Here is a 57671-nt window from a genome sequence, read left to right on the forward strand (position 1 = left end):
TTAAATTGTTAAAGAGCTTTTCCTTTTTGAGCCTCGCTCAAATCGGACGGCCATTTTAGCGATTTAAGTTTTAGTGTCAACCACTATTTTCAAAACTTTTTTCAAGCGCTTAGCTTGGCTAATTTGACCTGCTGATTCGTTTTGGTTTCTTACGAAGCCTTCCCGTTTCAACGAGGTCGCATTATAGAGATTTCGATCACACTGGCAAGCCCTTTTTGAAGTTTTTCTTACTTTTTTGATTGTTCGAGCGTTTTTTGTTCAAAACACCCCATTTTCACTAGTATTCCTCTTAATTAAGGGCTTAAGGTGCCTATATAAAGGAGGATTTATGAGTTCAATACGCAGTTATAAAGGAATATCCCCTCAGATTGGGCAAGGTGTCTATATAGATACCAGTTCAGTACTGGTTGGTGATATCAAAATCGGTAACGACTCTAGCGTGTGGCCTTTGGTTGCAGCTCGAGGGGATGTGAACCACATTCATATTGGAGAGAGAACGAATATCCAAGATGGTAGTGTCTTGCACGTCACCCATAAGAATGCTGAAAACCCTGACGGTTATCCTCTCTTAATAGGTAATGATGTCACTATCGGGCATAAAGTAATGCTGCATGGCTGCACTATTGAGGATCGTGTACTTGTTGGTATGGGAGCGATCGTGTTGGATGGCGTGATTATCCAAAAAGAAGTGATGATTGGTGCTGGTAGCTTAGTGCCACCAAACAAGGTACTTGAAAGCGGTTACCTCTATGTAGGAAGCCCAGTAAAACAAGCTCGTCCATTAAATGATAAAGAGCGTGCCTTTCTACAGAAGTCTGCAGACAACTACGTTCAGAATAAAAATGACTATCTAGACTCTGTAATTTCAGTCTAAAGCGCTTTGATCTGAATCCGATTAGAGGAGTCATACTCCTCTTCTTCTATTAACTCTTCCGCTAGCTCTTCAATATCGAAACGTAACTCTGAAAAGATAACTAAAGCTTGATCGCCTTCTTCTATATCTTTACCTGCCAATCGTGATAATTCCTCAATAGACATGACACATTCAATCAATGCGCCCGACTGTTGTGCTGGGAACGTGATTGTTCGGCTCTCTTCATCCCAATCTTGGATATCAGGAAATAGAATTGATTGATTCATTTTTTATAAACACCCCATTACATCTCTAGATTTTTACGTAATTCTCTTAAAATCTGTTTTGTTCCCGGACGAAGACCACGCCAAAGCATAAAGCTTTCTGCTGCCTGCCCCACTAGCATACCCAAACCATCATAAGCAGCATGAACACCATTATCTAATGCCCATTGATTGAATACCGTCGTTCCAGATCCATAAACCATGTCATAAACGGCGCTAGTAGAATTGAAAATCACCTCAGACACTTCAGGAAGCTGCCCGCTTAGACCAGATGAGGTAGAGTTAATAATGACATCAAAGCCTTCATTAACATCACTTAGCCCCATCCCCTTGATGTTGCCATGCGACGAAAACATCTCAGCCAGAAGTTCAGCCTTGGAGCTGGTTCGATTAGCGACCACCAGCTGTTGTGGCTTTTGGTCGAGAAGAGGTTGAATCACTCCTCTCGCAGCACCACCAGCGCCAAGAAGAAGAACACGTGCTCCTTTTAGCGTGACTTGATGTTGAAGCAGGTCTTGAACTAAGCCCTCACCATCGGTGTTATCACCAATGATCTCTCCATCATCTAACTTCTTAAGGGTATTTACGGCACCAGCTAGTTCAGCTCTCTCAGTTAGGCGATTGGCAAACTGATACGCATCTTCTTTAAAAGGTGCTGTGACGTTACATCCTCGACCACCTTCACTGAAAAATGTTTTGGCCGCAGTGATAAATTCACCATGCTCTGGCTGTAATGCTGTATAGGTAAGTTGTTGGCTGGTTTGGCGAGCAAATAATGTGTGAATGAATGGCGATTTGCTTTGCCCAATAGGGTTACCGAAAACGGCATAACGATCTACTTGCTGTGTCATATCCTTACCTAACAGAAATAAAAAAGGGTCATCTATATAGATGACCCTATCACTATCCCTATAAGGAAGGAAGAACTACCAAACTCGAGGCTTTAGGTAGTCGCTATAAAGCAGAGCTTCCGGTGAACCCGCTTGTGGTTCGTAGCGGTATTCCCAGCGAGCCAATGGCGGCATCGACATTAATATAGACTCTGTACGACCGCCGCTTTGTAAACCAAATAGAGTGCCACGGTCATAGACTAAGTTAAATTCAACATAGCGACCACGACGATAAAGTTGGAAATCACGCTCGCGCTCACCATAAGGCGTCTGTTTGCGTCGTTCTACAATTGGTAAGTATGCGGCTGCAAAACCTTCACCGACCGCCTGCATATAAGCAAAGCTCTTTTCAAAGCCCCACTCGTTAAGATCATCAAAGAACAACCCACCAACACCACGTGTTTCGTCTCGGTGAGGAAGATAGAAGTACTTATCACACCACTCTTTGTGCTCTTGATAAACATAATCTCCAAATGGCGCACAAAGATCTTTGGCTGTTTGGTGCCAAGATTGGCAATCTTCATCGACAGGATAAAATGGCGTTAAGTCAAAACCACCACCAAACCACCAAATCGGGTCTTCCCCTTCTTTTTCCGCAATGAAGAATCGAACGTTCGCGTGTGAGGTTGGGATATATGGGTTTTTAGGGTGGATAACTAATGAAACCCCCATCGCCTCAAACTTACGTCCGGCTAATTCAGGTCGATGAGCTGTAGCTGAGGCAGGCATAGCCTTACCCGCTACGTGAGAGAAGTTAACCCCACCTTGCTCAAATACCGCACCGTTGGTCATCACACGAGTTCGACCACCGCCACCAAGGCGCTCGCCAGGCTCACGCTGCCATGCATCTTCTTCAAACAGTGCAGTACCATCAGCTTGCTCAAGCTGCTGGCAAATCGAATCTTGTAGACTCAGTAAAAACTGTTTTACTGCTTCTTTATCAATTGCTGACATCTTACTTCCTTTGCAGGGTTTAGCCCTGTCTTAATATTTTCGACGTTTTTGCATCTCTAATTTCGCTTGGCTTCTCACGACCACCCGTTTGACCTTCTAAAATAGCCACCAAATGTTGGCCAAGTTGCTGCTTAACTTCTTCAGTCGTCATACAAGGCGGCTCGCCGGTCAGGTTAGCACTGGTAGAGGTTAACGGCTTACCAAACTCATTACACATTCTTTGAACCAAAGGGTGATCAGTCACTCGTACCGCGATGGAATCAAATTGACCACTTACCCAGTCAGTAACTTTGCTGCTGGTTGGCATAATCCAAGTGACCGGACCTGGCCATGTCGCTTTCACTGTTACCAACTGTTCTTCCGTCAACTGGCTTTCATCAATGTAAGGTAACAGTTGCTCGTAACTTGCAGCAATTAAGATCAACCCTTTCTCGATCGGTCGTTGTTTTAAGTCGAGTAATTTCTTGATGGCTTGTGGATTATCGGGATCACAACCGACCCCAAAAACGCCTTCAGTCGGGTAAGCAATGACTTCACCTTGTTGTAATGCCTGCAAAGTATGTTGAAAGTTATCCACGGGTTGCCTCATTAATTCAGTTATCTAACTCACTAAGTGTACAAATTATCATTCACTGTGACTAAAGCTATTTGTTTATAAAATGTATCAATTAACAACCTAGACTGACGCAAACGTTTTCCTTAGGCAATTTTACCCGTATAATGCGCGCAAAATATCTAATCACTAATTAAATCGTACCTGAAGGAGTTTGAGATGACTGTCGGTATTATCATGGGTTCTAAATCTGATTGGCCAACAATGAAGCTAGCTGCAGAAATGTTGGATCAGTTTGGCGTGGCGTACGAAACAAAAGTGGTTTCTGCTCACCGCACACCTCAGTTGCTTGCAGACTACGCAACCAGTGCGAAAGAGCGCGGTATTAAAGTAATTATTGCTGGTGCTGGCGGTGCAGCGCACCTTCCGGGCATGGCTGCTGCTTTCACAAGCGTACCAGTTCTGGGTGTTCCAGTTCAGTCTAAAGCACTGAAAGGCATGGACTCTCTGCTTTCTATCGTGCAGATGCCAAAAGGTATCGCGGTAGGTACTTTGGCTATCGGTGAAGCTGGCGCTGCCAATGCCGGTATCCTAGCCGCTCAAATCATTGGTACACACAATGAAGAAGTAATGGCAAAAGTAGAAGCATTCCGTTCTGAGCAAACAGAAACGGTTTTGGCTAATCCAAACCCTGCAGAGGATTAATTTCCATGCATGTTCTTGTGTTAGGCGCGGGCCAACTTGCTCGCATGATGTCCCTAGCTGGGGCACCGCTGAATATTGAAATTTCTGCTTTTGATGTTGGCAGCAAAAATATTGTTCACCCATTAACGCAAGCGATTCTAGGTAACGGCTTAGAAAATGCGATTGAGCGTGCGGACGTCATTACTGCTGAATTCGAACATATTCCTCACGATGTACTTGAGGTGTGTGAGCGCAGCGGTAAGTTCTTACCGACAACAGAAGCAATCAAAGCTGGCGGTGACCGTCGTCTTGAAAAAGCCCTGTTAGACGAAGCGAACGTGAAGAATGCTAAGTACTACGTGGTTAACTCTCGCGAAGACTTTGACGCTGCAATTGCTCACGTTGGCTTACCAATGGTGTTGAAGAGCACACTTGGCGGCTACGACGGCAAGGGCCAATGGCGCTTAAAGACATTAGACAATGTTGACGCGACTTGGGCAGAAATGGCTGAGTGCATTACCGCGACCGACAACCAAGCGATTGTGGCTGAAGAGTTTGTTCCGTTTGACCGCGAAGTATCACTGGTTGGTGCTCGTGATACCAATGGCGAGGTTCAAGTGTATCCACTGGCTGAGAATGTTCACACCGACGGCGTGTTGAGCTTATCGACAGCGATTGATGACATTGAACTGCAAGAGCAAGCTAAAGCCATGTTCACTGCCATTGCTGAGCGTTTAGATTACGTTGGCGTGCTAGCACTTGAGTTCTTTGATGTTCAAGGTTCACTGCTTGTTAATGAGATTGCACCACGTGTTCATAACTCGGGCCACTGGACGCAACAAGGCGCAGAGACTTGTCAGTTTGAAAACCACCTACGTGCAGTGTGTGGCATGCCACTAGGTAGCACTAAACTGATTCGTCCAACCGCAATGATCAACATTCTTGGCGAAGATACTCTTCCTGAGGCTATTCTTGCTCAAGGTGGTTGTCATGTTCATTGGTATGGCAAAGAAAAGCGTGCAGGTCGCAAGATGGGTCACATTAACGTGAGCGCTGACTACAACGCAGAATTACAAAGAGCTTTGTGCTCATTGGCTGAGATTCTTGATAAGCAAGCCTACCCTGCTGTGCATGAGTTTGCTGAGCAGATGAAGTAAGCCTACATTGGCTTATTGATATAAAAAGTTTATTGGATACAAAAACGGCGCTCAGTGAGCGCCGTTTTTTTGTGTCTATAATATCGAGTTATTGAGATTGAATGTGGTGACACTTGCGATCAGCGCATTGCTTCTTGGTACCACTGGCTGTTTTCTTCTCAAGTAACAACGGGAACTGGCACTGTTCACAACGACCTATAACAGGTGGCTGATTAACGGCGAACTTACACTTAGGGTAGTTATCACACGCATAGAAGGTTTTGCCATAGCGAGATTTACGCTCAACCAAGTGGCCTCGACCACACTCAGGGCAGGCAACAAGTGGCTGCTCTTCAGGTTGTTCTTTCGGTTGGTCCAAAGATTCGATGTGATTACACTCTGGATAACTGCTACAGCCAATGAACATCCCAAAGCGACCTTGCCTTAATACCAATTCGTTTTGGCATTTAGGACACGGAACGCCCAGCTCTTTCACCACATGACCATCATTTTGATGAAGAGGCTTGATGTAATCACAGCTCGGATACTGCTTACAGCCTAAAAATGGGCCGTGCTTACCATGGCGAAGCTGAAGCTCCCCACCACACTGTGGACATGGTTCATGCTCTAACGCATGTTCATGTGCTGAAAAAAGCTGATTATCAATCTTACTACTCATGATAAGCCTGTATTAATGCAAGATACCTTGCTCTTTGGTGTACAACAGCTCTTCCATTTGCGTGTAAGCACTTTCATTACCCGGTACATTGAACAGTACCATTAAGATAATCCACTTCAGATCATCCAACTCAAATTCATTGGTCTCTAACCCCATGACACGATCAATCACCATTTCACGAATCTCTGTCGTGAGGACGTTGATCTGCTCAAGGAACAACAAGAAACCACGACACTCCATATTAATACGTGATATCTCTTTACTTGTGTAAACACGCATCGAGGTATTAGAGCACATAGTAATCGCCGCTTGATTCTCAGTATCTTGCAGTGCAGCAAGGTCTTCTAACCAATGGAGAGCCTTATAAATATCATCTTGGTGAAACCCCGCTCGAAGAAGTTCATCTTCAAGTTCGTCTTGATCCACCTGCAATTCAGAATCGCTATGGATGTAGGTTTCAAACAAGTACATCAGTATGTCCATCATCATAGCTTAGCCTCTCCCCTTTCGAATATAGCCACCGGAAACTGCAACAACATGCCCTGAGAGCTCAAGCTCTAAAAGCTGCATCATGACTTCATGCACAGGTATATGGGTTCTCTGTGCCAAAATATCAACGGGTGTCGCCTCTAATCCTACGTTAGCTAACAGCTGTGGAAATGGCAATTGTTCATTTTCACCCTCATTCGGCGTAGGTTCGAATAAGCTCGGCTGCTGATCTATAGACCAGTTTAACAGACTCTTTATTTCAATCAGAACATCTTGAGCATTTTGCACTAAACATGCTCCAGCTTTGATGAGACTGTTACCTCCGCGACTGGTTGGGCTATGAATAGAACCGGGCAGCGCAAACACTTCTCGACCTTGCTCCATGGCATAGCGAGCGGTAATTAAAGAGCCACTCTTCTCAGCCGCTTCCACCACCAAGGTTCCTAACGACAAGCCACTTATAATACGGTTACGACGGGGGAAATGTTCAGGTCTCGGTTTAGCACTCGGTCGAAACTCTGAAATCAGCGCTCCGTTCTCACAGATCCTCTCAGCTAGATTTCGGTGGCGGGCAGGATAAATGGAGTCCAAGCCAGACCCCAACACTGCAAAAGTTTCCCCTCTTTTATCTAGAGCACCATCATGAGCATAGCCATCGATACCTAAAGCTAAGCCACTGGTGACAATTAAACCGTTTTGGACAAACTCTTTGGCGAAGGACTTGGCGGTCTGCAGTCCTTCAATACTGGCATTGCGGCTGCCGACCATCGCGATTTGAGGCTCGATCAGTTTTTCAACGTGACCTTTAACGAAAAGAACACTGGGCGCAGAGGCAATCTCATTAAGCAGTTTGGGATAATGGGGGCAATTAGGGGTAATGATGTGATGGTTAGGCTGTTTTGCTTGCCATGATAAGCAAGCCTCCACTTCTCTTGGGGCTTGCTCTCTTAGATAAGAAATTTGTTTGCCTGATAAACCCATCACTTGCAGCTGCTGGCTTGAGTAGCCAACAATGTTCGAAGGGGAATCGATACTCAGCAGGCGAGAAAGGCGTTTGCCACCCAATTGAGGAACAAAACTTAGAGTTAGCCAAGCACTCAGTTGTTGCTCATTCACTCGGTGCCCTTAACCTCTTCTGTCAAAGCAAGATCCAAAGGCGATACTGCCAGAATGCCCTTGCTAACAGGCTTAGAGCTCTGAGTGATCAACGCGAGGCTAAAATACTCATAAGGACGAATGACCATCAAGCTACCCAGCGAGGTACTTGGCAATTGCACCTTATCGCTCGCCGCAGACTCTTTATAACTGTATTCACCTTGCTTACCAAACACCACCGCACCGCTTTCGCTGAGGGTAAACATAGAACCTTGGCGAAGGTTATCCTGTGAACCTTTGTTGATCACTACCACCTGATTCTTCGCGCTGTATTGGCTGCCATCTAATGAGCCCAAGATATTAGCAAATTGACCCGCCGCACTAGGTGCAGGATAAAACGTGGTAGAGAGCTTCACCTGATCAACACCAAGTTCTGGTAGCACAAGGTCGTTCAGCAATACCTCTTGCAGCTGAGTGTCTATCTGCAAGCTGCTGAACTCAGCATCCACCTCTTTTAAGCGCGCAGTGGCGACCAGTCGCAAAGAGGTAATACTCGCTTGGGGTTGCTGCCGTTGGTAGGTTTCAACTGCGCGGTAGATACCCCACTTTTGATGTTGTTGGTTACCTGAGATAAACAACCGGTCTGCACCCGATAAGAAACGTTTACCATCACTGGTTCCTAATACTCGTTGTGCCGATTCGATATCTTGCTGCTCTACCAAGCGATCAGACTGTAAATAAGGTAGAACCAGTCCCTCGTTGACGGTAGGTACTGCTTTCTTCTCAGAAACACGAATCTTAGGGCTGAGTTTGATAACAGGCTTGAGGCTCAAGACAGGTTCACCATTAATCCAAACCAACGACAGTTTGTCTCCGGGATAAATAAGGTGAGGATTTTCTATCTCAGGGTTTACCTGCCATAACCTTGGCCACAACCACGGGCTATCAAGATACATCGCAGATATATCCCATAAGGTATCGCCCTTTACCACCACATACGCCTCAGGTGCGCCCTGCTTAATGGTTAAAGGTTGAGCGCTATTTTCAGCCGTAGCGGCGAACGAAAGCGAGGCACAAACAAGAGAAAAAATGGGAGAAAAATGACGCATGACCTAGGTTCCTTGGTCTGAATATATGACATCTGATTTGAGAATTACCTTCAGGATGCTGTCATTTGACCTCTAAAATGTCTAGAATTGAGCCAACAAGGTTTAAGCTGTTTCGGCACAGTTCAATATTTCGAGTGTATATGTCTGTATTACAAGTATTAACATTACCAGATGATCGTCTACGTACCGTGGCGAAACCGGTAAAAGAAGTTACCCCAGAGATTCAAAAGTTCGTTGATGACATGATTGAAACCATGTACGACGAAGAAGGTATCGGCCTTGCGGCAACGCAAGTAGATTTCCATCAACGCATCGTTGTTATCGATATTTCAGAAACACGTGATGAGCCAATGGTGCTTATCAACCCTGAAATTACTGAGAAGCGCGGCGAAGATGGAATCGAAGAAGGCTGCCTATCTGTACCAGGCGCTCGAGCTCTAGTACCTCGCGCTGCAGAAGTAACGGTTAAAGCACTAGACCGTGACGGCAACGAATTCACATTCGACGCTGACGACCTTCTGGCTATCTGTGTTCAGCACGAACTTGACCACCTAGAAGGCAAGTTGTTTGTTGATTACCTATCGCCACTAAAGCGTAAACGTATCCAAGATAAGCTAGCGAAGATTAAACGTTTCAACGAGAAACAAGGTTAATAACCGCTGCTATTACTAAATTAGAAGGAAGCCTACCTTGAGTCAGTCTTTAAGAATTGTCTTTGCAGGTACTCCGGATTTCGCCGCCCGTCACTTGGCGGCGTTGTTGTCTTCGGAGCATGAAGTTGTTGCTGTTTACACACAGCCAGATCGCCCAGCAGGCCGCGGTAAAAAACTCACTGCGAGCCCAGTAAAAAACATCGCACTTGAAAACAATATTCCGGTTTACCAACCAGAAAACTTCAAGTCAGGTGAGGCTAAGCAAGAGCTAGCTGAATTGAACGCTGACATCATGGTTGTTGTCGCTTACGGCTTATTGCTTCCGCAAGTTGTATTAGATACACCTCGCTTAGGTTGTATCAACGTACATGGCTCTATCCTACCGCGCTGGCGTGGTGCTGCTCCGATTCAACGCTCTATTTGGGCAGGTGATAAAGAGACAGGCGTGACGATCATGCAGATGGATATCGGCCTAGATACTGGCGACATGCTAAGTATCGCGACGCTGCCTATCGAAGCGACAGATACTAGCGCATCTATGTACGAGAAATTAGCGGGCCTTGGCCCTGATGCGCTTGTTGAATGTCTAGCGGACATCGCTTCTGGCAAAGCAGTTGCAGAAAAGCAAGACGATGAGCTTGCGAACTACGCGAAGAAGCTAAGCAAAGAAGAAGCGCGTATCAACTGGAGTGATGAAGCTGCGCATATTGAGCGCTGCGTTCGTGCCTTCAACCCATGGCCAATGAGTCACTTTGAAGCTGCTGAGAACAGCATTAAAGTATGGCAAAGCCGTGTGGCAGAGCAAACTTCTGATAAGCCTGCAGGTACCATTCTGCAAGCGGATAAAACTGGTATCTATGTTGCGACAGGGCAAGGCGTACTTGTTCTTGAACAACTGCAAGTTCCAGGTAAAAAAGCCATGTCAGTTCAGGATATCTTGAACTCACGTGCAAGCTGGTTTGAAGTTGGTACACAACTTTCTTAATCCGCTTTTAAAGCTGCTAATTACGCAGCTTAGAAAACCTTTACGAGGGCAGAGATGCCCTCATGTATTCAAATAAATATTCGGTACCCCTCATGAATGTTCGCGCTGCTGCTGCAAATGTCCTATTCCAAGTTGTCGATAAAGGCCACTCTCTGTCACACGCTCTCCCTGCGGCTCAAAAAACGATCCGTCCACGAGACCATGCTCTACTGCAAGAGATTTGCTACGGCGCACTTCGTTACCTGCCTCGTTTAGAGTCAATCGCTAACGAACTGATGGAAAACCCGCTTAAAGGTAAAAAGCGTGTATTCCACCACCTAATCTTGGTGGGCATTTACCAACTAAGCTTCATGCGTATCCCTTCGCATGCCGCGGTTGCTGAAACGGTTGAGGGCACTAAAACACTGCGTGGTCCAAGCCTGAGTGGTTTGATCAACGCTGTGCTACGTAGCTACCTACGTGACCAAGAAGAACTGGACGAGAAAGCCGTTAGTCACAATGCAGGCAAATACGGCCACCCAAGCTGGATTCTAAAAATGCTTCAAGAGAGCTACCCAGATCAATGGGAGCAACTGGTTGAAGCAAACAACAGTAAGGCACCAATGTGGCTGCGCGTTAACCGCCAACACCACACTCGTGACGAGTATGTTGAACTACTTAAAAACGAAAACATTGAATACACATTGCACCCAGAAGCAGCCGATGCCATAAAATTAGCTGCACCTTGTGATGTTACTTTGCTTCCTGGCTTCGACAGAGGTTGGGTATCAGTGCAAGACGCTGCCGCTCAGCTTTCGGTTGACTACCTAACACCAAAAGATGGTGAGCTGATCTTAGATTGTTGTGCTGCGCCAGGTGGTAAAACGGCACACATTCTTGAGCACACTCAAGACACTGAAGTGGTTGCGATTGACTGCGACATTAAACGTCTAGACCGCGTTTACGATAACCTTGAGCGTCTACAACTGCGTGCCGACGTAATTTGTGGTGATGCTCGCTACCCAGAAGAGTGGTGGATGGGTGATAAGTTCGACCGTATCCTACTTGATGCACCTTGTTCAGCGACTGGCGTCATTCGCCGTCACCCTGACATCAAGTGGCTACGTCGTGCGTCTGACATTGATGCGCTGGCTGAACTGCAAAGCGAGATTATGGATGCAATGTGGCGTCAGCTGAAAGAAGGCGGCACCATGGTTTATGCGACTTGTTCTATCACGCCGCAAGAAAACGTGCTGCAAGTGAAAGCATTCCTAGCACGCACTGAGAACGCTACGTTGGTTGGGTCTGATATCGAAAATCCGGGTCGTCAAATACTACCTGGAGAAGAAGATATGGATGGCTTCTACTACGCAGTTCTAGTAAAACAGGCATAACAACTAACAGCGGCTAAGAATTTATTTCTTAGCCGCTGTTTCTTTCTAGTGCATTATCAAAATAAAGTTAGATAACTAGAATTACCACGGTAAAGAAAAGAGAAAGGCTATGAAGATCATTATCCTAGGTGCTGGACAAGTTGGCGGTACCCTTGCTGAAAACCTGGTTGGTGAAAACAACGACATCACCATTGTCGACCGTAATGCTGACCGACTTCGTGAACTTCAGGATAAGTACGACCTTAGGGTTGTAAACGGTTATGCCAGCCACCCAAACACACTACGTGAAGCGGGTGCGCAAGATGCCGACATGTTGGTTGCCGTAACCAACATGGATGAAACCAACATGGCTGCGTGTCAGGTTGCTTTCTCTCTTTTCAATACGCCAAACCGAATTGCTCGTATTCGCTCTCCTCAATACCTAGAAGAGAAAGAAGCGTTATTCAAATCAGGTGCCATCCCAGTCGATCACCTGATCGCACCCGAAGAGCTAGTGACCAGCTATATCGAGCGCCTGATTCAATACCCAGGCGCATTGCAGGTTGTGAGCTTTGCTGAACAGAAAGTTAGCCTCGTCGCAGTAAAAGCCTACTACGGTGGTCCACTGGTCGGTAACGCCCTATCTGCTTTGCGTGAGCACATGCCGCACATCGATACTCGTGTTGCTGCTATTTTCCGTCAAGGCCGCCCTATTCGCCCGCAAGGCACTACCATCATTGAAGCAGACGATGAGGTTTTCTTCGTGGCCGCGAGTAACCATATCCGCTCAGTAATGAGTGAACTGCAACGCCTAGAGAAGCCATACCGCCGCATCATGATTGTCGGAGGTGGTAACATTGGTGCAAGCTTGGCGAAACGCCTTGAGCAGAGCTACAGCATCAAGCTTATCGAACGTAGTTACACTCGTGCTGAGAAGCTATCTGAAGAATTAGAAAACACCATCGTATTCTGTGGTGATGCCGCCGACCAAGAACTGCTAACCGAAGAGAACATCGATCAGGTGGACGTGTTCATTGCCCTAACCAATGAAGATGAAACCAACATCATGTCAGCAATGCTGGCGAAGCGAATGGGTGCCAAGAAGGTAATGGTACTGATTCAGCGTGGTGCTTACGTAGACCTTGTTCAGGGTGGCGTGATTGATATTGCTATCTCTCCACAGCAAGCGACCATTTCTGCGCTGCTTACTCACGTTCGTCGTGCTGATATTGTTAACGTATCCTCTCTACGTCGCGGCGCTGCAGAGGCGATCGAAGCCATTGCTCACGGTGACGAAACCACATCGAAAGTGGTTGGCCGAGCGATTGGCGACATCAAGCTACCACCGGGCACCACTATTGGTGCAATTGTTCGCGGAGAAGAGGTTCTTATTGCGCACGATAGAACCGTAATTGAACAAGATGACCACGTTGTGATGTTCCTAGTGGACAAGAAATACGTACCTGATGTTGAGTCTCTATTCCAACCGAGCCCATTCTTCTTATAGCCTTGTTCTCGTAAGCTTCTTCTCGCAACTTTCTTTTTGTGAGAACGACGCTCCGGCACAAAGCTGTAATCTATTTAAGCTATGGTCTATTAAGCTATGGTCAACTTTCGTCCGATATTATTAGTGATAGGGTTAGTGTTATCAAAACTCGCCCTTTTCATGTACATCCCTACATTGGTTGCCTTTTTTACTGGCACCGGTGGCTTCCTCGAGTTTGGTCAATCGGTAGTGATCACGCACATTGTGGCATTCATCTGCTTAAGCTTAGGCCGCTCCGCTAAGTTTCGATTAGGGGTGCGGGACATGTTCCTGATCACCTCTCTGGTCTGGACTATTGCCAGCGCCTTCGCTGCACTACCCTTTGTCTTCATCAACCACATCAGCTTCACTGATGCCTATTTTGAAACCATGTCGGGTATCACCACGACAGGATCAACCGTATTAAGCGGCTTAGACAGCATGTCACCAAGCATTCTATTATGGCGATCTATATTGCAGTGGCTTGGTGGTGTTGGGTTCATCGTAATGGCAGTAGCGGTTCTACCAATGCTTAACGTCGGTGGTATGCGCTTGTTCCAAACTGAGTCTTCCGATTGGTCAGATAAAAGCAGCCCGAGAGCAAAAACCGTCGCCAAGAACATCGTGGCGGTCTATTTGGTATTAACAGGCCTATGCTTGGTGAGCTACCTATTTGCGGGCATGAGTGTGTTTGATGCCATCAACCACTCATTCACCACGCTATCTACAGGCGGTTACTCAACCTCAGACGGTTCTATGAACCACTTCTCGAACAGCGCTCACTGGGTGGGTACTGTATTCATGTTCTTAGGTGGCTTGCCGTTTTTACTCTTTGTCAGTGCGCTGCGCGGTAGAAAGCTCTCTATCCTCTACAAAGATGCCCAAGTGAGAGGCTTCGCTTACCTATTCTTAGTCACCAGTGCTGTGATATCCACATGGCTGGTGGTCAGAGATGGCTACACGGTATTGGATGCGATGCGTGTTTCGATGTTTAACATTGTGTCAGTCGTAACCACAACCGGTTTTGGCTTAGAAGATTTCACCGCGTGGGGCGCTTTGCCTACCACGCTGTTTGCCTTTTTAATGATGGCGGGCGCGTGCTCAGGTTCAACCTCTGGTGGTATCAAGATCTTCCGCTTCCAGATCGCGATGACCATGCTTCATAAGCAGATGATGAAACTGATTCACCCGTCGGGCGTGTTTGTTCAACGCTACAATCAGCGACCGGTGAATGACGATATTGTGCGTTCACTAGTCGCATTTGGTTTGATGTTCTTTATTACGATTATCTTAATTGCAGGTGGCTTGAGCGCGATGGGGCTTGATCCCGTGACCAGTATATCTGGCGCTATCACAGCCGTTGCCAACGTTGGTCCTGGTATGGGCAGCGTTATCGGTCCAACCGGGAACTTTGCTCCACTGCCCGACGCCGCTAAATGGTTGCTAAGCTTAGGAATGCTGATGGGGCGACTCGAGATATTGACGCTCATTGTTCTATTTTTCCCAGCCTTTTGGCGACGTTAACCAAGCACAAAATCAAGGAAACACAGATGAAATCATACGTACTTCTCGCTAGCGCATTGCTCGCAAACTCAGTATTCGTAAGTTCTGCCTTTGCTGATCAAATGGTCACCTTGCCTGATGGCAAGCAAGTGTTACTCAAAGATGATTTTACTTGGCAATACGTGGCACCAAAGCAAACGGAAGCAGCAACGACAACATCAGAGACTGCAGTGCCTGTCGTAGCCGTACCTGTCGCAACGAACACGCGTGGCACTACGATTGTGGTTAATAGTAAAAAGCCAAGCTTACAGCTGTCTCAGTCAGGAGTGGATGTTGTACTGGGTGCAAGTCGCTATGAAGATGGTGAGCTTATCATTCCGACAGCCATCACTAACCAAGGCACTCAAGCGGTCATTTTGGTATCACTTAACATCAGCGTATTTACTGCAGAAGGTGAGTTGTTGGCAGAAGAAGAAGTTGCTGTGTGGAAATCAATCAAACGAATGGCCGACACATACCTACGACCAAAGACGGGTGAAGAAGGCAAGCTCATCAAGCTCGACCTAGAACAACACCCTGAATATCAGATTAAAGCTGAGATTACTGAGGTACTGGCTCGCTAAACCGGAGTCACGTACAAATAAATAGCGAAGAAATGGCAAGCGCAGCCCGCCAACACAAACAAATGCCAGATGGCATGATTGTAAGGGATGCGTTTTGCCACATAGAAAATCACACCCAACGAGTAAATCACGCCACCGAGTGCTAGTAGCACCAAACCACCCATCTCGATATTCATCGCCAGTTGATAAACCACAATCAGCGATAACCAACCCATCGCCAAGTAAGTCACCAATGACAAACGCTTAAATCGGTAGACGAAGGCAATCTTCATAATGATTCCGACTAGCGCGATACCCCAAATCACTGCCATCAAACCCATCGCCAATGGTGTTCTTAAACTCACCAATAAAAATGGCGTGTAACTGCCAGCGATCAATAAGTAGATCGCACAGTGATCGAGAGTTTTCAGTAATCGCTTGGTCTTTTCTGTGGTGATCGAGTGATAAAGCGTGGAAGCGAGAAAGAGTAGGATAATACTGCTGCCATATACCGCCATACTCGCAATAGTCAGTATGTCGGCTTGATGGTCAAACGCACGAATCAGCAGCAGGATTAAACCAACCACGCCAAGCACAACACCCAAGCCATGGGTTATCGCATTGGCGCGTTCTTCGATGTCACTGTATTCGCTCGCCGATGATGCAGACATGATTATCCTACTAGAGTAAATGTTCGATTTGCCTAGTATTGCACATTAAGCTTACACGTGTAAGCTTAAATTTTTATGACATCTTTTATGACATTAATAACGCCTAAACGGTGTGATGAAGCTAAGGTCTCTAAAGCTACAGAACCAAAGAGCTAACTAAGATGCGTTGTCTAGATACTCAAGTACCATCTTGCCCGCATCTTGTGGTGACGTATCCAATGGCACACTCAATTGACGCTGCAGTTGGCCAATGCCTAACAAGCTCGCCAACATGCCTTTTGCACCATCGCGATTACGGTCTATCTCAAACCACAACTTAAGCTCGGTTTCATCACGATGAGCAACCACTTCCAGTTCACGCCAGCGGCCATGATATGGACCAGTGGTAGGGACAAACTCAAACTCTTGAACAAATGGCAGTTCAAAGCCCTCTACTGCTTCGCACTCAACTTGGCGAATGCGTAAACCTTGAGCTTCTAGTTCATTAAAAATACCATCAAGAAGTGCATCTGGGCGAACCGTTAAAATATCCTTATCCGATGGATCAATCGCCATCGCAATATCGAGCCCGGTTTCTAGCCACACCTTTGAATCACCAATCGTGACAGGTGTGTTCAGCGGGACATCAAACTCACATTCAAAATCACGGGTTTCACCCGGCTGAATAACAAAGGCATACGGCAGGCTCCATTTGGCCAACGAGTATGTCTGGTGCATTCGACGTGTTTGACCGCCCTCTTGCCTTTGCGAATTCATAGTAATTTCTTTGACGTAACGACAGCACAAGTTGAGATCGATATTGTCGATCTCTTGTGGCTGAGCGCCACCATAGACATGCACAATAATGCTCGCCTTCTTGCCTGGATAAAGCACTTCCTGTTGCAATACAGAATCCACCTTGGCAGATCCAATTCCAAAACTTGCTAACGTTTTCTTTAAGAACGACATATGCACCTCCTTTAAAGCATCATCTTAAGCCTGAAAGAGGTTCAAACTCAAATATACTGCTCACACTATTTTAGCTCTAATATCGTCTATTTATCACTCAGGCGTCGATCGATAACTTAGATAGTGATAATCTAAGCCTTGATATGCATGCATATCATTATCCTGATTTATTCTTCGGATTGGCGAAAGCCAGACGAGTGACGCTTCAAGCAATTGAGGTGGAGCTCATGGTAAATCAGGCCATTAGATTGGCAATGGATATGCCTGACCGTTAGGTAAATTAATGCGCCCAACAGCTGTCAGGTTCTCGCACACCAACCGTAGTGCGATGCGTCGTCGTAGTGGCTTTGTTGCTGCTCCAACGGCTAAGAAATTGGCTCCTACAATGACTCTAGTTGAGAAGACTGCTTTATTAGCACCGACTACAACGAAAGTGATTAAAGCCGCTTAACAAAAAGCGCAGTTTTTACTGCGCTTTTTTCTTGCCCGCTCCCATCTTGAAATGTGTTTACACATTGGTATTCCCTACCCGATTTGATACCTTAGCCACAAATCATTATAAAATTTGTGGAGAAATAAAGTATGAAGTGTCACCGCATTGAAGAACTGCTTGAACTGATGGAGCCTGAGTGGCAGAAAGATCAAGAGCTTAACCTATTAGAGTTCATCATTAAGCTATCAAAAGAAGCGGGCTACCAAGGCAAGCTTGAAGAACTGACTGACGATGTTCTTATCTATCACCTAAAAATGCGCAACAGCGAAAAAGATGAGATGATCCCGGGCCTGAAAAAAGACCAAGAAGATGATTTCAAAACCGCAATTCTAAAAGCACGTGGCCTTCTTTAGTCGCCCGTTAGTTTAGAGCTCAATTGCCGTATAGATAAAACACTCAATTTTAAAAAGCGACCACCAGGTCGCTTTTTTGTTTCTGTTCGCTATTTTTTCGTCACAACTGTTATGACTTTTGTTGTTAAAGGTTGATAGCGTTAAAGAAATGAGAACAAGATTGTCGCTATAATCGCCATCCATAAGAATCTTCTAAAATAATAAGAGTGAGTGCGATAACAACAAATGCACCAAGCTCAATTTCAACAGGTTCTCTAAACCATACTTTCAAGTAATGTCGTCATGCCCGACTTAACCGGGCAAACAAGCCACAAAAAGGATAGTCCATGAGTCAGGATAAAATCGATATCAAAGATGTGACTCCTAAAACCTTTAACCCGAAAACACATAAAGGTAATGGAGATCGATTTAACCCAAGTAACCGAATCTATGTTCGAGAAAGCAAAGGTAAATTCCAACAACTGCGTCGCTATGGCGGTTGGTTCTTACTTTTACTTTTTGCGCTTATCCCATGGATTCCCTTTGGTGAACGTCAAGCGATCTTGCTCGATATCGGCAGCCAACAGTTCAACTTCTTTGGCACCACCTTATACCCGCAAGATCTGACCCTACTCGCGATCCTATTTATGATTGCCGCGTTTGGCCTGTTTTTCATAACCACCTTCTTAGGCCGTGTCTGGTGTGGCTATTTATGCCCACAAACCGTCTGGACCTTCATGTATATCTGGTTCGAAGAGAAGCTAGAAGGCGCTGCCAATAAGCGAAGAAAACAAGACTCGGGCAAACTGACGAGCAATTTAATCCTCAGAAAAACCCTCAAACACATTGCGTGGTGGGCGATTGCCATTGCGACGGGCTTAACCTTTGTTGGTTACTTCATCCCAATCAAAGAGTTAGTGGTTGGCTTCTTTACCTTTAACTCGTCTTTCTGGCCGGTGTTTTGGGTACTGTTCTTTGCTGGATGTACTTATGCCAATGCGGGTTGGATGCGTTCAATTGTTTGTCTGCACATGTGTCCTTACGCGCGTTTCCAGTCGGCAATGTTCGATAAAGACACCTTCATCGTTGGTTACAACACAGAACGTGGTGAAAGCCGTGGCCCTCGCTCTCGTAAAGCCGATCCAAAAGAGCTTAGTCTAGGCGACTGTATTGACTGTAATCTGTGTGTACAAGTGTGCCCTACGGGTATCGATATCCGTGACGGCCTGCAATACGAGTGTATTAACTGCGGCGCGTGTATTGATGCCTGTGACAACACGATGGAGCGTATGGGCTATGAGAAAGGCCTGATCAATTACACCACCGAGCACAGACTTGAAGGTCACTCGACCAAGGTAATGCGTCCCAAGCTGTTGGGCTATGGCGCTATCTTGATCGTGATGCTGGGCTTGTTCTTCGCCCAAATCGCGAGCGTTGATCCTGCCGGCCTAAGTGTTCTGCGTGACCGAAACCAACTGTTTAGAGTCAATAACCAAGGGTTGGTTGAAAACACCTACACCTTGAAAGTGATCAACAAGACTCAACAAGAGCAAGAGTACAAACTCGGTGTTAGCGGACTGCCCGATTCTATCTGGTATGGTAAACAGACGATTACTGTCGATCCAGGCGAGGTTTTGAACCTACCTATCAGTTTAGGCGCCGACCCAGAAAAACTGAGCTCACCAGTTTCGACAATTCAGTTTATACTCTCGGATAATGAAGAGTTTACGATGGAAGTCGAAAGCCGCTTTATCAAGAAGCTCTGATACCCGCACCTTAGTGCTTGGTATAACAACCCAATAAATGGAAAAAGGCTCAGTAATGAGCCTTTTTTATTCTATGACGATGCAAGCCTTTAACTTTGATAACCTGACTCCTGACTTCATGTGGTACGCACTGGAGAGCATTGGAGTTCGTGCTGAATCCGGGCTTCTCGCTCTCAACAGCTACGAAAACCGGGTGTATCAATTCACCGATGAAGACCGTAAGCGCTACGTCGTTAAGTTTTATCGTCCGCAACGCTGGAACAAGGCACAGATCCAAGAAGAGCATGACTTCGCACTCGAGCTTATCGAGCAAGAGATGCCGGTTGCGCCTCCAATGCGAATCAACGGTGCAACCTTACATGAATACCAAGGCTACCTATTTGCACTATTTGAAAGTGTTGGCGGCAGACAGTATGAAGTTGACAATCTAGATCAATTGGAAGGCGTAGGACGCTTTCTTGGTCGTATTCATAAAGCCAGCGCGGGAAGAACATTCCAGCATCGCCCGACCATCAGCTTAGATGAATACCTTTATCAGCCACGTAAGATTCTAGAGAACTCTCAGTTTATCCCGACGCACCTAGAAAATGCCTTCTTCAATGACGTTGACCTTCTGATCAAAGAGCTAGAGAGCCAGTGGCCGAGCAACATTGAGAATATCCGCCTGCACGGTGACTGCCACCCTGGCAATATTTTGTGGCGCGATGGGCCAATGTTCGTCGATCTTGATGACGCACGTAACGGCCCTGCGATACAAGATCTGTGGATGCTGCTCAATGGCGAGCGCCAAGATAAGCTGATGCAACTGGATATTTTGCTAGAGAGTTACCAAGAGTTTTGCGATTTTAATACCGCACAACTGAAACTAATCGAACCACTACGCGGTCTACGTATGGTGCATTACATGGCATGGTTGGCGAAACGATGGCACGATCCTGCGTTTCCTCTGGCCTTCCCGTGGTTTAATGATCCGAAATATTGGGAGCAACAAGTACTTGCTTGTAAAGAGCAAATTGCTACCCTGCAAGAGCCACCACTTTCGTTAATGCCTCAGTGGTAACAGCAATCGCAACATACAACTAGATAAAAATTCAAACATAATGGAGATTGGATAAATGAAAAAGCTATTCGCATTTTTCTCATTGATCATGTTGAGCCTTACCGCTCACGCTGCGAAATTTAACGAAGGTGAACACTACAAAGTTCTCGACCTAGAAGCATCAAAAAAACCAATGGTGACAGAGTTCTTCTCTTTTTACTGCCCACACTGTAATAGCTTTGAGCCAATCATCCAGCAGCTAAAACAACAGCTACCTAAAGACGCTAAGCTACAGAAGAACCATGTTTCATTCATGGGTGGCAACATGGGTCTGCCAATGAGCAAAGCTTACGCGACAATGATTGCACTGAAAGTTGAAGATAAAATGGTGCCAGTGATGTTTAACCGCATCCACACAATGAACAAGCCACCACGTGATGAAGAAGAACTGCGTCAAATCTTCCTAGACGAAGGCGTTGATGCGAAGAAATTCGATGCTGCGTATAACGGCTTTGCTGTAGATTCTATGGTTCGTCGCTTCGACAAAGCATTCAAAGACAGCGGCCTTTCAGGTGTACCCGCTGTTGTGGTTAACAACCGCTACCTAGTAGAAGCTCAAGGTATCAACTCTCTTGATGAGTACTTCGAGCTCGTGAACTTCTTATTAAAGAAATAAGCCATTGATGAAAGGAAGCTTCGGCTTCCTTTTTTTTTGCTAGTTCAAAAATCATTATTGATAAATAATTAACCTGGAAGTTTAAAGCTTTACTGCTATTAATAACCCGTCCTAAGAACCTGTGGGCAAGGAGCCCTTGAATGAAAATAAAAATAACTCTCTTGGCATTGAGCGTTGCGGCTTCTCCCGCTTTTGCCAAGCTTGCAGACCAACAAGGTTTCAGTGGTGAAATCTCTCTCAATACCGGGGTTACCTCTTCCACCTCGAACTTTAATACCGATGCTGATAGCAATCTTTCATCCACAGATCAGAAGGCTTCTTCGGAAAGCTCTTTTCTGGTTGCTCCTTTAGGTAGTGTTGCTTATACCTTTGGTGAAAAGCTAAACCATCAGGTATACACAGGTACCGCGCGAGATGATGTAGCAACAGGTACTGTAGTTCTCGAAGTCGGTTACAAATACCAACTTGAGTCAGGCATGGTGATCGACGCTTCACTGCTGCCAACCATTATGTCTGGTGAAACTTGGGCTGATCCATACAACACCACATCAGCTCGCACCAAGACCGATGAAACTGGCAATGCGTTTCGTTTGAAGCTAAGCAACATTGCGGGCTCAGCTTTCTCGCTAGACATGGCCTATGCGACCAAAGATGTCGACAAGGATGATATTCAAGATCAAGAGCTCAAACGAGATGCCAATACTCTCTACTTGAAAGGTCAATATCGCCTGCCACTCAGTCGTACCATGATGCTTATTCCATCCGTCATCTATCAAACACGTGATGCTGATGGTAAAGCTGAATCTTACGACCAATTCGGTGGTGAGGTAAGCTTGTTTGGTGGCATGGGGCGTCACCAGTACGCACTAACAGCGGGTTACAGCCAACGCTCTTACGATGCGAGCAACCCGATCTACGACAAGAAACGCAGCGACGACAATATCAACCTATTCGCCGCCTATGAGTATGATCAATTCATGGATTGGGAAAACTGGTCGTTTATTTCACTGGCAGGCTACGGCACCAGCGACTCGAACATTACCTTCTACGACGAGTCTCAATATATAGTTTCAGTTGGCTTGAACTACAAGTTCTAACCTTAGCGAGTATGAACTGCAATCCAACGAAAGCCTGCATCTAAGCAGGCTTTTTCTGCTTGCTAGACAGCTTGAGCCGTGAGTTGTTTCAGCAAGCGATCCATCGCGCGATAGCCTAGCGCTTCTGATAGATGTTTCTTTTCGATCTGCTCGTTACCGTCAAGGTCGGCAATGGTTCGTGCCACCTTAATAATTCGATGATAAGCACGAATCGATAAACCCAAGCGATGTAGTGCTGTCTCAAGAAACTCTGCATCTTCGCGTCGCAGTGGGCAATACTTCTCAATTTCTCGGCTACCTAACAGTGCATTCGATTTATGGTTGCGAGATAGCATTAACTCTCGCGCCTGCCTAACCCTTTGCTTAACTACTTGAGTGGTTTCACCGCGATCACCGCCTTCGGCCAACATTCCTTTTGGCAACAGAGGTATCTCCAATGACATATCGAACCTATCCAGCAAGGGCCCAGATAAGCGATTGAGGTAACGCAGGATGATCTGTGGGTTGGCGCGCGCCTGGTTACCTTCGTAATAACCCGTTGGACTTGGGTTAAGTGCACCGACCAATTGAAAACGCGCAGGAAAACGAGTCTTGCCCGCAGCACGGGAGATAATGATCTCGCCCGACTCTAGTGGCTCTCGTAATGAATCAAGCACCTTGCGCTCAAACTCCGGCATCTCATCTAAGAACAATAAGCCGTTATGCGCTAAAGAGATCTCTCCGGGGCGAGGCACCGAACCACCACCCACTAATGCCGCCATTGAACTGGAATGGTGAGGAGAGCGAAAAGGTCGTTGCTTCCAGTTGTATTGATTGATTTCTTGTTGCGTTAACGAGGCTACCGACGCGGTTTCCATCGCTTCGTCATCACTCATTTCAGGTAATAGGTCACGCAGTCGAGAAGCGAGCATAGTTTTTCCGGTTCCGGGTGGGCCAAGAAACAATAAGTTATGATTCCCAGCAGCGGCTATCTCTAGAGCTCGCTTGCCTTGTTGTTGGCCGATAATATCTTGTAGGTCGCGAAGCACTGAAACATCAGCCTGATGATGTTCCGTTCTATATAGCCCAAGCTGAGCCTGTCCACACATGTCAGCACAAACCTCCAACAATGTTTGTGCAGATTTATGCGCTCCCTTGCCCACCAGCGCAGCCTGATCACCGTTATGATGTGGGACAACTAAGCATCGCTCTACACTGTCGGCGGCTAACGTCGCAGGCAAAACGCCCTTTACCGAGCGAAGTTCTCCTGACAATGCCAACTCACCGATAAATTCATGTTGAGCTATTTTTGATGTGGGAAGCTGATCTGACGCCACCAAAATCCCAAGCGCGATGGGCAGGTCAAAACGGCCACCTTCTTTGGGCAAATCGGCTGGGGCGAGATTAACCGTGATTCTTTTCGATGGAAACTCAAAGCGAGAATTGATGATCGCGCTTCTCACTCGATCTTTAGATTCCTTGACCGTTGTTTCAGGTAGACCCACCAGCGTGAAGCCAGGCATTCCGTTGCTTATATGCACCTCAACGGTCACTTCTGGCGCCTCTACACCCACACTAGCTCGGCTATGAATTATCGCGAGTCCCATAACTTTCCTTTGTCTTTGATTTAAAAGTATTCGCTCTGGATATTCGTTGCTCACCAAAGCGATAAGGTTGTTATATAGCTTGGTGGAATGGTATTTTAATGTGAAAAAAGAATGACATTTCCCTTGTCATGCGGCAGATTTGTGTGATAACACTAGAGATGTAGACATTTACTGAAGACAATAAACGAGAAAACTCGAATATTATGATTTTTAACGCTCGCATTTACGCACTGATTAACCTGATTATCGTAGTCATTATTAAGACTGCGCGGGGGCGAGTGGGAAGAAAGTAACCACGAATTAGAAAAAACCCCCGCACTGACAAGTCCGGGGGTTTTTTCTAATTTAAACATTCGATTTTTATATTTTTGAGCATTTTCGGCTTTGCCGATTTACAGGAAGAATGGGAGCACAAGATGTGCAGAGACAAAGGAAACAGTTACCAAAATAAAGGTAATACGGGAGAATTCCGATGAAAGGCGCAGAACTAGTCGTATCCGCACTCAAGCAACAAGGAATTGAGACCGTATTTGGTTACCCCGGTGGTGCCATCATGCCAATCTACGATGCACTCTATGACGGCGGGGTTGAACATATCCTATGTCGCCATGAGCAAGGCGCCGCTATGGCCGCGATCGGCATGGCTAGAGCAACACAAGATGTCGCTGTTTGTATGGCAACCTCGGGACCAGGTGCAACCAACCTAGTCACTGGCCTTGCTGATGCCTTTATGGATTCAATCCCATTGGTTGCTATCACAGGTCAGGTTGCAAGTTCCCACATTGGTACCGATGCATTCCAAGAAATGGATGTGATTGGTATGTCTCTGTCATGTACTAAACACAGCTACCTAGTAACTGATATTGAAGAGCTAGCTCCAACCCTCGCTGAAGCGTTTGTGGTAGCAAAGTCTGGCCGCCCTGGCCCGGTTATCGTCGATATCGCTAAAGACGTTCAACTAGCAGAAGCACCTGTTAACGCTCTTCCTGAATTTACTCCACCCGCAATTCCTGTTGCGACAACTGATGCCATTGAACAGGCACAGTACTTTTTGTCTCAAGCGACCCGTCCTGTTTTATACGTAGGTGGTGGTGTTCAACTTGCTAAAGCAACCGATGCGGTTCGTGAGTTTTTACGCCTAAACCCAATGCCAGCAGTAAGCACACTGAAAGGCTTGGGCACTATCGAACGTGACGACCCACACTACCTTGGCATGCTGGGTATGCACGGCACTAAAGCCGCTAACCTTGTGGTTCAAGAGAGTGACCTGTTGATTGTTGTCGGTGCTCGTTTTGATGACCGAGTAACTGGCAAACTCGATACCTTTGCGCCGCATGCTAAGGTTATCCATATCGATATCGATGCCGCTGAGTTCAGCAAACTGCGTCTTGCCAATGCGCCAATTCGCGGTGACATCAACAAGATCATGCCTCAACTAGAGCTAAGCCAAGACATCTCCTCTTGGGTTCATCACTCTGAAGGTCTTCGTAGCTCATTCAAATGGCGTTACGACCACCCTGGTGATCTGATTTTTGCTCCACTGCTGTTGAAGCAACTGTCAGACATGATGCCAGCAAGCTCTATCGTATCGACTGATGTGGGCCAACACCAAATGTGGGCAGCTCAGCACATTCAGCCTCGCGATCCACAGAACTTCATTACCTCTGCCGGTTTAGGCACCATGGGCTTTGGCTTGCCAGCTGCAATGGGTGCTTCGGTTGGGCGTCCTGATGACCAATCTATTCTTATCTCTGGTGATGGCTCGTTCATGATGAACGTGCAAGAGCTTGGCACGCTGAAACGCCGCCAAATCCCAGTGAAGATGGTACTTCTTAACAACTCTCGCTTGGGTATGGTTCGCCAATGGCAATCGTTGTTCTTCGATGGCCGCCATAGTGAAACTATCCTAGATGACAACCCAGACTTCGTAATGCTAGCGAAAGCGTTCGATATCCCGGGTAAAACCATCACGCGTAAAGAAGAAGTAGAGCCAGCACTAAAAGAGATGCTAGAGAGCAAAACCGCCTACCTACTTCATGTTCTTATCGATGAAGAAGAGAACGTATGGCCACTAGTACCGCCAGGTGCTTCAAACAGTGAGATGTTGGAGAACACATAACATGAAAAGATACCTATTAGACATCAAAGCCGATGATAAGCCTGTACTACTAGAGCGTGTTCTTCGTGTTATCCGCCACCGTGGCTTTATTGTTAAGCAAGTAGCGGGCACTCAAAACCACGAAAGCAAAGTGGCGAGTGTTGAGATCATTGTAGACAGTGACCGTCCGATCTCTTTCTTAGTCAATCAAATCGAAAAGCTGTGGGATGTGCGTACCGTTGACGTTATCTCTATCAGTCGTAATGAATTGCCAAACAACAACTTACAACAAAAGATAAACGCATAAGGAACCACAAACATGACAGCTAAAACGGCAGACTATATTTGGTTTAACGGTGAGATGGTTCCTTGGGCAGAGGCGAACGTTCACGTCCTGACTCACGCAATGCACTACGGTACTTCTGTGTTTGAAGGTGTTCGTTGTTACAACACACCAAAAGGGCCGGTTATCTTCCGTCACCCTGAACATGCTAAGCGCCTAAAAGACTCAGCAAAAATCTATCGCTTCCCTATTCCTTACACTGAGGAAGAAATTATGGAAGCGACTCGCGAAACGCTACGCCAAAATAAGCTAGAGTCAGCGTACATCCGCCCTCTAGGTTTCGTAGGTAACGTTGGTTTGGGTGTCTGCCCGCCAGAAAATACTGAGATGGAACTGATCATCGCTGCTTTCCCTTGGGGGTCTTACCTAGGCGAAGAAGCACTAGAAAACGGCGTTGATGCAATGATTTCTAGCTGGAACCGTGCCGCTCCAAACACGATCCCAACCGCAGCAAAAGCCGGTGGTAACTACCTATCTTCACTATTAGTTGGTGGCGAAGCTCGCCGTCATGGTTACGATGAAGGCATCGCACTGAGTGTTGATGGTTACCTTTCTGAAGGGGCTGGTGAGAACATCTTTGTGGTACGTAACGGCGTGCTATCCACACCACCAGCGACCAGTGCGATTCTGCCGGGTATCACGCGTGATTCGATCATGACACTAGCAAAAGACATGGGTTATGAGATCCGTGAAGAGAACATTGCTCGTGAAGCGCTATACCTTGCTGATGAAGTATTCATGACAGGCACAGCGGCGGAAATCGTTCCGGTTCGTAGCGTAGACAAAATTACAGTAGGTGAAGGCAAACGCGGTCCTATCACTGAAAAAGTTCAAGCGGCTTACTTTGGTCTATTCAATGGCACCACTGAAGATAAGTGGGGCTGGTTAGACTACGTTTATCCAGCAGACCAAACTTCAGAAAACCAAACGCAAACAACTAAGTAAGCAACAGCCAAATATTTTATAAGGATTTAAGCAATGCCAATCTATCGTTCAGCAACGACTACCCACGGACGCAACATGGCTGGTGCGCGCGCTTTATGGCGTGCAACTGGCGTTAAAGATGATGACTTCGGTAAGCCAATCATCGCAGTTGTAAACTCGTTCACTCAATTCGTACCAGGCCACGTTCACCTTAAAGATATGGGTCAACTGGTTGCGGGTGAAATCGAGAAAGCGGGCGGTATCGCTAAAGAATTCAACACCATCGCAGTCGATGATGGTATCGCAATGGGCCACGGCGGCATGCTGTACTCACTGCCATCACGTGAGCTTATCGCGGATTCAGTAGAATACATGGTCAATGCACACTGTGCGGATGCGATGGTGTGTATCTCTAACTGTGACAAAATCACTCCGGGAATGATGATGGCAGCAATGCGCCTTAACATCCCAGTGATCTTTGTATCAGGCGGCCCAATGGAAGCGGGTAAAACTAAGCTTTCAGATCAAATCATCAAGCTAGACCTTGTTGACGCAATGATCCAAGGTGCCGATCCAACCATTTCTGATGAGCAAAGTGAGCAAGTAGAGCGTTCTGCATGTCCGACATGTGGTTCATGTTCAGGTATGTTCACAGCGAACTCAATGAACTGTCTAACAGAAGCGCTTGGTCTATCTCAGCCAGGTAACGGTTCTATGCTAGCAACCCACGCAGACCGTGAAGAGCTATTCATCAATGCTGGTAAGCGCATCGTTGACCTAACCAAGCGTTACTACGAGCAAGATGACGAATCAGCACTGCCTCGTAACATCGCAAACCGCGCAGCATTTGAAAACGCGATGGCACTGGATATCGCAATGGGCGGTTCTAGTAACACCGTTCTTCACCTATTGGCTTCTGCTCAAGAAGGTGAGATTGATTTTGATATGGGCGATATCGACGAGATGTCTCGCCGCGTTCCACACCTATGTAAGGTTGCACCTTCAACGCCTAAATACCACATGGAAGACGTTCACCGCGCTGGTGGTGTAATGGCTATCCTAGGTGAATTAGATCGTGCTGGCCTACTGAACAACCAGACTCGCACAGTGCTTGGTCTAAGCATGCAAGAGCAGCTAGCTCAATACGACATCATGCAGACAGAAGACGAAGCAGTGCTTAAGTTCTTCCGTGCTGGCCCTGCAGGCATTCGTACTACCAAAGCATTTTCACAAGATTGCCGTTGGGATCGTCTTGATGACGACCGTAAAGAAGGTTGTATCCGTACTAAAGAGAACGCATTCAGCCAAGAAGGCGGCCTGGCGGTTCTTTCGGGCAACATCGCGGTTGATGGCTGTATCGTTAAGACAGCAGGCGTTGATGAAGAAAACCTGAAATTCCAAGGCCCAGCTATCGTATTTGAAAGCCAAGATAGTGCTGTTGATGGCATCTTAGGTGGCAAAGTAAAAGCTGGCGAAGTGGTTGTCATTCGTTACGAAGGTCCTAAAGGCGGCCCGGGCATGCAAGAAATGCTCTACCCAACTACCTACCTAAAATCTATGGGTCTAGGTAAGTCTTGTGCTCTTCTAACTGACGGACGTTTCTCTGGCGGTACATCCGGTTTGTCTATCGGTCACGCTTCTCCAGAAGCAGCAAGTGGCGGTGTGATTGGTCTAGTAAACACTGGCGATATCATCACTATCGACATCCCTAGCCGTTCAATCACACTTGATGTGCCTGAAGCCGAGCTAGAAGCGCGTCGTGTTAAGCAAGACGCACTAGGCTGGAAACCAGAAAACCGTCAGCGTGAAGTTTCATTCGCACTGAAAGCTTACGCAAGCATGGCAACCAGTGCCGACAAAGGCGCCGTGCGTGATAAGTCTAAGCTAGAGGGCTAGTCTATGAGTGATGACACGGTCAGTCCCCAAAAACAAACTGGCGCAGATTATCTGCGTCAGATCCTGAGAGCGCCAGTTTACGAAGCCGCAATCGTGACACCTCTGCAAGAGATGCCTCGCTTAAGTGCTCGCATTGGTAATCAGGTTCAGCTAAAGCGTGAAGACCGTCAGCCGGTCCACTCGTTCAAGCTACGTGGTGCCTACAACATGGTATCAAGCCTTTCAGAGCAACAGAAAGCCGCAGGTGTGATTGCAGCATCGGCAGGTAACCATGCTCAAGGTATGGCGCTGTCCGGTTCTAAGCTTGGTATTCAAACCACGATTGTGATGCCAAAAACCACACCAGACATCAAGGTTGATGCGGTACGTGGCTTTGGCGGTAACGTAGTTCTACACGGCAGCAACTTTGATGAAGCTAAAGCTGAAGCAGAACGCCTTTCCGCTGAACATGGCTACACCTTTGTGCCTCCATTCGATCACCCATTGGTGATCGCCGGACAGGGCACCATGGGTATGGAAATGCTTCAGCAAAATGGTCACATGGATTACATCTTTGTGCCTGTCGGTGGTGGTGGTTTGGCTGCGGGTGTTGCCGTGCTAGTTAAGCAATTGATGCCGGAAATAAAAGTCATCGCGGTTGAACCTGAAGATTCATCTTGCTTGAAAGCAGCACTGGATGCCGGTGAGCCAGTAGTACTGGATCAAGTCAGCATGTTTGCCGATGGCGTTGCGGTTAAGCGCATTGGTGAAGAGACATTCCGTCTGTGTCAGCAGTACATCGATGGTCACATTGCCGTGTCTAGCGATGAGATCTGCTCTGCGGTCAAAGACATCTTTGAAGACACTCGTGCGATTGCCGAGCCTTCAGGAGCGCTTGCTCTGGCTGGTTTGAAAAAGTTTGCTGAACAGAACCAACTGCAAGACAAGCAATTAGCAACGGTATTGTCTGGTGCTAACACCAACTTCCACGGTCTGCGTTATGTCTCTGAACGTTGTGAACTAGGTGAGAAGCGAGAAGGTCTACTTGCGGTTACGATTCCAGAGCGACAAGGAGCATTCCTAGAGTTCTGTAATATTATTGGTGGTCGAGCGGTAACTGAGTTTAACTACCGCCACAACGACGAAAGCCTAGCGAATATCTTCGTTGGTGTACGCCTACAAGGTGGTCAAGAAGAACTCGAACACATCATCAATGACTTACGTGAGGGCGGCTACCCGGTTGTCGATCTGTCTGATGATGAGATGGCAAAACTGCACATTCGCTACATGATTGGCGGTAAACCATCGAAGCCACTGAAAGAACGCCTATACAGCTTTGAGTTCCCAGAGTACCCAGGTGCATTGATTAAATTCCTTGATACCTTAGGGACACACTGGAATATCAGCCTATTCAATTACCGTAACCACGGCGCTGATTACGGCCGTGTATTGTGTGGATTCGAACTGGGTGATGATGATTTAGCTCAGTTCTCAACACATCTACGAGAGCTTGGCTATCAGTGTAAAGATGAAACCGATAACCCTTCCTACAAGTTCTTCTTGTCATAAGAGTTAACGACCGAATCAAAAAGAGCGAGTATTTACTCGCTCTTTTTATTGGTGCTGATTCAACTCAAACTTGAAAAGGATCTTCTCGCTAAGATCATTAGACCGCCTTGCGATGATCCAACCAATCTTGGTGAAGTTGCTCACTCGATCCTAGGTACTTCACCATCCATTCGATCAGTTTATGGTTATCGTCTTTTCGCCAGACCAAACAACAATGACTCTGCGGGCTCGGTTCAGGCAGTATTTTTTCCACCAACAAGCCTTGCTCGATAATTGGCGCGGCAATGTGCCTCGGCATATAACCCACCCCAACTCCATTCTTAAGACACTCTATGGCGCTATACCAGTTAGGTAACAATAGGCGTCTTTGATTTGAGTAATGGCCTGTGTGTCGCTTAGGGAGCACACTGGAGGTATCATCCAAGCAGATGGCTGGATATTGGCTCACGAACTCTTCATTGAGGTTCTGTTCGCGCACACACGGGTGACTTGGCGACATTACAAATGCCCAATCTAATTGCCCCATGTCTTTGACTTCAAAATCGCCACCAACTGGCACAGCTGAGGTGGCGCCAATCACGATATCCGCCCTGCCCTGTGCAATCGCTTCCCATGAGCCGTTGAATACCTCCATGTTGATCTGAAGTTCGGCAAACTCAAAGGTTTGATAGAACTCTTCAATCATCGGCTTCATCTTGTCGAGCTTCACCACATTATCGAGCGTCAGACGCAAGGTTTTCTTCCAACCTCGAGCTGCTCGACGAGTCTGGGCACTGACCTCTTCCATTTGCCTCAGTAGTGCACGCGCCTCTTCAATGAACAGTTCACCTGCCGGAGTGAGCTCAACCTTTCTCGGTAAACGCCTGAAAAGCAGCACATCCAGTTCTTGTTCGACCTGTCTGACACCATAACTGATCGCCGAGGGCACTTTGTGCAACTGCTCAGCCGCCGCGGTAAAACTGCCCAAGCGCGCTACCGTATCGAGCATTTCTAAAGAGGATTTAGAGAACATAAGCCTTCAAATTTTTTGATTGATAACCACATATTTTAGCGTTTTATTTTATCAGGTCTGAAAAATAGAATGTCAGCATAAATAAACAGGGGCCTTCACTTCTGTATATCAAACAATTTTTTTGATGATAAAAACATCATTACCTTTAGCTTAATGGCATCTTATGAATATTTCTAAATTTCAATTGGTCTACCTTGCAGTTCTTTCAATGCTTGGCTTTATTGCGACCGATATGTACCTTCCTGCATTTAAGGCAATGGAAGTTGATTTCGCAACCGGCCCAGAGCAGATTGCCCTGTCTTTAACGGTATTCCTTGGCGGTATGGCAATGGGTCAGCTTCTTTGGGGTCTGGCGAGTGACAAGTATGGTCACCGTAATACGCTGGCGGTTGGTCTTGTTATCTTTACTGCAGCTTCATTCGGCTTAGCATTCAGCACCGAGGTATGGCATCTACTGACACTGCGCTTCATTCAAGCGATCGGCGTATGTGCTCCTGCGGTAATCTGGCAAGCAATGGTTATCAAGCGTTACTCACAAAGCAGTAGCCAACAAATTTTTGCAACCATCATGCCTTTGGTTGCGCTATCTCCTGCATTAGCACCTCAGCTAGGTGTGTTACTGGCGGATAGCTTTGGCTGGCACAGCATCTTCATCACATTAACCTTGATGGGTGCACTGCTAGTGGCGACAACAATGGCTCAACCAAAAGAAGCGCCTGAAATAAAACAGACATCGATTAAGACAGACATCAAGATGTTGCTTAAATCAAAGCCTTACATGGGTAATGTTTTAATGTTTGCATCAGCATCTGCAGCGTTCTTCGCTTACCTAACGGGTATGCCAGAGATCATGGCTCAACTAGGTTATGAAGCAAAAGACATAGGCCTTAGCTTCATCCCACAAACAATCGCGTTCATGGCTGGTGGTTACTTCGGTAAGCAAGCAGTGAAGAAATATGGCGATGGCGTTGTACTTAGAAACCTTATCGGTTTGTTCAGTGTAGCGGCGATGCTTATCTTTATCGCATCACAGTGGGAATTGACGTCCATCTGGCCTTTACTAGCACCTTTCTGTTTGATTGCTGTCGCAAATGGCGCACTTTACCCAATCGTAGTAAACCGTGCCCTATCAAGCGCTAAACAGAGCCCTGCGACAGCTGCTGGTCTACAAAACAGCCTGCAAATCAGTATCAGTGGCCTATCAAGTGCATTGGTCGCAGCAATGGCTAGCCAAGCACTAAGCGCGACGGGTATCGCGGTTGTGATTTGCTTGGGTGCATTGTGGGTTGGCTATATTGTTTCGAACAAAGAGCTTTCTGAACACTTCGCGACACCTGACAACTCTCGAGTAGTCGCTGACGAGAAACAAGACTAGTTTCTAAGTTAACGAAAACAAAAAAGAGCGAGATTACTCGCTCTTTTTTTATATCTAGATAAATAAGAAAAAGCCAGTAGCGGTACTACTGACTTTCATTTAAATCATCTTATTTGTTAAGAGACTACTTTTTCTTAGTCGGACGCTGCCAGTCAGCAATCTTACGTTCTTTCGCACGGCTGATAACTAGCTCATTTTCAGAAACATCGCGTGTTACGGTAGAGCCAGCTCCAACGGTAGCACCATTACCAATCGTAACAGGCGCGATTAATTGGCTGTCTGAACCAACGAATACGTCGTCGCCAATGATGGTCTTGAACTTATTCGCACCATCGTAGTTACAAGTAATTGCACCCGCACCCACGTTTACGCGCTGACCAATTTCAGCATCGCCTAGATACGTTAAGTGGTTCGCTTTAGAACCTTCACCAAGGCGAGTGTTCTTCACTTCGACAAAGTTACCAACGTGCGAGTTATTACGCATATCAGCACCAGGACGTAGACGAGTGAAAGGACCAACCGTACAGTCTTCACCGACCGTTGCACCTTCGATCACGCTGTATGGGCGAACGATGGTGTTGTCATCAATCTCGCAGTCTTTCAATACACAACCAGTGCCGATAATCACGTTGTCGCCAATGCTTACGCTGCCTTCGATGATAACGTTAGTGTCAATCTCAACGTCCATACCGCACTGCAGTTCACCACGTAGATCAAAGCGGCTTGGGTCGCGCAGCATTACGCCTTGCTTCAATAACTTGTCGGCTTGCTCAGCTTGGTAAGCGCGCTCTAGACGAGCCAGTTGAGAGCGGTCGTTTACGCCTTCCACTTCAATTGGGCTTACTGGGTGTACCGCTTCAACTGCACGACCTTCGTCGTGAGCCGCTGCGATAACGTCAGTCAGGTAGTATTCACCCTGTGCGTTGTCGTTACTTAGGCCAGACAACCAGCGCTTCAGATCGCCACCAGTCGCCACCATAACGCCAGTGTTGATCTCTTTGATAAGCTTCTGCTCATCCGTTGCATCTTTCTGTTCAACGATAGCCACAACAGGACCATTACGACGAATAATACGTCCGTAGCCCATTGGGTTGTCTAACACGACTGTAAGTAGCGCGATGCCACCGTTTGGTTGAGCGTCTAATAGGTTTTCAATGGTTTCAGGTGAGATCAGTGGAACATCACCATATAGCACCAATACTTTTTCATCATCAGCGAAATGTGCAGATGCTTGATCCACAGCGTGGCCTGTGCCGAGCTGCTCAGCTTGCAGTGCCCAGTTTACAGATTCTTCAGCTAGAGTAGCCTTCATCTGATCACCACCGTGGCCGTAAACCAGGTTGATGTTTTGAGCGCCTAGACCATTACATGTATCGATAACATGCTTCACCATTGGCTTACCCGCAAGTGTGTGCAGAACCTTTGGTGTGTTTGAATACATGCGAGTGCCTTTGCCCGCCGCGAGAATTACCGCGCTAAACTTCATTGTAAACCTATCCAACGTTATTTTTATTAAGCCGATATTGTAACCGTTTTTGGCCAAAAAATTAAATCGCAATAACCATTTAACCAGTAGTGATACGTAAAAGAAGCATTTTTGAGAATCTAAAAATGCAAAAAGGCGACCCTTAGGTCGCCTTTATCTCAGAGTCTATAATCTTAAAAAGATTAACGACGCTGTTTTGTCAGTTCGATAACTCGTAACTGAGCAATGGCTTTAGCCAGTTCACCGGCCGCTTGTGCGAAGTCTATGTCGCCATGCTGATTTTGGATATTCTCCACAGCCTTGCGTTTAGCTTCTTCCGCCTTTGCTGCGTCTAGCTCTTCACCACGGATAGCTGTATCAGCCAGTACAGTCGCTGTACCAGGCTGAACTTCTACCATACCACCAGAAACATAAATGATTTCTTCGTGGCCGTGCTGCTTAACAATACGCACCATACCAGGCTTGATAGCGGTCAGCAGTGGAGTATGACCATGGAAAATACCAAGCTCACCCTCACTACCGGTCACCTGAAACGTCTCAACAAGGCCTGAGAAAATTTGTTTCTCTGCACTTACAACGTCTAGGTGAAAGGTTATTGCTGCCATATCGCCTCCTAGTTAGCCTTATAGCTTCTTAGCATTCTCGATAGCTTCGTCAATTGCACCACAGTACATGAACGCTTGCTCTGGAATGTCATCGTATTCACCAGATAGAAGACCTTGGAAGCCACGTAGAGTCTCTTTAAGAGGTACGTAAACGCCTGGGTCACCTGTAAATACTTCCGCTACGTGGTAAGGCTGAGTTAGGAACTTCTCAATCTTACGAGCACGAGATACAACTTGCTTATCTTCTTCAGATAGCTCGTCCATACCTAGGATAGCAATGATATCTTTCAGCTCTTTATAGCGCTGAAGAGTAGACTGAACGCCACGAGCGATGTCGTAGTGCTCTTGTCCAACTACCAATGGATCCAGTTGACGTGAAGTAGAATCTAGCGGGTCGATCGCTGGGTATAGACCCATAGATGCGATGTTACGGTTAAGTACAACCGTTGCATCCAAGTGAGCGAACGTTGTTGCTGGAGACGGGTCAGTCAAGTCATCCGCTGGTACGTATACCGCCTGTACAGACGTGATAGAACCAGATTTAGTTGACGTGATACGCTCTTGTAGAACACCCATTTCTTCAGCTAGTGTAGGTTGGTAACCTACCGCAGAAGGCATACGACCTAGAAGTGCTGATACTTCAGTACCTGCTAGTGTGTAACGGTAGATGTTATCAACGAACAATAGAACGTCACGACCTTCGTCACGGAAGCGCTCTGCCATTGTTAGACCAGTCAGTGCAACACGTAGACGGTTACCTGGTGGCTCGTTCATCTGACCGTAAACCATCGCTACTTTTGATTCTTCAGGTTTTTCGATGTTTACAACACCTGCTTCCTGCATCTCAAAGTAGAAATCGTTACCTTCACGAGTACGCTCACCTACACCTGCAAATACAGATAGGCCTGAGTGTTGAAGTGCGATGTTGTTGATAAGTTCCATCATGTTAACGGTCTTACCTACACCAGCACCACCGAATAGACCGATTTTACCACCCTTAGCGAATGGACAAATCAAGTCGATTACTTTAACACCAGTTTCTAGAAGAGCTGTCTCGTTAGACTGCTCTTCGTAGCTTGGAGCTTCACGGTGAATGGCGTAATGCTCTTCAGCACCAATCTCGCCACACTCATCAATCGCGTCACCTAGGACATTCATGATACGACCCAATGTCTTAGTACCTACTGGTACTGAGATTGGAGCGCCAGTATTTTCAACTGTCAAACCACGACGTAAACCATCAGAGCTACCCATTACGATTGCGCGAACTACGCCACCGCCAAGTTGTTGCTGAACTTCAAGAACTAGACGTTCTTGTACTTCATTAACATTCAGAGCGTCGTATACACGAGGTACTTCACCCTGTGGGAACTCTACGTCGACTACCGCACCGATGATCTGTACGATCTTACCTGTAGCCATCGTTAATCCTCTAACTATTTAGTTTTACCTAAGCTTAAACCGCAGCTGCGCCTGAAACGATCTCAGAAAGTTCTTGTGTAATTGCCGCTTGACGCGCTTTGTTGTACACAAGTTCTAAGTCATCAATAATGTCACCAGCGTTATCTGTTGCTGATTTCATAGCAATCATTCGAGCCGCTTGCTCACAAGCAAGGTTCTCGACCACACCTTGATATACTTGAGATTCGACGTAGCGAACCAGTAGTGCATCTAGTAGTGGTTTTGGCTCAGGCTCATAAATGTAGTCCCAAGCATGATCGCGTTTCATGTCTTCGCTGTCTGATTTAGGCAAAGGAAGTAATTGATCGATCGTTGGTTCTTGTACCATAGTGTTTTCAAACTTGTTGAACACTACGAACAGGCGATCCAATTCGCCTTCATCATATTTCTTCAGCATAACGCTTACAGAGCCAATCAAGTCTTCAAGGCTTGGGCGATCGCCCAGACCAGAAACTTGAGCTGCTACTTTCGCGCCGCTGTTGTTGAAAAATGCTGTCGCTTTTGAACCTACAATTGCAAGTTCAACGTCAGCACCTTTCTCAGACCAATCTTTCATGTCGTTCATGGCTTTTTTGAACAAGTTAATGTTCAAACCACCACAAAGACCACGGTCTGTAGAAACGATGATGTAACCAACACGTTTGGCTTCACGTTCCTCAAGATAAGGATGCTTATACTCGAGGCTACCATTAGCCAAATGACCGATCACTTTACGCATTGTTTCTGCATATGGACGAGTAGCTTCCATTGCGTCTTGAGAACGACGCATTTTTGAAGCTGCTACCATTTCCATTGCTTTCGTAATCTTCTGTGTGCTTTTAACACTACCGATTTTATTACGTATCTCTTTTGCGCCGGCCATCGTTACTCTCCGTTAATGGTATGAGGTGGCCCTAAGACCACCTACCAATTACCAGGTCTGGGTTGCCTTGAAATCGTCAACAAGCTTCTTCAGCTCAGCTTCGATTTCTTTATTGAAAGCACCCGTTGTGTCGATCTGTGTTGCTAGATCGGCATATTGACCACGAGCAAACGACAGTAAAGCAGCTTCAAAGTCTAGAACTTTAGAAAGTTCAACGTCTTGAAGGTATCCACGCTCTGCAGCGAAGATTACTAGAGCTTGGTCAAATACAGACATAGGAGCGTATTGCTTCTGCTTCATCAGTTCTGTAACTTTTTGACCATGGTCTAGCTGCTTCTTAGTCGCTTCATCAAGATCCGAAGAGAACTGAGCAAATGCTGCAAGTTCACGGTATTGAGCTAGAGCAGTACGGATACCGCCAGATAGCTTCTTGATGATTTTAGTCTGCGCCGAACCACCTACACGAGAAACTGAGATACCAGGGTCAACAGCTGGACGTACGCCCGCGTTGAATAGCTCAGTTTGTAGGAAGATCTGACCATCGGTAATCGAGATTACGTTCGTCGGTACGAATGCAGATACGTCACCAGCTTGCGTTTCGATGATAGGAAGAGCAGTTAAAGAACCCGTCTTGCCTTTCACTTCGCCTTTAGTGAATTCTTCTACGTAGTGTTCGCTTACACGAGCAGCACGCTCTAGTAGACGAGAGTGAAGGTAGAAAACATCACCAGGGAACGCTTCACGACCTGGTGGACGCTTAAGCAGTAGTGAGATCTGACGGTAAGCGACAGCTTGCTTAGATAGATCATCATAAACAATCAGTGCATCTTCACCGCGATCACGGAAGTATTCACCCATCGCACAACCAGCATACGGTGCAAGGTATTGCAGCGCTGCAGATTCAGAAGCCGATGCAACAACAACAACAGTGTTTGCTAGTGCGCCGTGCTCTTCTAGTTTGCGAACTACGTTAGCGATAGTCGACGCTTTTTGGCCGATTGCAACGTAGATAGAGAAAATACCAGAATTTTTTTGGTTAATAATCGCATCGATCGCCATCGCTGTTTTACCAGTCTGACGGTCACCGATAATAAGTTCACGCTGACCACGACCGATAGGGATCATTGAGTCAACTGACTTGTAACCAGTTTGAACAGGTTGATCTACCGATTTACGGTCGATTACACCTGGTGCGATAATTTCTACAGGCGAAGTCAATTTCGCATCAATAGGACCTTTACCATCAATTGGCTCACCTAGCGTGTTTACCACACGACCAAGCATTTCAGGACCTACTGGTACTTCGAGAATACGACCCGTACCTGTAACTTTCATGCCTTCCTGTAGGTCAGCATATGGGCCCATTACAACAGCACCAACCGAATCACGGTTCAAGTTAAGTGCTAGCGCGTAACGGCCACCCGGTAGTTCAATCATTTCACCTTGCATCACGTCCGCTAGGCCGTGAATGCTAAGGATGCCATCGCTTACCGAAACGATAGTACCTTCATTGCGAGCTTCACTAACAACGTCGAAAGATTCAATACGTTGTTTAATTAGATCGCTAATTTCAGTGGAATTAAGTTGCATGCTCCAATCCCCATTAAGACTGCAATGCATCGCTCAGGCGGTCTAAACGACTGCGCGCTGAGTTATCGATGACTAGGTCTCCGGCTCGAATAATAACTCCACTTAGTAGAGTCTCATCTATACTGCAATTCAGCTGAACTTTGCGCGCTAAGCGCTGTTCCAATTTGCTGCTGATCTCTGCGCGTTGTTCTTTAGAAAGTTCAACCGCTGAAGTGACTTCAACGTCGATCTCTTTCTCGTGCTCTTGTTTGAGCAATAAGAACTCTTTGCAAACATCAGGAAAAGCCATTAAGCGGCCATTCTCTGCCATTACTTTTATCAAGTTCTGGCCGAATTCATCAAATTGTTCGCCACAAATTACAATGAATACTTCAGCTAATTTTTCAGCAGTTTGAGAGCTGCTTAAGAAATTGTGAACATCATCATTTTGTGCCACTTCGGCAGCAAAAGTAAGCATCTGACCCCATTGGTCTAGCTCACCTTTCTCTACCGCAAAGTCAAACGCTGCTTTAGCATAGGGGCGTGCGATTGTAGTCAAATCAGACATATACAGCCCCTTGCTTTAAAGTTTTGCAGTAATGTTGTTAAGAAGATCATCGTGTACATCTTTATCGATTGTACGCTCAAGGATTTTCTCAGCACCAGCAATTGCCAGAGTTGCGACTTGTTTGCGCAGGTCATCACGGGCACGTGTGCGCTCAGCTTCAATTTCGGCTTCCGCTTGCGCTAAGATTTTCTGGCGTTCTGCCTGAGCCTCTTCGCGAGCTTCATCAATAATTTGAGCCTTGCGTTTATTTGCCTGTTCAATAACCTCAGTTGCGGTGCGCTTCGCTTCTTTCAATTGGTCAGAAGCGTTGGCTTGTGCTAGATCCAAGTTTTTAGCAGCGCGTTCAGCGGCTACTAGACCGTCAGCAATTTTTTTCTGACGCTCTTCAATTGCTTGCATGATTGGTGGCCATACATATTTCATGCAGAACCAAACAAACATAGAAAAAGCAATTGCTTGACCTAACAGAGTTGCGTTCATATTCACAACAGCTACCCCTCGTTAAGAATCAACTACAAAAATTTAATTAACTAATTAACAGTTAATTAGCCTGCTAGTTGACCAACAAATGGGTTAGCAAACGTGAATAGTAGTGCGATTACGATACCGATCATTGGAACAGCATCCAGTAGACCAGCGATGATGAACATCTTAACTTGTAGCATTGGAGCCATTTCAGGTTGACGCGCAGCGCCTTCTAGGAATTTACCACCAAGAATAGCAAAACCAATTGCAGTACCTACGGCACAAAGACCAACAATAATAGCAACAGCGATTGCTGAAAAACTTAGTACAGTTTCCATTTACGTTCTCCGATTAACATTAATAGTTAGAATAAAACTTAAAAATTTTTAGTGATCGCCATCTTCATGGGCCATTGATAAATAAACAATTGTTAACATCATGAAAACAAATGCTTGAATCAAAATAACCAAGATATGGAAGATAGCCCAAGGTAGAGAGCCTACCCATTGTAAATACCACGGTAGCATTGCCGCACAAAGAATGAATACAACCTCACCTGCGAACATGTTACCGAATAGACGCATACCAAGTGATAGAGGCTTCGCGAGTAGCGATACCACTTCAATCAGTAGGTTAAACGGGATCATGATTGGGTGATTAAATGGATGTAAAGCAAGTTCTTTGGCGAATCCACCTAAGCCTTTTACTTTGATGCTGTAGTAGATCATCAGAGCAAAAACACCTAAGGCCATTGACATGGTTATATTAACATCAGCTGAAGGAACCACTTTCAAATAAGGGATACCTAGCCAATGCTCCGCAGGATATGGTAAGAAATCGATAGGCACTAAGTCCATCAAGTTCATTAAAATAATCCAGCAGAATATAGTCAGTGCTAATGGAGCAATCAGAGGGTTGCGGCCATGGAAAGTGTCTTTAACGTTGCCATCAACGAATTCAACTACCATTTCAACAAAACACTGAAGCTTACCAGGTACACCTACTGTTGCTTTCTTAGCGACTGAGCGAAAAACCCAAAGGAATAACATCCCTGTCAACACCGAAAAAAACAGACTGTCTATATGTACGTTCCAGAAACTTGTCTCCTCTACAAGACCAAACTTAGCTAAAGAAAGGTTTTGTAAGTGGTGCTCAATGTATCCGGATGCTGTTGGCGCAGCCATAACTCATCCTATTTTTTATTGTTAATGAAAAGCACTGGCGCAAAGATATTAATACCTAGAACCAGTAAATAGGTCAGTTTGAGGGGAACTAATTCCACCTGCATATACATGTAGACAATAGAGAATAGTAGAACTGTGATAAGGATTTTTAGCGCTTCGCCTGCATAGAACGACGCCGCAACTAACTTAGTTGCGCGAGCTCCACTAAATAGGAAAGCACACACACAAAAAACTGCATTTGCGATGACAAAAATACCGCCACCGATTAATGCAGCAAAACCCCAATCAGGATTAACAGCTAAACCTAACCCTATCGCCACTAATATAACCGCGCTAAGCTCGATCAATAACATTTGCTTTGCAAGCACTCGTCCTGGTCTTGCTAACGCCGCTACCATGTATTCGTTCCTCTTTTAAGCCTTCTTTACTACTCGCTTAAAAGCGTGCTGAGAAATTGGCGAAAATTATACGTTCAGCCAAATTGATTGCAATAACAATGCAGCAATCATTTACATTTTTGCATACAAACCTACAACTTTTGTACGAAATTACTTGTTTATTACATAATTGACCTAAATCAATTATCTCATTTAGTACTCTAGTTTAGCAATAAGTTGCTCTAATTTGTGAGGCTCATCAAGAGTAATTGTCACTTTTGACTTACCGCTAACAGAACGAGTAACTGAAACGTTTGCTTGCAATTTTTCCGTGAGTCTTCGTGAAAGTTCGATAGCTTCTGTGTCTTCAGGCTTCGATTCACCTTCAACGTCTGGTTTTAAGCACTTTTTGACAAGTTGCTCAGTTTGACGCACGGTCATTTTTTTGGTTGCCGCAGTGTTTGCTGCTTCAACCTGGGTATCACCTTCAAGCGCAAGCAGTGCTCGAGCATGCCCCATTTCCAGTTGTTTATTGGAAACTAAACCTTTTACTTCATTTTCGAGCTGATTTAGACGTAATAAGTTACTCACCGTAGCTCTCGATTTACCGATTACATCAGCGACTTGTTGGTGTGTCAGCTCAAATTCGTTCTGTAGTCGCTCTAGCGCTTGTGCTTCTTCGATAACATTCAGATCTTCACGCTGAATATTCTCAATCAACGCCATCGCGATAGCGGCTTTGTCTTCGACTCTCTTGACCAAACATGGCACTTGTTTAAGGCCAGCTTGACGAGCCGCTCTCCAACGACGTTCACCAGCAATAATCTCGAACTGGTCGTGCGCCAATGGGCGAACTACGATCGGTTGGATAATGCCTTGAGATTGAATTGATGCTGCCAGCTCTTCTAGCGCTTCAGGCGCAATATCCTTACGCGGTTGATATACACCAGGCTTCAAGCAACCAACAGCCAGTTCAATAAGCTCACCATCAGCCGACAACGCCTGACTATGAGAAGCAACTTGCTGTTTTTCACGAGCCAATGAGCTAGTTGCAAGCAATGCATCTAGCCCTTTTCCTAAACCACGCTTAGACATTGAGCGAATTCCTTTGGTTGGACCTATACTGGGACTTCTTCACGACGCAACATTTCGCCAGCAAGAGCAAGGTAAGCCTTAGCTCCTGCGGAATATTTGTCGTAGTACATTGCTGGCTTGCCGTGACTCGGGGCTTCTGCCAGACGCACATTTCTAGGGATCACAGTTCGGTAGACTTTGCTACCAAAGTGTTTTTTGAGTTGATCAGATACTTCGTTCGATAAGCGGTTGCGAGGATCGTACATAGTACGCAGAAGACCTTCGATCTTCAGGTTCTCGTTTACAACAGCCGCTAGCTTACTGATGGTATCCATCAATGCAGTCAAACCTTCCAAAGCAAAGTATTCACATTGCATAGGAACCAATACGGAGTCGGCCGCAGCCATCGCGTTGATTGTAAGAAGGTTTAATGAGGGCGGACAATCAATAAAGATGAAATCATAGTTATTGCGAATGGGTTCGAGTGCATTTTTTAAACGAACTTCACGAGCAAACACTTCCATCAGCTTGATTTCTGCCGCAGTAACATCACCGTTCGCGGCGATGAGGTCATAATTGCCAGATGTACTCCGGCAAACCACCTCATCAAATGGGGTGTCTTCAACCAACAAATCGTAAGCTGTTGCTTCAACTTGATACTTGTCGACACCGCTCGCCATAGTGGCATTACCTTGAGGATCGAGGTCAACAACCAATATCTTGCGTTTTGTTGCCGCCATTGATGCTGCTAAATTAATGCAAGTTGTTGTTTTTCCTACGCCACCCTTCTGGTTGGCAATTGCTACGATTCTACCCACTATGGCCTCGCTGATTATCCCTGACGCGATAAAGTAACTAGATGACGCTCTCCATCAAGCTCTGGCACTTGCAAAGCTTTAATGTCTGTCACTGAACACCATTCAGGTAACAGGTCGATTTCGTCTCTAGGATGTTGTCCCTTAAGAGCCAAAAATACACCGGATTGCTCTTTAGGTAAATGGTGACACCACTCTACCATGTCTGTCATTGACGCAAATGCACGACTGAGCACTGCATCAAACTTTTCTTCTGGTTGAAATTCTTCAACGCGACTTTGAACCGGTACCACGTTGTCGATACCCAGCTCATGAATCACCTGTTTGATAAAACGAATACGCTTACCTAGGCTGTCTAGCAAGTAAAACTCGCAGTCTGGATTCATGATTGAGAGCGGAATCCCAGGAAGACCAGGTCCCGTACCCACATCGATAAAGCGCTTACCTTGTAAGTGAGTGCTAACAATGATGCTATCTAAGATATGTTTCACCATCATTTCTTGTGGGTCACGAACTGATGTTAGGTTATAAGCTTTGTTCCACTTGTTCAGTAACTCAACGTAGCCAACCAACTGGCCACGTTGCTTTTCAGATACTTCAAGTTCAGTCTGGCCAATCAGGTGATCCAGTTTTTCGCGTAATGCGCTCATTATGCTTCCTCACCTTTTTTCAACAGGCCGTGTTTTTTCAAGTAAACCAACAGAATTGAGATTGCTGCAGGTGTGATACCTGAAATTCGCGAAGCAATACCAATTGAGTCAGGCTTAGCTGTCGTTAGTTTAAGAACCACTTCGTTAGAAAGTCCTTTTACCTTGCTGTAATCGATATCAGCAGGCAGTTTGGTGTTTTCATGACGCAGTGATTTTTCAATTTCGTCTTGTTGACGCTGAATGTAACCATCGTACTTCACTTGGATCTCAACTTGCTCAGACGCTTGTTGATCTTCCAGTGCAGGACCAAAACGATCCAATGCAGTTAGCTGTGAATAAGTCATTTCAGGGCGACGAAGAAGATCTTCACCGCTCGCTTCACGAGACATTGGTGTTTTAAGAATTTGGTTCAGTTGATCAATATCTTCAGATTTAGGATTAATCCACGTTTCTTTCAGACGTTGACGCTCTTTCTCCATGTTTTCTACTTTCTCATTGAATCGAGCCCAACGAGCGTCATCCACCAAGCCAAGTTCACGTGATTTTTCCGTCAAACGGATATCAGCGTTGTCTTCACGAAGCAGCAGACGGTATTCCGCGCGAGACGTAAACATGCGGTAAGGTTCTTTGGTACCCATGGTAGATAGGTCGTCGATAAGCACGCCCATGTAAGCTTGGTCACGACGTGGACTCCAGCCTTCTTTGCCTTGAGTAAACAAACTTGCATTCAGACCGGCCATCAAGCCTTGTGCAGCCGCTTCTTCATAGCCAGTGGTACCGTTGATTTGACCCGCAAAGAATAGACCTTTGATAAACTTAGTTTCGTAAGTCAGCTTAAGGTCGCGAGGATCAAAGAAATCGTACTCAATCGCATAGCCAGGGCGAACGATATGAGCATTTTCAAAGCCCTTCATCGAACGAACAATTTGAACCTGTACATCAAACGGCAGACTGGTAGAGATACCATTCGGGTATAGCTCGTGAGTCGTTAGACCTTCTGGCTCAATAAAAATTTGGTGACTGTTCTTGTCAGCAAAACGCATTACTTTGTCTTCAATCGAAGGGCAGTAACGAGGGCCAATGCCTTCAATCACACCCGCGTACATAGGGCTGCGATCAAGGTTGGCACGAATTACGTCATGCGTATTTTCATTGGTATGCGTGATGTAACATGGAATTTGACGAGGTTGTTGAGCTCGGCTGCCCATGAACGAGAAAACAGGCGTCGGGTTATCACCGTGCTGAACCTCAAGCTCAGAAAAATCAACGCTACGCGCATCGATACGAGGAGGAGTACCTGTTTTCAGGCGATCAACTCGGAATGGAAGATCACGAAGACGGTCAGCCAGTGCGATCGATGGTGGATCACCAGCACGGCCACCTGAAGAACTTTCCATACCAATATGGATCTTGCCGCCTAGGAATGTGCCCACAGTCAGAACCACAGCGCTTGCGCGGAACTTAAGGCCCATCTGCGTTACCACACCTACCACTTGATCCTGTTCAACGATCAAGTCATCAACCGACTGTTGGAACAAAGTCAGGTTTGGCGTGTTTTCAAGAACGTTACGAACAAAGGCTTTGTACAGTGCGCGGTCAGCTTGTGCACGAGTAGCACGAACCGCAGGGCCTTTTGATGCGTTCAATGTTCTGAACTGAATACCTGCATGATCAATAGCTTGCGCCATTAATCCACCCATTGCATCGACCTCTTTTACCAAGTGGCCCTTACCGATCCCGCCAATGGCTGGGTTACAAGACATTTGTCCTAGTGTATCGATATTATGAGTAAGTAATAACGTACTTTGACCAGTACGTGCAGATGCGAGTGCGGCTTCCGTTCCTGCATGGCCACCACCAACAACGATGACGTCAAATTTTTCGTGATAAAGCATGAACCGACCTCAGGTATTCAAACGTTTTCTAGATTGATAAAAAGGAGCGATATTCTACCTGTTTTCATAGCCTGAGAAAACGTTTTTGGGATTTTTCGAAAAAGCTGTTTTTAATTAATATAGATAAGATCTTTAAGGAGATCTTTTATTAGATCTATTATTAGGATCGAGGGTATCTGTGGATAAGTCGGAAATGATCAACGAGATCATGGATCTTTTTTGGATCAAATGATGTGATCTAACTTTGATCAGGATGAGGATTAGCTGGGATCAAAATGGCTACTTATTCACAGGAGGAAATTAGCCTAAAACTTGTTATTTGGATAACTATAGGTTAATCACCGTATATGTATGATCTTATCCACAGCAGAAATTGAAAATAGATCGCTAATTTTCGATGTTTTTGAAAAAAAGTTATTCACAATCACGATGTTCAGAGACAAAAAAAGCGGCATAAGCCGCTTTTTGAGAGAGGAGAGAGGTTAAAACTGGTCGCTATGATCGTTGAACCAAGCTTCTGCTGCGTCTTCTGGTACCGGAGTTTCCAATACATCGATGGTAAAACAGTCAGAAATAGGCTGAGCACCGAGCTCTTTCATCTGGCTGTGGACTGATTTTCCCGCCAAACAGAAGGTATCGTAACTCGAATCACCAAGCGCCACGACAGCAAAGCGAACCGGGCTTAAATCTGGAGATTGCTGGGTCAATGCGTCGATAAACGGCTTAATATTATCTGGAAATTCACCCGCACCATGAGTTGAAGTCACCAGCAACCAAAAGCCTTGTTGGGGAATATCATCGAATTCAGGCTGATTATGAAGGGTGATCTCGTGGCCTTGCTCTTCAAGAAGATCATTAAGGTGATCGCCAACGTACTCTGCACCACCTAAGGTGCTGCCTGTAATAATGTGGATCATTAAGCTGTCCTTACTAAAGAAAAAGGCCAGCATGAGCCGGCCTTTAAAGGTTATTTACCAATACAGAAAGAGGTGAAGATACGGCCGAGTAGGTCATCGGAACTGAATTCACCAGTAATCTCGTTAAGGTGTTGCTGCGTTATACGCAGTTCTTCTGCCAAGATTTCTCCTGCCATATAGCCTTCGAGCTGTTGCTGGCCAATATCTAGATGCTCAGATGCGCGTTCTAGGGCATCTAAGTGGCGACGACGTGCCATGAAGCCACCTTCATTGCCACCAGCAAAGCCCATGCAATCTTTTAAGTGATTACGTAGTGCATCAACGCCTTGTCCCGTCTTTGCTGATAGTCGAATCAGAGTTGGATCATTAACATGGCAAATCCCGAGATCTTCACCGGTTTGATCGGCTTTGTTACGAATCACGGTCATTCCGATGTTATTCGGCAGACGATCAACGAAATCTGGCCAGATATCTTTCGGGTCGGTTGCATCGGTAGTGGTGCCATCGACCATAAATAAAACGCGATCGGCTTGAGCAATTTCTTCCCAAGCGCGTTCAATACCGATTTTTTCGACTTCATCCGAGGCTTCACGCAGGCCTGCGGTATCAATAATGTGCAGTGGCATACCATCAATATGGATATGTTCACGAAGTACATCACGGGTTGTACCTGCAATATCAGTCACAATCGCGGAGTCTTTACCCGATAATGCATTCAGTAAGCTCGACTTACCGGCATTAGGACGACCTGCAATCACCACCTTCATACCTTCACGCATGATGGCACCTTGATTGGCTTCTTGGCGAACCGCTTCGAGGTTGTCGATGATAGCTTGTAAGTCAGCACTTACTTTACCGTCAGCAAGGAAATCAATCTCTTCTTCTGGGAAGTCGATAGCGGCTTCAACATAGATGCGTAAGTGAATCAGAGAGTCCACCAGCGTATTAATGCGTTTTGAAAACTCGCCTTGTAACGATTGCAGAGCTGATTTCGCCGCTTCTTCTGAACTGGCATCAATGAGGTCAGCAATCGCTTCTGCTTGGGTTAAATCCATCTTGTCGTTCAAGAAGGCACGCTCCGAGAACTCACCTGGGCGTGCTGCGCGTAGCCCTGGAATAGCGAGGATGCGCTTGATGAGCATATCCATTACCACAGGGCCACCGTGGCCTTGCAGCTCTAAAACGTCTTCACCGGTAAACGAGTGCGGGTTAGGAAAGTAAAGCGCGATGCCTTGGTCTAGCTCTAAACCATCGTGAGATTTAAAAGGGGTGTACTCAGCGTAACGTGGTTTCAGTACTTTGCCGGTAACTTCAAGCGCAACTTGGGCTGCTTGTGGGCCTGAAACGCGAATAATACCGACGCCGCCACGGCCGGGTGCAGTCGCTTGAGCAACAATCGTATCTGTAGTCATAGTTGTGCCTGCTAGCATGTGAAAGCCAAAAAGGGGCGCTCACGATTAATCAATTAGCTGAATTGTAATCAGCTAAAAACAAAAAGGCGACCTTTTGGTCGCCTTTCTTTGTCTCTTTCTATTATCGAACTTACTTAGAATGTAAGCCTTTCTTTTCCAGCGCGCGGTAGATAAGCGTTTGCTGAATCAGAGTTACGATGTTCGATACTAGCCAGTATAGAACCAGACCTGAAGGGAAGAACAGGAAGAAGAATGTGAACATAACCGGCATAAAGGTCATGATCTTCTGCTGCATTGGATCCGTTACAGTTGTCGGACTCATCTTCTGGATTAGGAACATTGAAGCACCCATCAGAAGTGGCAAGATGTAGTATGGGTCTTGTGCTGAAAGGTCAGTAATCCAACCGAAGAACGGTGAGTGACGCAGTTCAACAGACTCCATTAGTGCCCAGTATAGCGAAATGAAGATAGGCATTTGCAGAAGGATAGGTAAACAGCCACCTAGTGGGTTTACTTTCTCTTTCTTGTAAAGCTCCATCATTTCTTGGCTCATGCGTTGACGGTCGTCGCCAATACGCTCACGCATTGCAGTCAGCTTAGGCTGAAGCATACGCATTTTCGCCATAGACGTGTACTGAGCTTTCGTTAGTGGGTACATAGCACCACGAACGATGAAAGTTAGACAGATGATTGCCAGACCCCAGTTCACAACGATGCCTTGAATGAACGAAAGCAGAGTATGAAGTGGTTTAGCAATGAACCATAACCAACCGTAGTCAACTACTAGGTCTAGGTTTGGTGCAACAGCAGCCATTTGGTCTTGAAGTTTAGGGCCAACCCAAAGCGTTGCTTTGAAGTTTGCTTCGTCGCCAGTAGCGATGGTTTTGTTCGGCATGCGAACACCGATGTCGCCAAGGTTACCAATTACACGAGTGTAAAGGTTGCTGCCTGCTTCGTCGCGTGGGATCCATGCACTTGCAAAGTAGTGCTGAATCATCGCTGCCCAACCTTGACCGCTTGCTAGGTTAAGAGACAGGTTGCGATCTTGCATGTCGTCGAAGCTGTATTTTTTGTAACGCGTATCTTCCGTAGAGTAAGCACCACCACGGTAAGTTGGCATTGTTAGGCTACCGCCGTCATCCATTACGTTCTGACGTAGGTGAGCGTACATGCCGAATGTCGCGTTGTTACCAGAGTTGTTGACTACATCGTATTCAACATCCATTGCGTAGCTGCCACGCTTAAGGATGAATGTTTTCGTGTAATCAAGGCCGTTCGCTTGGTAAGTCATCGGGATGCGTAGTTCATCCTGACCATCAGCAAGCGTGAAGCTGTCTGCTGAAACCGTGTAGCTAGGGCGGTTTGTGCTGCTTAGGTCGATACCTTGAGGACCCACTAGACCGCTTTGAGCGATAAATTGGTGACCTGGTTCGTTCTTAAGAAGAACAAACGTATCTTCAGAATCGAACTCAGCAGAGTAATCGTTTAGGTTTGCTTTAACGACATCACCACCAACCGTATCAATTGACAGAGTCAGTACATCAGTTGTTACTGTGATAGTTTTAGCAGAAGCAACTTGACCAGGAGCCGGGTCTAGATCATCTGCATAAGATGGCGCTGGTAGGGTGCTGCCAGATTGTGCCTGCTCAACCGCTTGTGGTGCTGGATTCTGAGCTACGTTCCATTGTTGGAATAGTAGGAAAGAAACCAAAGCCAATGCGATTAACAGGATATTACGTTGAGAATCCATCGTTATTTATCTCTGTCTTGTTTTTGGACTGGTGGAACGGGGTCAAAGCCCCCTTCGTTCAAAGGATGGCATTTTAATAGACGTTTGCCTGATAACCAACACCCTTTTACAAAACCGTGAGCTTTCAACGCTTCTATCGCATATAAAGAGCAGGTTGGAGTAAATCGGCAGCGTGGGCCGATGAGTGGACTAATAAACCATCTATAAAAATAGATGGGTATTAGCGCTATCCACGCGAAGGGCGAGACAGGCGAAGCCATAATTTGTCGAGTAGCTTGAACATTTCTTCATTGCTTAAATCTTGCGCGCTCTTCTTAGCGATTACAACAAAATCTTTGTTAGGAAGTTTGTGTTGAGTGTTACGAAAGCTTTCACGAGTAAGACGCTTGAATCGGTTACGACCCACGGCGGTTTTAATCTGCTTTTTCGGAACGGCTAATCCAAGACGAGGATTTGAAAGAGAGTTATTTCGGGCAATGATGGTGAAATGAGGGGAGCCAGCTCGATGAGCTTGCTTGAAGACATTTTGATAATGTTCGGGAGTTAACAAGCGTAACTCCCGACCGAAGGCTAGCTTATTCAAAATAATCAAAGATTACTTAGAAAGACGCTTACGGCCTTTTGCACGACGTGCATTGATTGTTGCGCGACCGTTCTTAGTAGCCATGCGAGCACGGAAACCGTGAGTACGCTTACGCTTTAGAACTGTAGGTTGAAAAGTGCGTTTCATTGTAATTACCTTACTGATCAGTAGTTTTAGGTTTTTGTTAAACCCGGCGTGGGCATTTTTTCTCTTCTTTATATAAGAAAGGAAAACCGACGCCTCTCAACAAAGAGGCGGAATTGTAATCACTGTCACAAAAAGTGTCAATGATTGGGTTAACTAAAATTCCGGTCGGGGGATTATACGTAGAATAACTAAAATCACAAGGATCCTTAGTCGATCCCAACCTTATTTAAGAATTTTTTTAATTTAGGATCCTGTGGATTACCAAAAATATCCTGTGGAGATCCCTGCTCGATAATATGACCGTCAGCCATGAAGATCACTCGGTCTGCGACCTCTCTCGCGAACTGCATTTCATGGGTAACCACCAGCATGGTTTGATGCTGATTTGCCAGTTTTTTCATTAGGTTAAGCACTTCGCCAACCCACTCAGGATCGAGCGCTGAAGTCGGCTCATCAAACAGTAAAAGCTCGGGTTGTAGTGCCATTGCACGGCCAATACCCACCCGTTGTTGCTGGCCACCAGAGAGCGCGGCTGGGTAGCTATCACCTTTGTCACCTAAGCCAATATCATCAAGTATTTGTTGTGCTTTTTCATGGGCTTGCTGTTTTTTCCAACCACGAACGGTAATTAAACCTTCAGCAATATTCTGTCTCGCGGTTTGGTGAGCGAACAGTGCATAGTTTTGGAACACAAAACCGGTCTTACGACGCAGTGCAAGCACCTCTGCCTTAGTGTGTTTCTGAGTATCAACCTTGATATCATCAATCGAAATCGTGCCTTGATCGGCTTGCTCTAGAAAATTCACACAACGCAGTAGGGTAGATTTACCCGTACCACTTGAACCTATGATGACAATTATCTCACCTTGTTTGATTTCTAGGTCGATCCCTTTCAAAACTTCGGTGTCACCAAACTGCTTGTGGATATTTTGTAATTTGATCATCGTACATACGCCTTATTCAGTTTCACTTCGGCCCAAATTTGAATACGAGTGAGGATAACCACCACGCCCCAGTAAATCAGTGCGACTGCTAAGAAAGCCTCGAAGAAGCGGAAACTTGAAGAAGCCTCCATCTGAGCTTTAGCCATGATTTCGGCGACACCTAGGGTGAAGGCAAGTGAAGTCGACTTGATCATATCGATGAAGTAGTTCATCAACGACGGCAGTGCCACGCGAGTTGCTTGCGGTAAGATCACTCGGCGCATCGCTTGGCTGGTTGTCATACCGACCGAAAGGCTGGCTTCCATCTGGCTGCGATCAATACCGATAATCGCGGCACGAATACTTTCTGCCATATACGCGGCAAAGTGCAGGGTTAAGCCAATCACAGCGGCGCTGAAGGCATCCAACCCAACCATCCACGGGAAGACTTGTGGTAAGCCGTAATAAAGGAGGAACAGCTGCACCAACAGTGGTGTGCCTCGGAAGAAGCTAATGTACAGTTGGCTCAGTTGGTCGAGCACTGGGATTTTGAATACACGAATATTCGCCAGTATCAGAGACAGGATCAGAGCAAAGAACAAGCCCCAGGTCGCCATCTCCATCGTGGTGCCTAAATACTTCAGTAGTATTGGCAACAGCTCTAGCATGTAATTAAAGTCAAATCCCATAATCTATCTCGTATTTTTATTGGCAGTGTTGTTCTATATGTAAGTACTGTTGTATCAGGTTTTTTAATCAGTGCACAAAAGCAAAAAGCCCACCGCTGTATAAAGCAGTGGGCCTTGAATGGAGAAAGTGAGTAATTACTTCTGAGTAATGTCCGCACCAAACCATTTCTGAGAGATACTTTCTAGCGTACCATCTGCGCGCATTGCTGCTAATGCTTCATTTACTTCTGCTTGCAGTTTTTTGCCGTTATCGTTGTCGACGAAAGGCCAAGCGTTTTCAATTGTTTCGAATGGCTGACCTGCTAGTTGTAATGGTAGACCAGTCTTCTTGATAAGCTCTAGTGCTGATAGGCGATCCATTACGAATGCATCGGCACGACCCAGTGCCACGTCATGTTCAATACCTGTATCGTAGGTTTTTACATTGATCTTGCCATCTTTGTCGTAGCTGCGAAGCAGTTGTTCAAAGTTTGAGCCTAGGTTTACCGCAACCGTCTTGCCATCAAGGTCTTCGATGCCTTTAATGCTGGCATTACCTTTACGAACGGTAATTTGTGCGCCGTCTACTACGTATGGGTCTGCGAATAGGTATTTCGCTTTACGTGCATCCGTCATTGTAATTTGGTTTGAAATGGTATCGATGCGACCCGTTTCAAGAAGACCAAACAGACCAGAGAAGTTTGCCGTTACGTATTCAACCTTGTAATCGTTACGCTTACCGATCTCATCCCATAAATCCACTTCAAAACCCTGTAGCTGGTCTTGTTTAACGAACGTAAACGGGAAATAGCGACCAGACATGCCGACTTTAACTTCAGTCGCAGCTTGAACAGTAGCAGCAGAGAGTGCGATAGCCGCAATTGCAGCCTTAATCCAGTTATTCATTTGGTAACTCCTTATATTTATGGGTTTGGATGTTACTGGGAAAATGCTCACTAGAATAAATAACCAGATGTTATTAACCATAACCAGATTGAATTCCCGATTTGGGGATAACTAGCAAGGATCCGGGCATAAGTGGATCATTGTGTGAGTAAATTAGGGGCAAGATGTGTGGATCCACCGATAAATTACAAATTTATTGTGAATAACTTGGATCTTATTCACTGGATCTGTGATCAATTGCTGGTGATCTGACTTATCAACAGGTAAAATTAGCGGTCATTTCATATTACTTTAAATAGAGTGAGGGCACCGTGTCATCTTCGCTTTGGTTGCAGTGTTTGCAACAGCTTCAAGAAGAGTTACCAGCTACAGAATTCAGTATGTGGGTTCGTCCGTTACAAGCGGAACTCAATGACAATACTCTAACTCTATTTGCACCGAACCGTTTCGTACTCGATTGGGTTCGTGATAAGTATCTAAATAGCATTAACCGTCTGCTGCAAGAATATTGCGGTAACGATATCCCACATCTTCATTTTGAAGTGGGAAGCAAGCGTGTGATTGCACCAAAGCCTGCGACACCGACACCAACTCAGACTCGCACTGCAGCTGATGTGGCCGCTGAGTCATCAGCACCTGCGCAATTACAAGCTCGCAAACCTGTCCATAATATCTGGCGTGATGAAGAGCCTGTCGCGGTTGACTTGAATCACCGCTCAAACGTGAACCCAAAACATAAGTTCAATAACTTTGTTGAAGGTAAGTCGAACCAACTCGGTTTGGCTGCGGCACGTCAGGTTTCTGATAACCCAGGTACAGCCTACAACCCGTTGTTCCTATACGGCGGCACTGGTTTAGGTAAAACGCACTTGTTGCATGCGGTGGGTAACGCCATTGTTGATAATAAGCCGAATGCGAAAGTGGTTTACATGCACTCAGAGCGTTTTGTTCAGGATATGGTAAAGGCTCTGCAAAACAACGCGATCGAAGAATTTAAGCGCTACTACCGTAGTGTTGATGCATTGCTTATCGATGACATCCAATTCTTTGCTAATAAAGAGCGTTCTCAAGAAGAGTTCTTCCATACCTTTAACGCGCTGCTTGAAGGCAATCAACAGATCATCCTAACGTCTGACCGTTATCCAAAAGAGATCAACGGGGTAGAAGATCGTCTTAAATCTCGTTTCGGCTGGGGTTTGACGGTAGCGATTGAGCCACCAGAGCTTGAGACACGTGTTGCGATCTTGATGAAGAAAGCCGAAGACCACCAAATTCACCTTGCGGATGAAGTGGCGTTCTTTATTGCCAAGCGTCTACGCTCTAACGTTCGTGAACTGGAAGGCGCATTGAACCGTGTTATTGCGAATGCAAACTTCACTGGCCGCCCGATCACGATCGACTTCGTGCGTGAAGCACTGCGTGACCTACTTGCACTGCAAGAAAAACTGGTCACTATTGATAACATTCAAAAGACAGTAGCCGAGTACTACAAAATCAAAGTCGCTGATCTATTGTCTAAGCGTCGTTCTCGTTCTGTTGCTCGTCCACGTCAATTGGCGATGGCACTGGCGAAAGAGCTAACAAACCACAGCTTGCCTGAGATTGGCGATGCATTCGGTGGTCGTGACCACACGACGGTACTGCATGCTTGTCGTAAGATTGCTCAGCTGCGTGAAGAGAGCCACGACATTAAAGAAGATTATTCGAACTTGATTCGTACCCTTTCTTCTTAATACACAGTATTCTTAACCTTAATAAGCAGAATCTTGGCCACGTACTATTACGCAGTGCCATTTAGACCGTAAGAGCAAGATATGAAATTTACCATTGAACGTAGTCACCTGATTAAGCCATTACAACAAGTATCTGGCGCACTCGGTGGCAGGCCAACGCTTCCAATTCTAGGAAACCTACTGATTAAAGTAGAAGATAACGTGTTGTCGATGACAGCGACGGATCTAGAAGTTGAACTGATCAGCCGTGTAACGCTTGAAGGTGATTTCGAAGCGGGTAGCATTACCGTACCTTCACGTAAATTCCTAGATATCTGCCGTGGATTGCCAGATAACTCAGTGATCACGGTGGTATTGGATGGTGACCGTATTCAGGTTCGCTCTGGTCGTAGCCGCTTCTCTTTAGCAACATTACCTGCGGCAGATTTTCCAAATATTGAAGACTGGAGCAGTGAAGTTGAAGTGTCAGTGACACAAGCTGAACTTCGCGGTCTTATCGAGAAAACACAATTCTCAATGGCGAACCAAGATGTTCGTTACTACCTCAACGGTATGTTGTTTGAGATTGAAGGCTCTATCCTGCGCAGCGTAGCGACCGATGGTCACCGTATGGCAGTATCTCAAGCACAACTGGGTGCGGATTTTGCTCAGAAGCAGATCATTGTTCCTCGTAAAGGTGTTCAAGAGTTAGTGAAGCTATTGGATGCACCTGAACAGCCAGTAACACTGCAAATTGGTAACTCTAACGTGCGAGCTGAAGTGAACAACTATGTCTTCACTTCTAAGCTGGTTGATGGTCGTTTCCCTGATTATCGCCGCGTAATGCCGCAAAATACCACCAAGACACTTGAAGCTGGCTGTGATGAATTACGTTCAGCATTTTCTCGTGCTGCGATTCTATCGAATGAAAAATTCCGTGGTGTTCGCGTTAACCTTGCGGATAGCGAGATGCGCATTACCGCGAACAACCCAGAGCAAGAAGAAGCAGAAGAAGTACTCGATGTTAACTTCGACGGTGACGCGCTAGAGATTGGCTTCAACGTAAGCTACGTATTGGATGTTCTGAACACACTGCGTTGTGAACAGGTACGCATCTCAATGTCAGACGCCAATGCGAGTGCTCTTATCGAGAACGCGCAAGATGACAGCGCGATGTACGTTGTTATGCCAATTCGCTTATAAGCTGCCCTATGTTGACCTACCGAGTCGTGATTGAAGATTAATATGAAGACGTTATGCCTTTATCGCGCTTAATCGTTAAGCAGTTTAGAAATATTGAAGCCTGTGACATTCAACCGTCATCAGGCTTTAACTTTCTTATAGGGGCTAACGGAAGCGGCAAAACCAGTGTCCTTGAAGCTGTGTATCTGCTCGGACATGGTCGCTCATTCAAGAGTTCACTTACCGGTCGTATCATACAAAACGAGTGTAGTGAGCTGTTTGTACATGGCCGTTTTATGACCTCGGATCAATTTGAGCTGCCAATTGGCATTAATAAGCAGCGCGATGGCACGACAGAGGTTAAAATAAGCGGTCAAACTGGGCAAAAGTTGGCTCAGTTAGCTCAAGTCTTACCTTTGCAGTTGATTCACCCTGAAGGGTTTGATTTACTAACCGATGGACCTAAGCATCGCCGAGCATTCATTGATTGGGGAGTCTTCCACAGTGAGTCGGGCTTTTATGATGCGTGGGGCAGGGTAAAGCGCCTCAATAAGCAGCGAAACGCCTTATTGAAAACGGCAACGCACTATCGAGAGCTGAGCTATTGGGACCAAGAATTGGCCCGTTTAGCAGAAAGCATCAGTCAGTGGCGTGCCACCTACGTTGATCAGCTCAAAGAAGTCGCCGAAGAAATCTGTGCGACCTTCCTTCCTGAGTTTGAGATAAAGATTAACTACTATCGTGGCTGGGACAAAGACACCCCGTACGCCGATATATTAGAAAAGAATTTTGAAAGGGATCAGCAGCTTGGTTACACCTTTAGTGGGCCAAACAAAGCGGATCTGAAGATAAAAGTGAACGGCACTCCAGTGGAAGATGTCTTGTCACGAGGTCAATTGAAGTTGATGGTGTGCGCGCTACGAGTAGCACAAGGGCAACACCTCACTCAAATGACAGGTAAGCAGTGCATCTATTTGATAGATGACTTCGCTTCCGAATTAGATAGCCAACGCCGAGCACGTCTTGCTGAGTGTTTAAAGGCGACCCAGGCTCAAGTTTTTGTAAGCTCTATTACCGCTGATCAGATTGCAGATATGCATGACGAAAATAGCAGGATGTTTCATGTGGAACATGGCAAAATAGAGCAAGGATAATTAGTCAGAGAGTAACTATGTCAGATAATTACGATTCATCGAGTATTAAAGTACTGAAGGGTCTGGATGCGGTACGTAAGCGTCCTGGAATGTACATTGGCGACACGGATGATGGTACCGGTCTGCACCACATGGTTTTTGAGGTGGTAGATAACT

60 protein-coding genes (1 of these 60 running past the window's edge) are annotated in these 57671 nt (G+C 46.1%); 25 read left to right on the top strand and 35 right to left on the bottom strand.

Features of this window, described 5'->3' with window-relative positions; genetic code table 11:
- Nucleotides 1–328 precede the first annotated feature (328 nt).
- The gene (locus AB4371_RS07835) at nt 329–874 is read left to right on the top strand and encodes a gamma carbonic anhydrase family protein (RefSeq protein WP_017058763.1); all 546 of its coding nucleotides are present in this window, start codon (nt 329–331) and stop codon (nt 872–874) included.
- Here AB4371_RS07835 and AB4371_RS07840 read toward each other — a convergent pair.
- The 4 genes from AB4371_RS07840 to AB4371_RS07855 all read right to left on the bottom strand — a co-directional run bounded on the left by AB4371_RS07840 (nt 871) and on the right by AB4371_RS07855 (nt 3558).
- Nucleotides 871–1140 carry a DUF1488 domain-containing protein gene (locus AB4371_RS07840; RefSeq protein WP_017058764.1) on the bottom strand — a complete coding sequence of 90 codons (270 nt, stop codon included), beginning with the start codon at nt 1138–1140 and terminating at the stop codon, nt 871–873. The genes AB4371_RS07835 and AB4371_RS07840 overlap by 4 nt on opposite strands.
- 17 nt (nt 1141–1157) lie before the next feature.
- Nucleotides 1158–1988, bottom strand: coding sequence for a shikimate dehydrogenase (aroE, locus tag AB4371_RS07845; RefSeq protein ID WP_050633580.1), 831 nt, complete (start codon nt 1986–1988; stop codon nt 1158–1160).
- Between the two features lie 75 nt (nt 1989–2063).
- Complete coding sequence (gene hemF / locus AB4371_RS07850) at nt 2064–2981, bottom strand: oxygen-dependent coproporphyrinogen oxidase (protein WP_065584143.1); 918 nt, start codon at nt 2979–2981, stop codon at nt 2064–2066.
- A 19-nt stretch (nt 2982–3000) separates the two neighbouring features.
- Nucleotides 3001–3558, bottom strand: coding sequence for an L-threonylcarbamoyladenylate synthase (locus tag AB4371_RS07855; protein ID WP_065584144.1), 558 nt, complete (start codon nt 3556–3558; stop codon nt 3001–3003).
- 195 nt (nt 3559–3753) lie between these two features.
- On the opposite strand from AB4371_RS07855, the gene purE reads away from it, so the two are divergent.
- Together purE and AB4371_RS07865 are read left to right on the top strand one after the other, a co-directional pair.
- Nucleotides 3754–4239 (top strand): 5-(carboxyamino)imidazole ribonucleotide mutase, encoded by a 486-nt coding sequence (purE, locus tag AB4371_RS07860; RefSeq protein WP_004735777.1) that lies wholly within the window; start codon nt 3754–3756, stop codon nt 4237–4239.
- Nucleotides 4240–4244: 5 nt separating this feature from the next.
- Nucleotides 4245–5375 carry a 5-(carboxyamino)imidazole ribonucleotide synthase gene (locus AB4371_RS07865; protein ID WP_102321074.1) on the top strand — a complete coding sequence of 377 codons (1131 nt, stop codon included), beginning with the start codon at nt 4245–4247 and terminating at the stop codon, nt 5373–5375.
- Nucleotides 5376–5463: 88 nt separating this feature from the next.
- Here the strand turns inward: AB4371_RS07865 and AB4371_RS07870 are convergent, their stop codons facing one another.
- The 4 genes from AB4371_RS07870 to AB4371_RS07885 are packed head-to-tail and all read right to left on the bottom strand — an operon-like array spanning nt 5464 to nt 8726.
- Entirely contained in the window at nt 5464–6033 is a 570-nt protein-coding gene (locus AB4371_RS07870) for a type I DNA topoisomerase (RefSeq protein WP_017063003.1), read from the bottom strand.
- Nucleotides 6034–6045: 12 nt separating this feature from the next.
- On the bottom strand, nt 6046–6522 hold the full coding sequence (locus AB4371_RS07875) for a DUF494 family protein (RefSeq protein WP_372149407.1): 477 nt from the start codon (nt 6520–6522) through the stop codon (nt 6046–6048).
- 3 nt (nt 6523–6525) lie between these two features.
- Nucleotides 6526–7638 (bottom strand): DNA-processing protein DprA, encoded by a 1113-nt coding sequence (gene dprA / locus AB4371_RS07880; protein ID WP_017071760.1) that lies wholly within the window; start codon nt 7636–7638, stop codon nt 6526–6528.
- Nucleotides 7635–8726, bottom strand: a complete 1092-nt coding sequence (locus AB4371_RS07885) for a LysM peptidoglycan-binding domain-containing protein (RefSeq protein ID WP_229648151.1) — start codon at nt 8724–8726, stop codon at nt 7635–7637. The genes dprA and AB4371_RS07885 overlap by 4 nt, the downstream gene beginning before the upstream one ends.
- Before the next feature lie 140 nt (nt 8727–8866).
- Between AB4371_RS07885 and def the strand changes: the two genes are divergently transcribed.
- From def to AB4371_RS07915, 6 genes are all read left to right on the top strand, one after another.
- A complete protein-coding gene (def, locus tag AB4371_RS07890; RefSeq protein ID WP_017058772.1) occupies nt 8867–9379 on the top strand; it encodes a peptide deformylase in 513 nt (170 codons plus the stop codon).
- Nucleotides 9380–9416: 37 nt separating this feature from the next.
- Nucleotides 9417–10364 (top strand): methionyl-tRNA formyltransferase, encoded by a 948-nt coding sequence (fmt, locus tag AB4371_RS07895; protein ID WP_372149408.1) that lies wholly within the window; start codon nt 9417–9419, stop codon nt 10362–10364.
- 92 nt (nt 10365–10456) lie between these two features.
- Entirely contained in the window at nt 10457–11737 is a 1281-nt protein-coding gene (rsmB, locus tag AB4371_RS07900; RefSeq protein ID WP_017058774.1) for a 16S rRNA (cytosine(967)-C(5))-methyltransferase RsmB, read from the top strand.
- A 109-nt stretch (nt 11738–11846) separates the two neighbouring features.
- Nucleotides 11847–13223, top strand: a complete 1377-nt coding sequence (gene trkA / locus AB4371_RS07905) for a Trk system potassium transporter TrkA (protein WP_004735766.1) — start codon at nt 11847–11849, stop codon at nt 13221–13223.
- A 96-nt stretch (nt 13224–13319) separates the two neighbouring features.
- The gene (locus AB4371_RS07910; RefSeq protein WP_372130348.1) at nt 13320–14765 is read left to right on the top strand and encodes a TrkH family potassium uptake protein; all 1446 of its coding nucleotides are present in this window, start codon (nt 13320–13322) and stop codon (nt 14763–14765) included.
- Nucleotides 14766–14791: 26 nt separating this feature from the next.
- Nucleotides 14792–15367 carry a DUF3157 family protein gene (locus AB4371_RS07915; RefSeq protein ID WP_017065828.1) on the top strand — a complete coding sequence of 192 codons (576 nt, stop codon included), beginning with the start codon at nt 14792–14794 and terminating at the stop codon, nt 15365–15367.
- Here AB4371_RS07915 and trhA read toward each other — a convergent pair.
- Both trhA and AB4371_RS07925 read right to left on the bottom strand, forming a co-directional pair.
- Nucleotides 15364–16017, bottom strand: coding sequence for a PAQR family membrane homeostasis protein TrhA (gene trhA, locus AB4371_RS07920; RefSeq protein WP_017063010.1), 654 nt, complete (start codon nt 16015–16017; stop codon nt 15364–15366). The genes AB4371_RS07915 and trhA overlap by 4 nt on opposite strands.
- A 156-nt stretch (nt 16018–16173) precedes the next feature.
- Nucleotides 16174–16965, bottom strand: a complete 792-nt coding sequence (locus AB4371_RS07925; RefSeq protein ID WP_017058778.1) for a sporulation protein — start codon at nt 16963–16965, stop codon at nt 16174–16176.
- A gap of 283 nt (nt 16966–17248) precedes the next feature.
- Between AB4371_RS07925 and AB4371_RS07930 the strand changes: the two genes are divergently transcribed.
- The 6 genes from AB4371_RS07930 to AB4371_RS07955 all read left to right on the top strand — a co-directional run bounded on the left by AB4371_RS07930 (nt 17249) and on the right by AB4371_RS07955 (nt 22368).
- Complete coding sequence (locus AB4371_RS07930; RefSeq protein WP_004739323.1) at nt 17249–17416, top strand: hypothetical protein; 168 nt, start codon at nt 17249–17251, stop codon at nt 17414–17416.
- A gap of 131 nt (nt 17417–17547) precedes the next feature.
- Nucleotides 17548–17811 carry a YihD family protein gene (locus AB4371_RS07935; RefSeq protein ID WP_009848104.1) on the top strand — a complete coding sequence of 88 codons (264 nt, stop codon included), beginning with the start codon at nt 17548–17550 and terminating at the stop codon, nt 17809–17811.
- A gap of 326 nt (nt 17812–18137) precedes the next feature.
- Nucleotides 18138–19556 carry a cytochrome c oxidase accessory protein CcoG gene (gene ccoG, locus AB4371_RS07940; protein ID WP_372149409.1) on the top strand — a complete coding sequence of 473 codons (1419 nt, stop codon included), beginning with the start codon at nt 18138–18140 and terminating at the stop codon, nt 19554–19556.
- A gap of 73 nt (nt 19557–19629) precedes the next feature.
- Nucleotides 19630–20616 (top strand): serine/threonine protein kinase, encoded by a 987-nt coding sequence (locus AB4371_RS07945; protein ID WP_017058781.1) that lies wholly within the window; start codon nt 19630–19632, stop codon nt 20614–20616.
- Between the two features lie 55 nt (nt 20617–20671).
- Nucleotides 20672–21271: a thiol:disulfide interchange protein DsbA/DsbL gene (locus tag AB4371_RS07950; RefSeq protein ID WP_017063015.1), complete on the top strand. Its 600-nt coding sequence runs from the start codon at nt 20672–20674 to the stop codon at nt 21269–21271.
- Nucleotides 21272–21411: 140 nt separating this feature from the next.
- Nucleotides 21412–22368 carry a DUF2860 domain-containing protein gene (locus tag AB4371_RS07955; protein ID WP_065584153.1) on the top strand — a complete coding sequence of 319 codons (957 nt, stop codon included), beginning with the start codon at nt 21412–21414 and terminating at the stop codon, nt 22366–22368.
- 62 nt (nt 22369–22430) lie between these two features.
- On the opposite strand, the gene AB4371_RS07960 is transcribed toward AB4371_RS07955, so the two are convergent.
- Nucleotides 22431–23954 carry a YifB family Mg chelatase-like AAA ATPase gene (locus tag AB4371_RS07960; protein WP_017058783.1) on the bottom strand — a complete coding sequence of 508 codons (1524 nt, stop codon included), beginning with the start codon at nt 23952–23954 and terminating at the stop codon, nt 22431–22433.
- Nucleotides 23955–24426: 472 nt separating this feature from the next.
- Between AB4371_RS07960 and ilvG the strand changes: the two genes are divergently transcribed.
- The 5 genes from ilvG to ilvA are packed head-to-tail and all read left to right on the top strand — an operon-like array spanning nt 24427 to nt 30763.
- Nucleotides 24427–26073, top strand: a complete 1647-nt coding sequence (gene ilvG, locus AB4371_RS07965) for an acetolactate synthase 2 catalytic subunit (protein WP_017058784.1) — start codon at nt 24427–24429, stop codon at nt 26071–26073.
- Nucleotide 26074: 1 nt separating this feature from the next.
- Entirely contained in the window at nt 26075–26359 is a 285-nt protein-coding gene (gene ilvM / locus AB4371_RS07970; RefSeq protein WP_017055442.1) for an acetolactate synthase 2 small subunit, read from the top strand.
- Nucleotides 26360–26371: 12 nt separating this feature from the next.
- Nucleotides 26372–27340, top strand: a complete 969-nt coding sequence (locus AB4371_RS07975) for a branched-chain amino acid transaminase (RefSeq protein ID WP_017063017.1) — start codon at nt 26372–26374, stop codon at nt 27338–27340.
- Nucleotides 27341–27373: 33 nt separating this feature from the next.
- Nucleotides 27374–29215 (top strand): dihydroxy-acid dehydratase, encoded by a 1842-nt coding sequence (gene ilvD, locus AB4371_RS07980; protein ID WP_017066753.1) that lies wholly within the window; start codon nt 27374–27376, stop codon nt 29213–29215.
- 3 nt (nt 29216–29218) lie between these two features.
- On the top strand, nt 29219–30763 hold the full coding sequence (gene ilvA / locus AB4371_RS07985; RefSeq protein ID WP_017063019.1) for a threonine ammonia-lyase, biosynthetic: 1545 nt from the start codon (nt 29219–29221) through the stop codon (nt 30761–30763).
- Nucleotides 30764–30860: 97 nt separating this feature from the next.
- Here ilvA and punR read toward each other — a convergent pair whose 3' ends face one another.
- Nucleotides 30861–31775 carry a DNA-binding transcriptional activator PunR gene (gene punR, locus AB4371_RS07990; protein WP_372103875.1) on the bottom strand — a complete coding sequence of 305 codons (915 nt, stop codon included), beginning with the start codon at nt 31773–31775 and terminating at the stop codon, nt 30861–30863.
- A gap of 163 nt (nt 31776–31938) precedes the next feature.
- Here punR and punC point away from each other — a divergent pair, with 163 nt between their 5' ends.
- Nucleotides 31939–33150, top strand: coding sequence for a purine nucleoside transporter PunC (punC, locus tag AB4371_RS07995; RefSeq protein ID WP_372149410.1), 1212 nt, complete (start codon nt 31939–31941; stop codon nt 33148–33150).
- A gap of 124 nt (nt 33151–33274) precedes the next feature.
- On the opposite strand, the gene glmU is transcribed toward punC, so the two are convergent.
- The 23 genes from glmU to AB4371_RS08110 form a co-directional block, all read right to left on the bottom strand.
- Nucleotides 33275–34636, bottom strand: coding sequence for a bifunctional UDP-N-acetylglucosamine diphosphorylase/glucosamine-1-phosphate N-acetyltransferase GlmU (glmU, locus tag AB4371_RS08000; RefSeq protein WP_065676899.1), 1362 nt, complete (start codon nt 34634–34636; stop codon nt 33275–33277).
- A gap of 182 nt (nt 34637–34818) precedes the next feature.
- Nucleotides 34819–35241 (bottom strand): F0F1 ATP synthase subunit epsilon, encoded by a 423-nt coding sequence (locus AB4371_RS08005; protein ID WP_004735742.1) that lies wholly within the window; start codon nt 35239–35241, stop codon nt 34819–34821.
- Between the two features lie 18 nt (nt 35242–35259).
- Entirely contained in the window at nt 35260–36663 is a 1404-nt protein-coding gene (atpD, locus tag AB4371_RS08010; protein ID WP_048610850.1) for a F0F1 ATP synthase subunit beta, read from the bottom strand.
- A gap of 34 nt (nt 36664–36697) precedes the next feature.
- Nucleotides 36698–37564, bottom strand: a complete 867-nt coding sequence (gene atpG, locus AB4371_RS08015; protein WP_017058793.1) for a F0F1 ATP synthase subunit gamma — start codon at nt 37562–37564, stop codon at nt 36698–36700.
- 48 nt (nt 37565–37612) lie between these two features.
- The gene (gene atpA / locus AB4371_RS08020) at nt 37613–39154 is read right to left on the bottom strand and encodes a F0F1 ATP synthase subunit alpha (RefSeq protein WP_102321083.1); all 1542 of its coding nucleotides are present in this window, start codon (nt 39152–39154) and stop codon (nt 37613–37615) included.
- A 13-nt stretch (nt 39155–39167) separates the two neighbouring features.
- The gene (gene atpH, locus AB4371_RS08025) at nt 39168–39701 is read right to left on the bottom strand and encodes a F0F1 ATP synthase subunit delta (protein ID WP_017058795.1); all 534 of its coding nucleotides are present in this window, start codon (nt 39699–39701) and stop codon (nt 39168–39170) included.
- 15 nt (nt 39702–39716) lie between these two features.
- Nucleotides 39717–40187, bottom strand: coding sequence for a F0F1 ATP synthase subunit B (gene atpF, locus AB4371_RS08030; protein WP_032545592.1), 471 nt, complete (start codon nt 40185–40187; stop codon nt 39717–39719).
- Between the two features lie 59 nt (nt 40188–40246).
- Nucleotides 40247–40504, bottom strand: a complete 258-nt coding sequence (gene atpE / locus AB4371_RS08035; protein WP_004411110.1) for a F0F1 ATP synthase subunit C — start codon at nt 40502–40504, stop codon at nt 40247–40249.
- Nucleotides 40505–40552: 48 nt separating this feature from the next.
- Complete coding sequence (gene atpB / locus AB4371_RS08040; protein ID WP_017058797.1) at nt 40553–41350, bottom strand: F0F1 ATP synthase subunit A; 798 nt, start codon at nt 41348–41350, stop codon at nt 40553–40555.
- An 8-nt stretch (nt 41351–41358) separates the two neighbouring features.
- Nucleotides 41359–41748, bottom strand: coding sequence for a F0F1 ATP synthase subunit I (locus tag AB4371_RS08045; RefSeq protein ID WP_017058798.1), 390 nt, complete (start codon nt 41746–41748; stop codon nt 41359–41361).
- Between the two features lie 192 nt (nt 41749–41940).
- Complete coding sequence (locus AB4371_RS08050; protein WP_017058799.1) at nt 41941–42822, bottom strand: ParB/RepB/Spo0J family partition protein; 882 nt, start codon at nt 42820–42822, stop codon at nt 41941–41943.
- Nucleotides 42823–42845: 23 nt separating this feature from the next.
- On the bottom strand, nt 42846–43619 hold the full coding sequence (locus AB4371_RS08055; RefSeq protein WP_029235097.1) for a ParA family protein: 774 nt from the start codon (nt 43617–43619) through the stop codon (nt 42846–42848).
- 14 nt (nt 43620–43633) lie between these two features.
- Entirely contained in the window at nt 43634–44266 is a 633-nt protein-coding gene (gene rsmG, locus AB4371_RS08060; RefSeq protein ID WP_017058801.1) for a 16S rRNA (guanine(527)-N(7))-methyltransferase RsmG, read from the bottom strand.
- Nucleotides 44266–46161 (bottom strand): tRNA uridine-5-carboxymethylaminomethyl(34) synthesis enzyme MnmG, encoded by a 1896-nt coding sequence (gene mnmG / locus AB4371_RS08065; RefSeq protein WP_372127991.1) that lies wholly within the window; start codon nt 46159–46161, stop codon nt 44266–44268. Before mnmG ends, rsmG begins: the two co-directional genes overlap by 1 nt.
- A 482-nt stretch (nt 46162–46643) precedes the next feature.
- Nucleotides 46644–47078 carry an FMN-binding protein MioC gene (mioC, locus tag AB4371_RS08070; RefSeq protein ID WP_017058804.1) on the bottom strand — a complete coding sequence of 145 codons (435 nt, stop codon included), beginning with the start codon at nt 47076–47078 and terminating at the stop codon, nt 46644–46646.
- A gap of 50 nt (nt 47079–47128) precedes the next feature.
- A complete protein-coding gene (mnmE, locus tag AB4371_RS08075) occupies nt 47129–48490 on the bottom strand; it encodes a tRNA uridine-5-carboxymethylaminomethyl(34) synthesis GTPase MnmE (protein ID WP_029235098.1) in 1362 nt (453 codons plus the stop codon).
- A gap of 130 nt (nt 48491–48620) precedes the next feature.
- Entirely contained in the window at nt 48621–50240 is a 1620-nt protein-coding gene (yidC, locus tag AB4371_RS08080) for a membrane protein insertase YidC (protein WP_372149412.1), read from the bottom strand.
- 2 nt (nt 50241–50242) lie between these two features.
- Entirely contained in the window at nt 50243–50500 is a 258-nt protein-coding gene (yidD, locus tag AB4371_RS08085) for a membrane protein insertion efficiency factor YidD (RefSeq protein WP_004735802.1), read from the bottom strand.
- Nucleotides 50467–50790 (bottom strand): ribonuclease P protein component, encoded by a 324-nt coding sequence (gene rnpA, locus AB4371_RS08090; protein WP_017055478.1) that lies wholly within the window; start codon nt 50788–50790, stop codon nt 50467–50469. The genes yidD and rnpA overlap by 34 nt, the downstream gene beginning before the upstream one ends.
- A gap of 45 nt (nt 50791–50835) precedes the next feature.
- Nucleotides 50836–50970 (bottom strand): 50S ribosomal protein L34, encoded by a 135-nt coding sequence (rpmH, locus tag AB4371_RS08095; protein WP_004735800.1) that lies wholly within the window; start codon nt 50968–50970, stop codon nt 50836–50838.
- A 206-nt stretch (nt 50971–51176) separates the two neighbouring features.
- Nucleotides 51177–51914, bottom strand: coding sequence for an amino acid ABC transporter ATP-binding protein (locus AB4371_RS08100; protein WP_017058807.1), 738 nt, complete (start codon nt 51912–51914; stop codon nt 51177–51179).
- Nucleotides 51911–52582, bottom strand: coding sequence for an amino acid ABC transporter permease (locus AB4371_RS08105; RefSeq protein ID WP_009848134.1), 672 nt, complete (start codon nt 52580–52582; stop codon nt 51911–51913). Before AB4371_RS08105 ends, AB4371_RS08100 begins: the two co-directional genes overlap by 4 nt.
- A gap of 135 nt (nt 52583–52717) precedes the next feature.
- Nucleotides 52718–53467, bottom strand: coding sequence for an amino acid ABC transporter substrate-binding protein (locus AB4371_RS08110; protein WP_372149413.1), 750 nt, complete (start codon nt 53465–53467; stop codon nt 52718–52720).
- 311 nt (nt 53468–53778) lie between these two features.
- Between AB4371_RS08110 and dnaA the strand changes: the two genes are divergently transcribed.
- The 4 genes from dnaA to gyrB all read left to right on the top strand — a co-directional run.
- On the top strand, nt 53779–55200 hold the full coding sequence (gene dnaA / locus AB4371_RS08115; RefSeq protein ID WP_017058808.1) for a chromosomal replication initiator protein DnaA: 1422 nt from the start codon (nt 53779–53781) through the stop codon (nt 55198–55200).
- Nucleotides 55201–55281: 81 nt separating this feature from the next.
- Nucleotides 55282–56382 carry a DNA polymerase III subunit beta gene (gene dnaN, locus AB4371_RS08120; RefSeq protein WP_017058809.1) on the top strand — a complete coding sequence of 367 codons (1101 nt, stop codon included), beginning with the start codon at nt 55282–55284 and terminating at the stop codon, nt 56380–56382.
- Nucleotides 56383–56435: 53 nt separating this feature from the next.
- Nucleotides 56436–57515 (top strand): DNA replication/repair protein RecF, encoded by a 1080-nt coding sequence (gene recF / locus AB4371_RS08125; protein WP_017058810.1) that lies wholly within the window; start codon nt 56436–56438, stop codon nt 57513–57515.
- 17 nt (nt 57516–57532) lie between these two features.
- Nucleotides 57533–57671, top strand: the 5' end (the start) of a protein-coding gene (gene gyrB / locus AB4371_RS08130) for a DNA topoisomerase (ATP-hydrolyzing) subunit B (RefSeq protein ID WP_372149415.1). Its footprint extends 2279 nt past the window's final position; the window shows 139 of its 2418 coding nt (coding positions 1–139); the start codon lies at nt 57533–57535; the stop codon falls past the right edge of the window.

The sequence above is a fragment of the Vibrio sp. 10N.261.51.A3 genome (assembly GCF_041471965.1).
GTDB lineage: Bacteria > Pseudomonadota > Gammaproteobacteria > Enterobacterales > Vibrionaceae > Vibrio > Vibrio crassostreae_C.

Excerpts from the sequence above, each read along its gene's own strand:
- AB4371_RS07935 (WP_009848104.1), top strand. The coding sequence starts at position 17,548 with ATGAAGTGTCACCGCATTGAAGAACTGCTTGAACTGATGGAGCCTGAG.
- punC (WP_372149410.1), top strand. The coding sequence starts at position 31,939 with ATGAATATTTCTAAATTTCAATTGGTCTACCTTGCAGTTCTTTCAATG.
- purE (WP_004735777.1), top strand. The coding sequence starts at position 3,754 with ATGACTGTCGGTATTATCATGGGTTCTAAATCTGATTGGCCAACAATG.
- AB4371_RS07930 (WP_004739323.1), top strand. The coding sequence starts at position 17,249 with ATGCGCCCAACAGCTGTCAGGTTCTCGCACACCAACCGTAGTGCGATG.
- rpmH (WP_004735800.1), bottom strand. The coding sequence starts at position 50,970 with ATGAAACGCACTTTTCAACCTACAGTTCTAAAGCGTAAGCGTACTCAC.
- AB4371_RS07840 (WP_017058764.1), bottom strand. The coding sequence starts at position 1,140 with ATGAATCAATCAATTCTATTTCCTGATATCCAAGATTGGGATGAAGAG.
- AB4371_RS07960 (WP_017058783.1), bottom strand. The coding sequence starts at position 23,954 with ATGGGACTCGCGATAATTCATAGCCGAGCTAGTGTGGGTGTAGAGGCG.
- AB4371_RS07870 (WP_017063003.1), bottom strand. The coding sequence starts at position 6,033 with ATGAGTAGTAAGATTGATAATCAGCTTTTTTCAGCACATGAACATGCG.
- atpE (WP_004411110.1), bottom strand. The coding sequence starts at position 40,504 with ATGGAAACTGTACTAAGTTTTTCAGCAATCGCTGTTGCTATTATTGTT.
- ilvA (WP_017063019.1), top strand. The coding sequence starts at position 29,219 with ATGAGTGATGACACGGTCAGTCCCCAAAAACAAACTGGCGCAGATTAT.
- ilvD (WP_017066753.1), top strand. The coding sequence starts at position 27,374 with ATGCCAATCTATCGTTCAGCAACGACTACCCACGGACGCAACATGGCT.
- dnaN (WP_017058809.1), top strand. The coding sequence starts at position 55,282 with ATGAAATTTACCATTGAACGTAGTCACCTGATTAAGCCATTACAACAA.
- punR (WP_372103875.1), bottom strand. The coding sequence starts at position 31,775 with ATGTTCTCTAAATCCTCTTTAGAAATGCTCGATACGGTAGCGCGCTTG.
- mnmG (WP_372127991.1), bottom strand. The coding sequence starts at position 46,161 with ATGCTTTATCACGAAAAATTTGACGTCATCGTTGTTGGTGGTGGCCAT.
- atpB (WP_017058797.1), bottom strand. The coding sequence starts at position 41,350 with ATGGCTGCGCCAACAGCATCCGGATACATTGAGCACCACTTACAAAAC.
- trhA (WP_017063010.1), bottom strand. The coding sequence starts at position 16,017 with ATGTCTGCATCATCGGCGAGCGAATACAGTGACATCGAAGAACGCGCC.
- AB4371_RS08050 (WP_017058799.1), bottom strand. The coding sequence starts at position 42,822 with ATGTCTAAGCGTGGTTTAGGAAAAGGGCTAGATGCATTGCTTGCAACT.
- AB4371_RS08100 (WP_017058807.1), bottom strand. The coding sequence starts at position 51,914 with ATGATCAAATTACAAAATATCCACAAGCAGTTTGGTGACACCGAAGTT.
- ccoG (WP_372149409.1), top strand. The coding sequence starts at position 18,138 with ATGAGTCAGGATAAAATCGATATCAAAGATGTGACTCCTAAAACCTTT.
- rsmB (WP_017058774.1), top strand. The coding sequence starts at position 10,457 with ATGAATGTTCGCGCTGCTGCTGCAAATGTCCTATTCCAAGTTGTCGAT.
- AB4371_RS07885 (WP_229648151.1), bottom strand. The coding sequence starts at position 8,726 with ATGCGTCATTTTTCTCCCATTTTTTCTCTTGTTTGTGCCTCGCTTTCG.
- def (WP_017058772.1), top strand. The coding sequence starts at position 8,867 with ATGTCTGTATTACAAGTATTAACATTACCAGATGATCGTCTACGTACC.
- rsmG (WP_017058801.1), bottom strand. The coding sequence starts at position 44,266 with ATGAGCGCATTACGCGAAAAACTGGATCACCTGATTGGCCAGACTGAA.
- atpH (WP_017058795.1), bottom strand. The coding sequence starts at position 39,701 with ATGTCTGATTTGACTACAATCGCACGCCCCTATGCTAAAGCAGCGTTT.
- glmU (WP_065676899.1), bottom strand. The coding sequence starts at position 34,636 with ATGAAGTTTAGCGCGGTAATTCTCGCGGCGGGCAAAGGCACTCGCATG.
- mioC (WP_017058804.1), bottom strand. The coding sequence starts at position 47,078 with ATGATCCACATTATTACAGGCAGCACCTTAGGTGGTGCAGAGTACGTT.
- atpD (WP_048610850.1), bottom strand. The coding sequence starts at position 36,663 with ATGGCTACAGGTAAGATCGTACAGATCATCGGTGCGGTAGTCGACGTA.
- AB4371_RS07865 (WP_102321074.1), top strand. The coding sequence starts at position 4,245 with ATGCATGTTCTTGTGTTAGGCGCGGGCCAACTTGCTCGCATGATGTCC.
- recF (WP_017058810.1), top strand. The coding sequence starts at position 56,436 with ATGCCTTTATCGCGCTTAATCGTTAAGCAGTTTAGAAATATTGAAGCC.
- AB4371_RS07975 (WP_017063017.1), top strand. The coding sequence starts at position 26,372 with ATGACAGCTAAAACGGCAGACTATATTTGGTTTAACGGTGAGATGGTT.
- hemF (WP_065584143.1), bottom strand. The coding sequence starts at position 2,981 with ATGTCAGCAATTGATAAAGAAGCAGTAAAACAGTTTTTACTGAGTCTA.
- AB4371_RS08110 (WP_372149413.1), bottom strand. The coding sequence starts at position 53,467 with ATGAATAACTGGATTAAGGCTGCAATTGCGGCTATCGCACTCTCTGCT.
- atpA (WP_102321083.1), bottom strand. The coding sequence starts at position 39,154 with ATGCAACTTAATTCCACTGAAATTAGCGATCTAATTAAACAACGTATT.
- AB4371_RS07925 (WP_017058778.1), bottom strand. The coding sequence starts at position 16,965 with ATGTCGTTCTTAAAGAAAACGTTAGCAAGTTTTGGAATTGGATCTGCC.
- AB4371_RS07915 (WP_017065828.1), top strand. The coding sequence starts at position 14,792 with ATGAAATCATACGTACTTCTCGCTAGCGCATTGCTCGCAAACTCAGTA.
- ilvG (WP_017058784.1), top strand. The coding sequence starts at position 24,427 with ATGAAAGGCGCAGAACTAGTCGTATCCGCACTCAAGCAACAAGGAATT.
- mnmE (WP_029235098.1), bottom strand. The coding sequence starts at position 48,490 with ATGACTACAGATACGATTGTTGCTCAAGCGACTGCACCCGGCCGTGGC.
- ilvM (WP_017055442.1), top strand. The coding sequence starts at position 26,075 with ATGAAAAGATACCTATTAGACATCAAAGCCGATGATAAGCCTGTACTA.
- AB4371_RS07950 (WP_017063015.1), top strand. The coding sequence starts at position 20,672 with ATGAAAAAGCTATTCGCATTTTTCTCATTGATCATGTTGAGCCTTACC.
- aroE (WP_050633580.1), bottom strand. The coding sequence starts at position 1,988 with ATGACACAGCAAGTAGATCGTTATGCCGTTTTCGGTAACCCTATTGGG.
- AB4371_RS08005 (WP_004735742.1), bottom strand. The coding sequence starts at position 35,241 with ATGGCAGCAATAACCTTTCACCTAGACGTTGTAAGTGCAGAGAAACAA.
- AB4371_RS08105 (WP_009848134.1), bottom strand. The coding sequence starts at position 52,582 with ATGGGATTTGACTTTAATTACATGCTAGAGCTGTTGCCAATACTACTG.
- AB4371_RS07875 (WP_372149407.1), bottom strand. The coding sequence starts at position 6,522 with ATGATGATGGACATACTGATGTACTTGTTTGAAACCTACATCCATAGC.
- AB4371_RS07955 (WP_065584153.1), top strand. The coding sequence starts at position 21,412 with ATGAAAATAAAAATAACTCTCTTGGCATTGAGCGTTGCGGCTTCTCCC.
- yidD (WP_004735802.1), bottom strand. The coding sequence starts at position 50,500 with ATGGCTTCGCCTGTCTCGCCCTTCGCGTGGATAGCGCTAATACCCATC.
- AB4371_RS08045 (WP_017058798.1), bottom strand. The coding sequence starts at position 41,748 with ATGGTAGCGGCGTTAGCAAGACCAGGACGAGTGCTTGCAAAGCAAATG.
- trkA (WP_004735766.1), top strand. The coding sequence starts at position 11,847 with ATGAAGATCATTATCCTAGGTGCTGGACAAGTTGGCGGTACCCTTGCT.
- AB4371_RS07945 (WP_017058781.1), top strand. The coding sequence starts at position 19,630 with ATGACGATGCAAGCCTTTAACTTTGATAACCTGACTCCTGACTTCATG.
- yidC (WP_372149412.1), bottom strand. The coding sequence starts at position 50,240 with ATGGATTCTCAACGTAATATCCTGTTAATCGCATTGGCTTTGGTTTCT.
- atpG (WP_017058793.1), bottom strand. The coding sequence starts at position 37,564 with ATGGCCGGCGCAAAAGAGATACGTAATAAAATCGGTAGTGTTAAAAGC.
- AB4371_RS07910 (WP_372130348.1), top strand. The coding sequence starts at position 13,320 with ATGGTCAACTTTCGTCCGATATTATTAGTGATAGGGTTAGTGTTATCA.
- AB4371_RS07835 (WP_017058763.1), top strand. The coding sequence starts at position 329 with ATGAGTTCAATACGCAGTTATAAAGGAATATCCCCTCAGATTGGGCAA.